The sequence below is a fragment of the Rhodococcus sp. UNC363MFTsu5.1 genome, from assembly GCF_000686785.1.
GTDB classification, from domain to species: Bacteria; Actinomycetota; Actinomycetes; order Mycobacteriales; family Mycobacteriaceae; genus Rhodococcus_G; species Rhodococcus_G maanshanensis.
In genome coordinates this window covers 1-57,510 of sequence record NZ_JMLO01000004.1, presented here as the reverse complement: position 1 = coordinate 57,510, position 57,510 = coordinate 1, and the positions used below count along the sequence as shown (strand labels likewise).

53 protein-coding genes and 1 tRNA gene (1 of these 54 only partly in view) are annotated in these 57,510 nt (G+C 69.4%); 28 read left to right on the top strand and 26 right to left on the bottom strand.

Annotation, left to right across the window (positions count from 1 at the left end):
* Positions 1–1,173, top strand: the final stretch of a protein-coding gene (locus BR31_RS0106975) for a penicillin-binding protein (RefSeq protein ID WP_027500338.1). Its footprint begins 1,200 nt before the window's first position; 1,173 of the gene's 2,373 nt are visible here — the last part of the coding sequence; the start codon falls outside the window, past its left edge; its stop codon occupies positions 1,171–1,173.
* Positions 1,174–1,242: 69 nt separating this feature from the next.
* Here BR31_RS0106975 and BR31_RS0106970 read toward each other — a convergent pair whose 3' ends face one another.
* Positions 1,243–1,719, bottom strand: a complete 477-nt coding sequence (locus tag BR31_RS0106970; RefSeq protein ID WP_027500337.1) for a GatB/YqeY domain-containing protein — start codon at positions 1,717–1,719, stop codon at positions 1,243–1,245.
* 69 nt (positions 1,720–1,788) lie between these two features.
* Here BR31_RS0106970 and BR31_RS0106965 point away from each other — a divergent pair, with 69 nt between their 5' ends.
* Both BR31_RS0106965 and BR31_RS0106960 read left to right on the top strand, forming a co-directional pair.
* Positions 1,789–2,751, top strand: coding sequence for a metallophosphoesterase (locus BR31_RS0106965; protein WP_027500336.1), 963 nt, complete (start codon positions 1,789–1,791; stop codon positions 2,749–2,751).
* A gap of 38 nt (positions 2,752–2,789) precedes the next feature.
* Positions 2,790–2,863 (top strand) — tRNA-Pro (locus BR31_RS0106960).
* A 95-nt stretch (positions 2,864–2,958) separates the two neighbouring features.
* Here the strand turns inward: BR31_RS0106960 and BR31_RS0106955 are convergent.
* Together BR31_RS0106955 and BR31_RS0106950 are read right to left on the bottom strand one after the other, a co-directional pair.
* Positions 2,959–3,894, bottom strand: a complete 936-nt coding sequence (locus tag BR31_RS0106955; RefSeq protein ID WP_027500335.1) for an AraC family transcriptional regulator — start codon at positions 3,892–3,894, stop codon at positions 2,959–2,961.
* 52 nt (positions 3,895–3,946) lie between these two features.
* Positions 3,947–4,873 (bottom strand): NADP-dependent oxidoreductase, encoded by a 927-nt coding sequence (locus BR31_RS0106950; RefSeq protein WP_027500334.1) that lies wholly within the window; start codon positions 4,871–4,873, stop codon positions 3,947–3,949.
* 181 nt (positions 4,874–5,054) lie between these two features.
* On the opposite strand from BR31_RS0106950, the gene BR31_RS0106945 reads away from it, so the two are divergent.
* Complete coding sequence (locus tag BR31_RS0106945; RefSeq protein ID WP_197023569.1) at positions 5,055–5,720, top strand: dienelactone hydrolase family protein; 666 nt, start codon at positions 5,055–5,057, stop codon at positions 5,718–5,720.
* A gap of 50 nt (positions 5,721–5,770) precedes the next feature.
* Here the strand turns inward: BR31_RS0106945 and BR31_RS0106935 are convergent, their stop codons facing one another.
* A complete protein-coding gene (locus BR31_RS0106935) occupies positions 5,771–6,403 on the bottom strand; it encodes a TetR/AcrR family transcriptional regulator (protein ID WP_037175850.1) in 633 nt (210 codons plus the stop codon).
* Between the two features lie 123 nt (positions 6,404–6,526).
* On the opposite strand from BR31_RS0106935, the gene BR31_RS31405 reads away from it, so the two are divergent.
* From BR31_RS31405 to BR31_RS0106915, 4 genes are all read left to right on the top strand, one after another.
* Entirely contained in the window at positions 6,527–6,673 is a 147-nt protein-coding gene (locus BR31_RS31405) for a hypothetical protein (RefSeq protein ID WP_156042382.1), read from the top strand.
* A 47-nt stretch (positions 6,674–6,720) separates the two neighbouring features.
* Entirely contained in the window at positions 6,721–7,131 is a 411-nt protein-coding gene (locus BR31_RS0106930; protein WP_027500331.1) for a VOC family protein, read from the top strand.
* A 457-nt stretch (positions 7,132–7,588) separates the two neighbouring features.
* Entirely contained in the window at positions 7,589–7,783 is a 195-nt protein-coding gene (locus BR31_RS31400) for a hypothetical protein (protein ID WP_156042381.1), read from the top strand.
* Between the two features lie 320 nt (positions 7,784–8,103).
* On the top strand, positions 8,104–9,498 hold the full coding sequence (locus BR31_RS0106915; RefSeq protein ID WP_027500330.1) for an FAD-binding oxidoreductase: 1,395 nt from the start codon (positions 8,104–8,106) through the stop codon (positions 9,496–9,498).
* Between the two features lie 9 nt (positions 9,499–9,507).
* Here the strand turns inward: BR31_RS0106915 and BR31_RS27690 are convergent, their stop codons facing one another.
* Positions 9,508–10,107, bottom strand: coding sequence for a TetR/AcrR family transcriptional regulator (locus BR31_RS27690; protein ID WP_051637039.1), 600 nt, complete (start codon positions 10,105–10,107; stop codon positions 9,508–9,510).
* Positions 10,108–10,196: 89 nt separating this feature from the next.
* Between BR31_RS27690 and BR31_RS0106905 the strand changes: the two genes are divergently transcribed.
* Positions 10,197–10,856 carry an enoyl-CoA hydratase-related protein gene (locus BR31_RS0106905; RefSeq protein WP_027500329.1) on the top strand — a complete coding sequence of 220 codons (660 nt, stop codon included), beginning with the start codon at positions 10,197–10,199 and terminating at the stop codon, positions 10,854–10,856.
* A gap of 5 nt (positions 10,857–10,861) precedes the next feature.
* Here BR31_RS0106905 and BR31_RS0106900 read toward each other — a convergent pair whose 3' ends face one another.
* Positions 10,862–11,476, bottom strand: a complete 615-nt coding sequence (locus BR31_RS0106900) for a dihydrofolate reductase family protein (RefSeq protein WP_027500328.1) — start codon at positions 11,474–11,476, stop codon at positions 10,862–10,864.
* Between the two features lie 74 nt (positions 11,477–11,550).
* Complete coding sequence (locus tag BR31_RS0106895; RefSeq protein WP_442970205.1) at positions 11,551–12,531, bottom strand: LysR family transcriptional regulator; 981 nt, start codon at positions 12,529–12,531, stop codon at positions 11,551–11,553.
* A gap of 92 nt (positions 12,532–12,623) precedes the next feature.
* Here BR31_RS0106895 and BR31_RS0106890 point away from each other — a divergent pair, with 92 nt between their 5' ends.
* The 7 genes from BR31_RS0106890 (at position 12,624) to BR31_RS0106860 (ending at position 22,131) form a co-directional block, all read left to right on the top strand.
* Positions 12,624–14,054 (top strand): MFS transporter, encoded by a 1,431-nt coding sequence (locus BR31_RS0106890; protein ID WP_027500326.1) that lies wholly within the window; start codon positions 12,624–12,626, stop codon positions 14,052–14,054.
* The gene (locus BR31_RS0106885; RefSeq protein ID WP_027500325.1) at positions 14,051–14,803 is read left to right on the top strand and encodes a 3-hydroxybutyrate dehydrogenase; all 753 of its coding nucleotides are present in this window, start codon (positions 14,051–14,053) and stop codon (positions 14,801–14,803) included. The genes BR31_RS0106890 and BR31_RS0106885 overlap by 4 nt, the downstream gene beginning before the upstream one ends.
* Positions 14,803–15,570 (top strand): CoA transferase subunit A, encoded by a 768-nt coding sequence (locus BR31_RS0106880; RefSeq protein ID WP_197023572.1) that lies wholly within the window; start codon positions 14,803–14,805, stop codon positions 15,568–15,570. The genes BR31_RS0106885 and BR31_RS0106880 overlap by 1 nt, the downstream gene beginning before the upstream one ends.
* 2 nt (positions 15,571–15,572) lie before the next feature.
* Complete coding sequence (locus tag BR31_RS0106875; RefSeq protein WP_231496407.1) at positions 15,573–16,253, top strand: CoA transferase subunit B; 681 nt, start codon at positions 15,573–15,575, stop codon at positions 16,251–16,253.
* Positions 16,254–16,531: 278 nt separating this feature from the next.
* A complete protein-coding gene (locus BR31_RS27685; protein ID WP_051637037.1) occupies positions 16,532–19,141 on the top strand; it encodes a beta strand repeat-containing protein in 2,610 nt (869 codons plus the stop codon).
* A 165-nt stretch (positions 19,142–19,306) separates the two neighbouring features.
* Complete coding sequence (locus BR31_RS0106865) at positions 19,307–20,668, top strand: MFS transporter (RefSeq protein ID WP_027500322.1); 1,362 nt, start codon at positions 19,307–19,309, stop codon at positions 20,666–20,668.
* Positions 20,665–22,131: a pyridoxal phosphate-dependent decarboxylase family protein gene (locus BR31_RS0106860; protein ID WP_027500321.1), complete on the top strand. Its 1,467-nt coding sequence runs from the start codon at positions 20,665–20,667 to the stop codon at positions 22,129–22,131. The genes BR31_RS0106865 and BR31_RS0106860 overlap by 4 nt, the downstream gene beginning before the upstream one ends.
* A 59-nt stretch (positions 22,132–22,190) precedes the next feature.
* On the opposite strand, the gene BR31_RS0106855 is transcribed toward BR31_RS0106860, so the two are convergent.
* The 7 genes from BR31_RS0106855 to mscL all read right to left on the bottom strand — a co-directional run bounded on the left by BR31_RS0106855 (position 22,191) and on the right by mscL (position 29,638).
* Complete coding sequence (locus BR31_RS0106855; protein ID WP_027500320.1) at positions 22,191–22,667, bottom strand: Dps family protein; 477 nt, start codon at positions 22,665–22,667, stop codon at positions 22,191–22,193.
* A 354-nt stretch (positions 22,668–23,021) separates the two neighbouring features.
* Complete coding sequence (locus tag BR31_RS27680) at positions 23,022–23,498, bottom strand: Fur family transcriptional regulator (protein ID WP_037175843.1); 477 nt, start codon at positions 23,496–23,498, stop codon at positions 23,022–23,024.
* A 352-nt stretch (positions 23,499–23,850) separates the two neighbouring features.
* Positions 23,851–25,326, bottom strand: coding sequence for a catalase (locus tag BR31_RS0106840; RefSeq protein WP_051637036.1), 1,476 nt, complete (start codon positions 25,324–25,326; stop codon positions 23,851–23,853).
* 265 nt (positions 25,327–25,591) lie between these two features.
* Positions 25,592–27,100, bottom strand: a complete 1,509-nt coding sequence (locus tag BR31_RS0106835) for a flavin-containing monooxygenase (protein ID WP_027500318.1) — start codon at positions 27,098–27,100, stop codon at positions 25,592–25,594.
* Positions 27,097–27,672: a TetR/AcrR family transcriptional regulator gene (locus BR31_RS0106830; protein ID WP_027500317.1), complete on the bottom strand. Its 576-nt coding sequence runs from the start codon at positions 27,670–27,672 to the stop codon at positions 27,097–27,099. Before BR31_RS0106830 ends, BR31_RS0106835 begins: the two co-directional genes overlap by 4 nt.
* Positions 27,673–27,716: 44 nt before the next feature.
* Positions 27,717–29,096, bottom strand: coding sequence for a hypothetical protein (locus BR31_RS0106825; RefSeq protein WP_027500316.1), 1,380 nt, complete (start codon positions 29,094–29,096; stop codon positions 27,717–27,719).
* A gap of 134 nt (positions 29,097–29,230) precedes the next feature.
* Complete coding sequence (gene mscL / locus BR31_RS27675; protein ID WP_051637035.1) at positions 29,231–29,638, bottom strand: large-conductance mechanosensitive channel protein MscL; 408 nt, start codon at positions 29,636–29,638, stop codon at positions 29,231–29,233.
* Between the two features lie 285 nt (positions 29,639–29,923).
* Here mscL and BR31_RS27670 point away from each other — a divergent pair, with 285 nt between their 5' ends.
* On the top strand, positions 29,924–30,328 hold the full coding sequence (locus BR31_RS27670) for a DUF7144 family membrane protein (protein WP_051637034.1): 405 nt from the start codon (positions 29,924–29,926) through the stop codon (positions 30,326–30,328).
* A 113-nt stretch (positions 30,329–30,441) separates the two neighbouring features.
* A complete protein-coding gene (locus BR31_RS0106805) occupies positions 30,442–31,362 on the top strand; it encodes a hypothetical protein (protein ID WP_027500315.1) in 921 nt (306 codons plus the stop codon).
* An 87-nt stretch (positions 31,363–31,449) separates the two neighbouring features.
* On the opposite strand, the gene BR31_RS0106800 is transcribed toward BR31_RS0106805, so the two are convergent.
* Together BR31_RS0106800 and BR31_RS0106795 are read right to left on the bottom strand one after the other, a co-directional pair.
* Complete coding sequence (locus BR31_RS0106800; protein ID WP_027500314.1) at positions 31,450–32,484, bottom strand: aspartate-semialdehyde dehydrogenase; 1,035 nt, start codon at positions 32,482–32,484, stop codon at positions 31,450–31,452.
* A 2-nt stretch (positions 32,485–32,486) separates the two neighbouring features.
* Positions 32,487–33,755, bottom strand: a complete 1,269-nt coding sequence (locus tag BR31_RS0106795; RefSeq protein WP_027500313.1) for an aspartate kinase — start codon at positions 33,753–33,755, stop codon at positions 32,487–32,489.
* Positions 33,756–33,963: 208 nt separating this feature from the next.
* Here BR31_RS0106795 and BR31_RS0106790 point away from each other — a divergent pair, with 208 nt between their 5' ends.
* Both BR31_RS0106790 and BR31_RS0106785 read left to right on the top strand, forming a co-directional pair.
* Positions 33,964–35,145, top strand: coding sequence for a low temperature requirement protein A (locus tag BR31_RS0106790; protein WP_027500312.1), 1,182 nt, complete (start codon positions 33,964–33,966; stop codon positions 35,143–35,145).
* 43 nt (positions 35,146–35,188) lie between these two features.
* On the top strand, positions 35,189–36,724 hold the full coding sequence (locus BR31_RS0106785) for a bifunctional 3'-5' exonuclease/DNA polymerase (protein WP_027500311.1): 1,536 nt from the start codon (positions 35,189–35,191) through the stop codon (positions 36,722–36,724).
* On the opposite strand, the gene BR31_RS0106780 is transcribed toward BR31_RS0106785, so the two are convergent.
* Positions 36,700–37,698 (bottom strand): AraC-like ligand-binding domain-containing protein, encoded by a 999-nt coding sequence (locus BR31_RS0106780; RefSeq protein ID WP_081830356.1) that lies wholly within the window; start codon positions 37,696–37,698, stop codon positions 36,700–36,702. The two genes, BR31_RS0106785 and BR31_RS0106780, sit on opposite strands and share 25 nt — an antisense overlap.
* 89 nt (positions 37,699–37,787) lie before the next feature.
* Positions 37,788–38,576 (bottom strand): protein kinase family protein, encoded by a 789-nt coding sequence (locus BR31_RS0106775; protein WP_027500309.1) that lies wholly within the window; start codon positions 38,574–38,576, stop codon positions 37,788–37,790.
* A gap of 354 nt (positions 38,577–38,930) precedes the next feature.
* On the opposite strand from BR31_RS0106775, the gene BR31_RS0106770 reads away from it, so the two are divergent.
* Positions 38,931–40,628 carry an FUSC family protein gene (locus tag BR31_RS0106770; protein WP_027500308.1) on the top strand — a complete coding sequence of 566 codons (1,698 nt, stop codon included), beginning with the start codon at positions 38,931–38,933 and terminating at the stop codon, positions 40,626–40,628.
* A 56-nt stretch (positions 40,629–40,684) separates the two neighbouring features.
* On the top strand, positions 40,685–41,911 hold the full coding sequence (locus BR31_RS0106765; RefSeq protein WP_027500307.1) for an amidohydrolase: 1,227 nt from the start codon (positions 40,685–40,687) through the stop codon (positions 41,909–41,911).
* A gap of 3 nt (positions 41,912–41,914) precedes the next feature.
* Here BR31_RS0106765 and BR31_RS0106760 read toward each other — a convergent pair whose 3' ends face one another.
* The 4 genes from BR31_RS0106760 to BR31_RS0106745 form a co-directional block, all read right to left on the bottom strand.
* Positions 41,915–43,252, bottom strand: coding sequence for a DUF1254 domain-containing protein (locus BR31_RS0106760; protein ID WP_027500306.1), 1,338 nt, complete (start codon positions 43,250–43,252; stop codon positions 41,915–41,917).
* 84 nt (positions 43,253–43,336) lie between these two features.
* Entirely contained in the window at positions 43,337–44,200 is an 864-nt protein-coding gene (locus BR31_RS0106755) for an LLM class F420-dependent oxidoreductase (RefSeq protein WP_027500305.1), read from the bottom strand.
* Positions 44,201–44,288: 88 nt separating this feature from the next.
* Positions 44,289–45,968: a SulP family inorganic anion transporter gene (locus BR31_RS0106750; RefSeq protein ID WP_037175837.1), complete on the bottom strand. Its 1,680-nt coding sequence runs from the start codon at positions 45,966–45,968 to the stop codon at positions 44,289–44,291.
* 75 nt (positions 45,969–46,043) lie between these two features.
* Positions 46,044–47,747: a SulP family inorganic anion transporter gene (locus BR31_RS0106745; RefSeq protein WP_027500303.1), complete on the bottom strand. Its 1,704-nt coding sequence runs from the start codon at positions 47,745–47,747 to the stop codon at positions 46,044–46,046.
* Positions 47,748–47,876: 129 nt separating this feature from the next.
* Between BR31_RS0106745 and BR31_RS0106740 the strand changes: the two genes are divergently transcribed.
* Positions 47,877–50,234 carry an arylsulfatase gene (locus tag BR31_RS0106740; RefSeq protein WP_442970204.1) on the top strand — a complete coding sequence of 786 codons (2,358 nt, stop codon included), beginning with the start codon at positions 47,877–47,879 and terminating at the stop codon, positions 50,232–50,234.
* A gap of 64 nt (positions 50,235–50,298) precedes the next feature.
* Here the strand turns inward: BR31_RS0106740 and BR31_RS27665 are convergent, their stop codons facing one another.
* Positions 50,299–51,135 (bottom strand): SDR family oxidoreductase, encoded by an 837-nt coding sequence (locus BR31_RS27665; protein WP_037175834.1) that lies wholly within the window; start codon positions 51,133–51,135, stop codon positions 50,299–50,301.
* 138 nt (positions 51,136–51,273) lie between these two features.
* Here BR31_RS27665 and BR31_RS27660 point away from each other — a divergent pair, with 138 nt between their 5' ends.
* Positions 51,274–51,753 (top strand): MarR family winged helix-turn-helix transcriptional regulator, encoded by a 480-nt coding sequence (locus BR31_RS27660; RefSeq protein WP_051637033.1) that lies wholly within the window; start codon positions 51,274–51,276, stop codon positions 51,751–51,753.
* Between the two features lie 27 nt (positions 51,754–51,780).
* Here the strand turns inward: BR31_RS27660 and BR31_RS27655 are convergent, their stop codons facing one another.
* The 3 genes from BR31_RS27655 to BR31_RS0106715 all read right to left on the bottom strand — a co-directional run bounded on the left by BR31_RS27655 (position 51,781) and on the right by BR31_RS0106715 (position 53,805).
* A complete protein-coding gene (locus BR31_RS27655) occupies positions 51,781–52,281 on the bottom strand; it encodes a GtrA family protein (RefSeq protein WP_081830353.1) in 501 nt (166 codons plus the stop codon).
* Positions 52,282–52,321: 40 nt separating this feature from the next.
* Positions 52,322–52,936: a TetR/AcrR family transcriptional regulator gene (locus BR31_RS27650; protein ID WP_197023568.1), complete on the bottom strand. Its 615-nt coding sequence runs from the start codon at positions 52,934–52,936 to the stop codon at positions 52,322–52,324.
* A gap of 98 nt (positions 52,937–53,034) precedes the next feature.
* Complete coding sequence (locus tag BR31_RS0106715) at positions 53,035–53,805, bottom strand: crotonase/enoyl-CoA hydratase family protein (protein ID WP_027500301.1); 771 nt, start codon at positions 53,803–53,805, stop codon at positions 53,035–53,037.
* A 141-nt stretch (positions 53,806–53,946) separates the two neighbouring features.
* Between BR31_RS0106715 and BR31_RS0106710 the strand changes: the two genes are divergently transcribed.
* The 4 genes from BR31_RS0106710 to BR31_RS30960 all read left to right on the top strand — a co-directional run.
* The gene (locus tag BR31_RS0106710; protein WP_027500300.1) at positions 53,947–54,558 is read left to right on the top strand and encodes a TetR/AcrR family transcriptional regulator; all 612 of its coding nucleotides are present in this window, start codon (positions 53,947–53,949) and stop codon (positions 54,556–54,558) included.
* Positions 54,555–56,192: an acyl-CoA dehydrogenase family protein gene (locus BR31_RS0106705; protein WP_027500299.1), complete on the top strand. Its 1,638-nt coding sequence runs from the start codon at positions 54,555–54,557 to the stop codon at positions 56,190–56,192. Before BR31_RS0106710 ends, BR31_RS0106705 begins: the two co-directional genes overlap by 4 nt.
* On the top strand, positions 56,189–57,208 hold the full coding sequence (locus tag BR31_RS0106700; RefSeq protein WP_027500298.1) for a crotonase/enoyl-CoA hydratase family protein: 1,020 nt from the start codon (positions 56,189–56,191) through the stop codon (positions 57,206–57,208). The genes BR31_RS0106705 and BR31_RS0106700 overlap by 4 nt, the downstream gene beginning before the upstream one ends.
* A 134-nt stretch (positions 57,209–57,342) precedes the next feature.
* Positions 57,343–57,510 (top strand): helix-turn-helix domain-containing protein (locus tag BR31_RS30960; protein WP_156042380.1); only part of this gene is annotated, 168 nt, incomplete at its 3' end.

Below are 57,510 nucleotides of genomic sequence, written 5' to 3'. Positions count from 1 at the left end.
ACCGCCGCGGCGATGGAGAAGGGCCTCGGCACCAGCGCGGTCCTCCAGGTCCCCGGCCGCGCCGAGGTCAAGGGCATGGGCTTCGGCGGCGCGAAGGGCTGCCCGGCCAACATGTACTGCGTCGAGAACGCAGGCAAGTACCCCGCCTCGATGTCCGTCACCGACGCCCTCGCCCAGTCCCCGAACACCGCGTTCGTCAAGCTGATCGAGCAGGTGGGCGTCGCGCCGACCGTCGACATGGCGGTGCGCCTCGGCATGCGCTCCTACGCGCAGCCGGGCACCTCCGGTCACGACAACCAGTCGATGGCGGACTTCCAGAAGGAGCAGAACCTCGGGTCGTTCACCCTCGGCCCGACGTGGATCAACCCGCTCGAGCTCTCGAACGTCGCCGCGACCCTCGCCTCGCACGGAAAGTGGTGCCCGCCAACCCCGATCGACTCGATCTACGATCGCAACGGCAAGCCGGTGTCCATCACGCAGGAGGCCTGTGAGCAGGTCGTCGAGCCCGGCCTCGCCGACACCCTCGCCAACGCGATGAGCAAGGACGACAAGCCCGGTGGCACCTCGGCAGGCGCCGCCGGATCCGTCGGCTGGACGCTGCCGATGGCAGGTAAGACCGGCACCACCGAGTCGCACATGTCCTCGGCGTTCGTCGGCTTCACGAACAACCTGGCGGCCAGCGTCTACGTGTACGCGGATTCGCCGACCCCCCGCGAGATCTGCACCTCGCCGCTGCGACAGTGCGGCGACGGCAACGTGTTCGGCGGTAACGAACCCGCAAGGGCCTGGTATCTCGCGATGAAGCCGGTGGTCGACAAGTACGGTCCGACCGCGCTGCCGCCGATCGACCCGAAGTACCAGCGCGGATCGAAGAACGCTCAGGTGCCGGAGGTGGCCGGGATGACCCAGTCGCAGGCGACCGGGGTGCTGCAGGCGGCCGGGTTCACCGTCAACGCCGTCAACACGCCTGGACCGTCGCCGCGTGGCAACGTGCTGAGCACCTCACCCGCCGGCTCGGCGGTGCCGGGTTCGGCGATCTCCCTCTACGTCAGCGACGGCTCGGCGAAGTCCGCCGCGCCTGCGGCACCGGCGCCGGGACCCGCGGCGGCACCCCCGCCGCCGATCCAGATTCCCGGCCTGCCGCCGATCCAGCTCCCCCCGCTGCCGCGGTAAGGCGGCTGCGCCGCCCGTGAGTACTTCTGGTGCCCCTAGGGGCCAGAAGTACTCACGGGCGCGGAGCGCCTACAGCCGGTCTTTGACGGCCTTCGAGATCCGGGTGCCGTCGGCCTTGCCCGCCGCGAGCGCGGTGGCGGCCTTCATGACCTGGCCCATCTGACGCATCCCGGGCCGCTCACCGATCTCCTCCGCGACCTGCGCGATGGCGGTGTCCGCGACGTCGGCCAGCTCGGCGTCGGTCAGCGGGGTGGGGAGGTACTCGTCGATGACCTGCGCCTCGGCACGCTCGGTCGCGGCCAGCTCGCCGCGTCCCGCCTCGGTGTAGATCTCGGCGGACTCGCCGCGCTTCTTGGACTCCTTCGCCAGGACCTTGAGGACCTCGTCGTCGGTGAGTTCGCGGGCCTCCTTGCCGGAGACCTCCTCGGTCTGGATGGCGGCGAGCAGCATTCGCAGGGTCTGCAGACGAAGGGCGTCCTTCGCCTTCATGGCGGCCGTCATGTCGGCCCGGAGCGTGGATTTGAGGGAAGAAGTCGAATCGGACATGGTGCCGAACGCTACGCGCTCCGCGCACTGACGCGCATGTCGATTGCGCGCGCTGCGTATCCTGAAATGGTGTTAGACGACTCACGCAACGTGCTCCGGGGAACAGCGGCCGGATTGGCGGGCGCCGCGGCGCTCGGAATCGGGTACGCCTCCCTGATCGAGCGAAACGCCTTCACCCTGCGTGAGGTCACCATGCCGGTCCTCGAACCCGGGTCATCCTCGCTGCGGGTGCTGCACATCAGCGACCTGCACATGATGCCGAATCAGAAGCTCAAGCAGAACTGGCTGCGTGAGCTCGACCGGCTCGACCCCGACCTGGTGGTGAACACCGGCGACAACCTGTCGCACCAGCGTGCCGTGCCCGCGGTGGTGCAGTCGCTGAGCAGCCTGCTCGGTCGCCCGGGGTTGTTCGTCTTCGGCAGCAACGACTACTTCGCCCCGAAGCCGAAGAACCCGTTCAAGTACTTCAACAAGGAACACAAGCGCACCCATGGCGAGCCGTTGCCGTGGCAGGACCTGCGCGCGGCCTTCACCGAGCGCGGCTGGCTGGACGTGACCCACACCCGGCGCGAGCTGGAGGTCGCCGGCATCCGGATCGCGACCGCGGGCGTCGACGATCCGCACCTGAAGCGGGATCGCTACGACACCATCGCCGGGCCGCCGAACCCGATCGCCAACCTCAAGCTCGGCATCACCCACTCGCCGGAGCCCCGCGTGCTGGACCGGTTCGCGGAGGACGGCTACGACCTGGTGCTCGCCGGGCACACCCACGGCGGCCAGTTGTGCCTGCCGTTCTACGGCGCGCTGGTCACCAACTGCCAGATCGACCGGTCGCGGGTCAAGGGTCCGTCGAAGTGGGGCGCGCACACCCAACTGCACGTCTCGGCGGGAATCGGCACCTCCCCCTACGCGCCTGCTCGGTTCTGCTGCCGGCCGGAGGCGACCCTGCTGACCCTCGTCGCGGCACCGAACAAGGGGCCCAACAAGGGCGTGCGACCAGGCGTTTCGTCTTCCGCGGCAGTCGTGCGCTAGACTTTCGCTCGCTGCCCGATGAGGGCAGATGCAGGGCACGGGGTGTGGCGCAGCTTGGTAGCGCGCTTCGTTCGGGACGAAGAGGTCGTGGGTTCAAATCCCGCCACCCCGACAGTGCTTTCGAAGGCGTCATCCGCTCAGGCGGGTGGCGCCTTCGCTGCGTTCGGGCCAAGGCCACATCGATTTCGCACCGGCCCCGCCGCGATCTCAGGCCGCTCGCGCCTCGCGCCGGTACGCCCCTGGCGCGAGCCCGTACTCGCGCTTGAACGCCTTCGCGAAGGCGAACTCCGAGGCGTATCCCGCCCGGCCCGCGACCACGCTCAGCGGGGCGTCCGATTCGCGTAGCAGCCGGGCCGCCGTCGTCATCCGCCATCGGGTCAGGTACGCCATCGGCGGCTCCCCGACCAGCGCGGTGAAGCGCCGGGAGAACGCCGCCCTGGACAACCCGGCGCGGTCGGCCAGCGACTCGACCGACCACGCGGCCCCGGGATCGTCGTGAATCGCCGCCAGCGCGGGTGCCACCGCCCGATCCGCGAGCGCCGCGGCCCAGCCCTCGGCGCTCGCCGACGGCTGGGCCTCGAACCAGGCCCGCAGGATGTACAGCAACAGCGAGTCGATCAGCGTGGGCACGATGCCGTCCGATCCGATCCGCGGGTTCTCCAGCTCGGCCCCGAGCAGCTGCACGGCCGCGCTGAGCTCGGGATGCCTGCCGTGCCCGGTCTGCAGGTGGACCACCTCCGGCAGCTGCCGCACCAGCGGGTGCGGGCGCCGCTGGTCGAGGTGATAGTTGCCGCACAGCAGGCTGGTCAGCGGCCCGTCGCCGCCCAGCGACACCGTTCCGATCGGTGAGCCCGGGTCGAACCGCTGGGCGTTCTCCTGCACCGGTGGGGTGGTCGGGTGGTCGGCGAGGATGTGCCCGCGCCCGTCGCGCAGGAAGATCACGTCGCCCGGGCTCAACGCGATCGGCGACAGGTGCGGCGCATCCTCCAACGGCACCAGCCAGCAGGTGCCGTGCAGCACCACGTGGAATCCCGCCCCGGCGACCGGCGGCAGCCGCAGGCCCCACGGGGCGCGACCGTCGGTGCGCACGGACGACGGATGCCCGGTACGCATCGAGCCAAGCGCCTCGGTCAGGATGTCCACGCGCACTGCCCTCCTCGTCTCGACGGCAAACGATACGGTCCGTGGGTCCCGCTCACGCGACCGTGAGCACCACCTTGCCCTTGGTCCGGCCCGAGCCGACCAGCTCGTGCGCCCGACCCGCCTCCACCAACGGGAACGTCGCGTCCAGGTGCGGACGGATCCGGCCGGCGTCGACGAGTGCGGCGATCGCCTCGAGAGAGGCGTAGTCCGGCTCCACCGACACCCCGGCGAAGCGCCGCCCGGCGGCCTCGACCTCCGCGGCGAGCTGCCGGTCGCCGTGCTCCATGATGCTGACCAGCGTGCCGCCCTGCCGCAGCACGCCAAGCGAGCGCCTGCCCTGCGAGGTGGAGTCGAAGACCACGTCGACGTCCCGCACCACCTCCGCGAAGTCGGTCTCGCGGTAGTCGATCACCTCGTCGGCGCCGAGACCGCGCACGAACTCGTGCCGGGGTGCACCGGCCAGGGCGATCACGTGCGCGCCCCGCGCCTTGGCGATCTGCACCGCGAGGTGGCCGACGCCGCCCGCCGCCCGGGTGATCAGCACCCGGTCGCCCTCGCCGACCCGCGCCGCGTCCACCAGCCCCTGCCAGGCGGTGAGCCCGGCGAGCGGGAGTGCGGCCGCCTGCACGTGGTCGATGGTGGCGGGCTTGCGGGCGACCTGCCGCGAGGGGGCGACCACGTATTCGGCGTAGCCGGTGGCGGCGCGGGGGAAGAACGGCATCCCGAACACCTCGTCGCCGACACGGAACCGGGCGCCGGGCCCGGCCACCTCGACCACGCCCGAGACGTCCCAGCCGACCCCGAAGCTCGGCTCACCCAGCAGCGGGTACGCACCCGACCGCACCGCCACGTCCACCGGGTTCACCCCGCTCGCGTGCACCCGGATGAGCACCTCGCCGCCGCGCGGCTCCGGCCGGTCGATCTCTACGGCCTCGAGCACCTCGGGGCCGCCGAACTCGTTCTGGATGACTGCCAGCATTGCGAACACTCCTCTGTCGATCGGGTTGGTGTTCTCAACCGTAGGGAGATCCGACGAGCCGCAGAATGTCTCCAGATCTCCGAAACATGTCCGATCGTCCACCACTCGAGGACGCTCGGCCATCGGCCGCCCCGCGCGTAGGATCGGCCCCACGGCGAGCGAGACCGGGAAGTGAACCGCAGTGGCCGACAGCGGGATCCAGGAGCGCACCGCGCGGATCGAGACCGCGGGGACGGTGCTCGACGCCGACCTGTGCGTCCCCGACGGAGCCCGCGCGGTGGTGGTTTTCGCACACGGCAGCGGCAGCGGCAGGCACAGCCCCCGCAACCGGCACGTGGCCGCCGGGCTGCGGCGGACCGGGTGCGCGACCCTGCTGATGGATCTGCTCACGACGGACGAGGAGCGGGTGGATCTGCACACCCGCGAGTACCGCTTCGACATCCCGTTGCTCGCCGGCCGATTGACCGGCGCCGTGGACTGGCTCGCCGGCCAGGACGACACCGCGACGCTGCCCGCGGTCGCCTTCGGCGCCAGCACCGGGGCCGCGGCCGCGCTCACCACCGCCGCCGAGCGGCACGATCGGATCCGCGGCGTCATCTCCCGCGGCGGGCGGCCCGACCTGGCCGGCGACGCGCTCCCCCGGGTCACCGCGCCGACCCTGCTGATCGTGGGCGGCAACGACGTCACGGTGCTCGAGCTCAACCGGCGCGCGGCACGGCTGCTCGCGGGCCCGGTCGAGCTCGCGGTGGTGCCCGGCGCCACCCACCTGTTCGAGGAGCCGGGCGCACTGGATGCGGTGATCACCCTGAGCACCGACGCGATCGACGGCTGGCTGGCCGACGTCTAGGGCACGTCTCCCCCAGCTCCGTTCGCGCGGAGGATGGGGTGCTCGCGGAGTCAGGCCGCGGCACGCACGGCGTAGTCGCCCAGCGCCGCTTCGAGCATGTCGAACACCGCCGAGGCCGACGCCATGGCCCGGTCCGCGATCTCGTCGTTGCCGAGGCCGTCGAGCGTCAGGTCCATCACCTCGCGCAGCAGCACCCGGTGCGCGCCACCGAGCAGGGTCGCGGCCGCCCGCGGCCCGATGTCGCCGGGCGCCGCACCCGTCTCCACGGCCAGGACGGCGGCCAGCGCCTCCTCCCGCAGCTCGTGGAGCTCGCGCAGGCGCGCGGTCAGCGTCGGGCTGTCGGCGATCATGCGGGCGAACGGCTCGCCGGAAAACCCGATCACCGGGTCGTGACTGCGGGCCGCGTCCAGGAACGCGGCCCGCAGCGCGGACAGCGCGGACTCCCCCGGCGCCCGCCCGGCGACCGTCGCCGCGAGCCCGGCGGTGAACGCCTCGTGGTGGTCGAGGGCCAGGTCCTCCTTCCGCGGGAAGTAGTTCGTCACCGTCTTCTTCGCCACTCGCGCGGCGTCGGCGATCTCGGCGATCGTGGTGGCCTCGAAGCCCCGCTCGATGAACAGCCGGGTGGCCTGGTCGGAGATCTCCTGCCGGGTCTCCTGCTTCTTCTGCGCGCGCAGTCCGATCATGACCTCAGCATTTCATATGTTCGATCAATTTTTACACCCGTAGTAAGAAAATCCTTGACGAGCGGTTCTCCGTGGGTATAATTACGTCTGTCGTAAAGTTACGACCGACAGATCGGAGCCCTCATGACCGCGCCCCTGCCGTTCACCGCCGCGATGTCCGCCACCGCACCGCGACCGTCCCGCCGGAGCCGCAGGCACCAGCAGCCGACGCCCCGCCACCACGACCGGGTGCGACAGCCGTTCGGCGTGCCCCGTCGCCGAGCCTTCTGACCCCGCCCCCGCCCCGCCACCAGCCGCCCACCCAGCCAGGAGGTCCCATGCAGGTCACCACGTCCACCATCTCGCTCACCGTCGATGACGTCGCGGCGTCGACCCGTTTCTTCACCACCCACCTCGGCTACACCCAGCGCGCGGCCGCCGACGGCTTCGCCTCACTCGGCCGCGACGATGCCGCCGTCGACGTCGTGCTGCTGCAGCGCGGCATCGAGGTGCTGCCCGAGGGATTCCGCGACCGCCACGCGGACGGCCTCATCCTCGCGTTCACCGTCGACGATCTCGCCGCCCAGGAGGCCCGCATCAAGTCGGAGGGTGTCGAGATCACGATGGCGCTGCGGGAAGAGCCATGGGGCGAGAAGCTGTTCCAGGTGACCGACCCCAACGGCATCGTCGTCCAGTTCGTCGAATGGGCCGACCAGGACGCGCCCGAGGCCGCGGAGGCGCTCGCCTGAGGCCCCCGGTGCCGTCCCCACGTGGGGCGGCACCGGCCGTCCCGGTCGCGCACCCATCCCACCTGCGTTGGCTTTCTCCGCTGCGGCGTAAGCCTTTCCATGCCTGTCGAATACGTGCTGCATCTGCTTCAGCCTCGAGTCGCAGCGCACCAGCATCGACACATTGAGCCGGGATTTGAATCTCCGACCTCGTTTGGCCTGCTTGTGTCATGTCGCCGATTCGCTTCCGATTACCCGAAGGTTGATCATTCTGGAAGCACATCGACGCACCGCCCCTCCCGATCGGTTCCGTCGATCCACACCTACGACCGATCGATCAATCGCATGAATTCGGTGGTGGTCCGGACCGGATTCTCACCGGTATCGTGCGGCACCGCTGCGGTGCAGTATTCACCGCGCAGGCCCGAGCGCGATGTGCTGTAATAGCGAGGTTTTGGGGGATTCCGGAGGGGGAACGATGTCCGATCCATTGCAGGTGGACCCTGCCGATCTCGATGCGTTCCCATCGAGGATCGGCGACCTCGCCGAACAGAATGGGTCCGCCCGCGACTATCGGGGCGAATGGCTGAGCCTTTCCAACACGAGCGGCCGCATCGTCTTCGCGGTCAGCCAGGCAATTCAGAAGACGCGGTGCAGGCTCGACGTCGGCTGAGCGGACAACCGTCGCCAATTACTCGCCAAACAGAATGTGGCCCTGAATATCTGGACCGGGCCCTGGTCAACGGTCCAGGTCCAGATGGCAGATCGATATCGCGCGGGGTGACGGCCCACTGCCCGCAGACGCAGGCGATTCCCTGCCGTTCGCGACCTTGCCGCGCTCAAACGCCACCGAATACGATTGACGCACGTCACAGGTGCCTTGTTCGGGGCGCCGTCGCGGTCCGGTCGGCACCGAGGTCCGGCGTTCTCGGACAGTAGGAGCTGCGCGCGACCGCACGCATTGCGGAGCCGGCCCGACGGACGGAGAGCGTGATGACTGAGGTGAGCGACGACCTCGGTGTGTTGAGGTCGGCGATCGGCGGGCCGGTGTTCGGCCCCGGCGACACCGGATACGACGAGGCCAGATCGATCTGGAACGGCGACATCGATCGCCGTCCCGTCTGCGTCGCGCGCTGCGTATCCGCCGGTGACGTCGGTTCCGCGCTGAGCTTCGCCCGGGATCGGGAGCTCGAGGTCTCGATCCGGGGCGGCGGGCACGCCTACAGCGGTACCTCGGTCAGCGAGGGCGGCCTGATGATCGACCTCAGCGCGATGAACGGCACCTCGGTGGAACCCGAGACCGGGATGGCACGGATCGGTGGCGGCGCCACGATGGCGGATCTGGACGCCGCGACCCAGGCACACGGGCTGGCGGTGACCGGCGGGGTGATCAGCCACACCGGGGTCGGTGGACTCACCCTCGGCGGCGGCATGGGTTGGCTGACCCGTCTCGCGGGGCTGTCCATCGACAACCTGGCGTCGGCCGAGGTGGTGCTCGCGAACGGCAGCGTCGTCCGGGCGTCCGACGACGAGCATCCGGAGCTGTTCTGGGCGCTGCGGGGCGGCGGCGGGAACTTCGGCGTGGTGACCGAGTTCGAGTACCGCCTGCACCCGGTCGGCCCCGAGGTGAACCTCGGACTGTTCTTCTGGTCGCTCGACGACGGCGCCGCCGCGCTGCACGTGTGCGAGGAGTTCATCCCGACACTGCCGGCACGGGCCGGCTGCCTGATCGCGGCCGGAATGTGCGCACCTCCGGAACCGTTTGTACCCGAACAGTTCCGGGGCATACCCGGCCACGCGCTCATCATCGCCGGGTACTCCTCGACGGCCGAGCACGCGGCCACGGTGGCGCCGATCCGGGACGCCCTGGCACCGCTGTTCGAGTTTGTCACCCCGATCCCCTACACCGGACTGCAGCAGATGCTCGACGGCTCCGCGCCATGGGGCATCCTCGGCTACGAGAAGGCGCTCGACCTCGACGCCCTCACGGACGAGGTGATCGCCGTGATCGTCGAGCGGGCGCCGCGCAAGAGTTCTCCGCTCTCGTTCATGCCGATCTTCCGACTGGACGGGGCCTTCACCGCGGTCGGCGAGGACGACACGGCGTTCGGCGGTGCCCGCACCCCGCACTACGTCTGCAACATCACCGGGATGTCCGACACCCCCGAGGTATTCGCCGCGGACCGGGCCTGGACCCGATCGATCTGGGAGGCGCTCCGGCCGCTCTCCTCGAACCAGGGCAGCTACGTCAACTTCATGGCGGAACCCGACGAGGACCGGGTCCGCGCCGCGTACGGTTCCGGCAAGTACGACCGGCTGGCCGCGGTCAAGGCACAGTACGACCCCGACAACACCTTCCACCTCAACGCCAACATCAAGCCGGCCTGAGCCACGGGACTAGTCCGGCCGCCCGGCCGCGACGACCGCCCGCACGGCGTCGGGCAGCCGGTCCCGGCGGCTCTTCGGCGGCCGGGCACCGGCCTGGAGGTAGCGGCCGGCGAAGCTGTACGGCAAGTCGACCAGGGCCAGCACCACCAGGTCCGTCTCCCGCTTGCCCGCCCGCCCGAACACCGCGCGCGCCAGCTCCGCGATCAGGCTGCCGGTCTGCTCGTCGGACCGCCCCACCTCGGCGATCAGCTCGTCGCCCAGATTCAGGTGCAGCACGTCCTCGCGGCGCAGCCGATCGAGCAACAGCATGTCGCCTGGCTCGGAAACGCAGTGGTCGTAGAGCGCGAGGGCCAGCTCGACCACCACCTCGACGGGATCCCCTGCGGGGTCGAACCCGGCGGGGCGGACCTCCTGCGTGCGACGCACGGCACGCAGCCAGGTCCGGGCGAGCAGTTCGTCGATCGAGGCGAAGCGGTGGTAGATCGACCCGGTCGGCGCACCGGCCCGCGCGGCGATCAGCGCGACCGTCGCGGATCGCGGACCGCGCTCGAGGATCACCTCACGCGCGGCGTCGAGCAGTGCGTCGGTGGAGAACGTGGTGCGGGCCATTCGCCGAGTATCGCAGAGTCCGCTACTGGACAGCCATCCGTTCTAGAAGATATTTTCTAGAAATGACATTCTCCAATACCCCCGACGACCTGCCCACCCTGCACCGCGACGGCGACGTCTTCGTGCTGAGCCTCGGCTCCGGCGAGAACCGGTTCAACCCCGGCTGGCTCGACTCGATCGACGCGCACCTCGACGCGATCGAGGCCGCCGAGGGCCCAAAGGCACTCGTCACCACCGCGACGGGCAAGATCTGGAGCAACGGCCTCGACCTGCCGTGGTTGATGGCCAATGCCGACCAGATCCCGGCGTTCAGCGCGCGGGTCGAGGCTCTGTTCGCCCGCGTCCTCGCCCTGGGATTGCCGACCGTCGCGGCGCTGCAGGGGCACGCCTTCGGCGCGGGCGCCATGCTCGCGCTCGCCCACGATCAGCGGGTCATGCGCGCCGACCGCGGGTACTTCTGCTTCCCCGAGGTCGACATCCAGATCCCCTTCTCGGTTGGCATGTCCGAACTGATCGCGGCCAAGCTCCCCGTGCGGACCGCGCATGACGCCATGACCACCGGCAGGCGCTACGGCGGAGCCGAGGCCACCGCAGAGGGCATCGCCGACGAGGCGGTGGACGAGCAGGCCGTCCTTTCCACCGCGATGGACCGCGCCAGGGGCCTCGCGTCCAAGGCGGGCGCGACCCTGGCCACGATCAAGCAGCGCCGATTCCGCACGGCGCTCGGGGAGCTGCGCAACCCCGACTAGGCCCGCTACTCCTCCCCCAGGTCGCCGTACTCGGGCTCACCCGAACGCTCATAGGTGCTGAGGACGACACCGGTACTCGTGGTCCGCGACTGAGCCAAGGAATAGGCGGTCGGCAGGGCGTCGGTCGGGAACAGCCGCTTCCCGGTGCCGAGCAGGACCGGGAACGACAGCAGGCGCAGCGTGTCGATCAGGCCCTCCTTCAGCAGCCACCGCACGAGCACCCCGCTGCCGTGGACCTGTAGCTCACGGCCGTCCTGCTCCTTGAGCGCGGCGATCGCCGCGCGCGGATCGCCGGTGATCAGCCGCGTGTTCTGCCAGTCGGCCGCGGCGAGGGTGGTGGTGACGACGTGCTTCGGCAGCGTGTTGAGCCTGGTGGCGATCGGGTGCGCGGGGTCTGTCTGCAGCGGCCAGTACGACGCGAAGATCTCGTACGTCTTCCGGCCCAGCAGAAAGGCGTCCGCCTCGTCGAACACCTCGGTCATGAACCGCCCGAAGTCCTCGTCGTCGAACGGCGCCGACCAGCCCCCGTGGACGAACTTGCCGCTGGGGTCCTCTTCGGGACCGCCAGGCGCCTGGTAGACGCCGTCGAGGGTGACGAAGGTGGTGACAGTCAGTTTCATCGTCGTGCTCCTGTGCGCTCGGTGTCGCGGGTGTCACTGCTTCTGACTCACGGAGCGACCGAAACTCATCGGCGCTACCGAAATGTCCCGAGCAGCCGGTCGCGCTCCCGTTCGGCGGTGTCCCTGATCTCCTCGACCACGGCCGCCACCTCCCGCCTTCGCAGCGCCTCCGACCTGGCCACGAGCCAATAGGTCAGCTTTGTCGAGACCAACTCCGGCAGCAGCCGCACCAGGTCCGAGTGCCGGTCGGCCATGAAGCACGGCAACAGCCCGATGCCCGCCGCGGCCCTGGTGGCCTCCACGTGCACGAAGACGTTCGTGGAGCTGACCGATTCCCGCATCTCGGGTGCGATGCTCCGCGCGACGTCGAGGTCGTCGACCTGCAGCATCGAATCGACGAAGTACACAAGGGAGTGCTCGGCGAGCTCCTCTATCGCGTGCGGGGTGCCCCGCTCACGCAGATAGTCGCGGGAGGCGTACAGCCCCAGCACGTAGTCCGCCAACGGCAGGGCCTCCGCCCGGTGCACCTGCGGCCTGCCGACCACGATCTCCACGTCCATGCCCGACCGCTGCCGGGAGGCGCGGCGGGTGGTCGCCACGATCTCCACCGCGAGGTCCGGGTGGCGCCTGCGGACCCGCGCGGCGGCGGGCGCGGCGATGTACGCACTGAACCCGTCCGTCGCGGACACCCGCACCACCCCCTTGAGCCTGCCCTGCCCGGAGGAATCGGAGGCGAGCGCGTCGACCACCGACTCGACGCTCTCCGCCGCGGCCAGCGCCTGCCTGCCGAGGTCCGTCAGCTCCCAGCCACCCGCCGCCCGCACCAGCAGTCGCCCGCCCAGGCTCTTCTCCAGAGCCGCGATGCGGCGGGAGATGGTCGTGTGATTGACGCCGAGATCCTCTGCGGCCGAGGTGAAGCGCCCGGTCCGGCCGACGGCGAGCAGCACCAGGAGGTCATCGGCACTCGGACGACCGAGCGAATGCCGGTCCACGGAATCCACCACATCTGCATTCTTGCAGATACAAGGTGCGATTTTCCTCATTGTGGGGCGCATCGCGTGCACCAATACTCATCGCAGGACGCCGAATGTGGACTACATCACAGGGCGGACGCGATTGTCGGGCCGAGCACACGAGGAGTTCAGCGATGAGTACCGAACAACTGTCACGGGCGGGTGGAGGCGACCCAGGCCCGGCCCAGGACACCGCGCCGTCCGGGCTGAAAAAGGTCGTCGGCGCCTCGATGGCGGGGACCGTCGTCGAGTGGTACGAATTCTTCCTCTACGGCACCGCCGCCACACTGGTCTTCTCCAAGGTCTTCTTCCCCGCGGGCGGGAACGAGCTCGACGCGATCATCGCGGCGTTCGTCACCTACGCGGTCGGCTTCGCGGCCCGGCCCATCGGCGGCATCGTCTTCGGGCACTTCGGCGACAAGTTCGGCCGCAAGAAGCTGCTGCAGTTCAGCCTGCTGCTCGTCGGTGCGGCCACCTTCCTGATGGGCTGCATCCCCACCTTCGGACAGATCGGTTACTGGGCGCCCGCGATCCTGGTGGCGCTGCGCTTCATTCAAGGCTTCGCCGTCGGCGGCGAATGGGGCGGCGCGGTGCTGCTCGTCGCCGAGCACAGCCCCAACCGCAGTCGCGGATTCTGGGCCAGCTGGCCGCAAGCGGGTGTCCCGGCCGGCAACCTGCTCGCCACCGTCGTGCTCCTGGTCCTGACGACCACGCTCTCCGACGCGGCCTTCCTCAGCTGGGGCTGGCGCGTCGCCTTCTGGCTGTCCGCCCTGATCGTGTTGGTGGGCTACTACATTCGCACCAAGGTCAGTGACGCGCCGATCTTCCTCGAGGCACAGAAGCTGGTCGAGAAGAACAAGGCCGCCTCGTACGGCGTGTTCGAGGTGCTGCGCCGCTACCCGCGCGGCGTGCTCACCGCGATGGGGCTGCGGTTCGCGGAGAACATCATGTACTACCTGGTGGTGACCTTCTCGATCACCTATCTCAAGGTGGTCGTGCACGCCGACACCAGCAAGATCCTGTGGATGATGCTCATTGCCCACGGCGTGCATTTCATCGCGGTTCCGCTGTGCGGCAGGCTGTCCGACACCCTCGGCCGCCGCCCCACCTACCTGATCGGTGCCGTCCTCGCTGGCACCTGGGGCTTCTTCGCCTTCCCGATGATGGACAGCGCGCACAACGCGGTCGTCCTGGCGGCCATCGTGATCGGGCTGATCATCCACGCCTTCATGTACGCCGGCCAGCCCGCGATCATGGCGGAGATGTTCCCAACCCGGATGCGCTACTCCGGTGTCTCGCTCGGCTACCAGGTCACCTCGATCGTGGCGGGCTCGCTCGCGCCGATCATCGCGGCCAGCCTGCTCAGCCGCTTCCACTCGTCCGTGCCGATCGCGTTCTACCTGCTCGGCGCCTCGGTCGTGACCATCGTCGCGGTCGCCTTCGCCCGCGAGACCAAGGGCATCTCGCTCGAATCCGTCGACGCCGCGGACGCGAAGACCCTCGCCGAGGAGAAGGCGGCGGACGCCCCGCTCGTCGCCGGCCAGAACGCGGCGGTGGCCCGATGACGCAGCAGACCCTCGCCGGGCGATCCGCCCTGATCACCGGCGGTGCGAGCGGGATCGGCGCGGCCACCGCAAGGGCGCTCGCGGACAGGGGCGCCCGGGTCGTGATCGCCGATGTCGACGACATCGCGGCCAAGACACTCGCCGACGAGCTCGACGGCCGGGCCTGGGCCGTCGACCTGCTCGACACGGAGGCGCTCGCCGGGCTCACCCTCGAGACGGACATCCTGGTGAACAACGCGGGCGTGCAGAGCATCAGCCCCATCGAGGATTTCCCGCCCGCGGAGTTCCGCAGGCTGTTGACGCTGATGGTGGAGGCACCCTTCCTGCTGATCCGGGCGGCCCTTCCGCACATGTACGCCAACGGGTTCGGCCGGATCATCAACGTCTCCTCCGTGCACGGGCTGCGGGCCTCCGAGTTCAAGTCCGCATATGTCACCGCGAAACACGGCCTCGAGGGGCTGTCAAAGGTGACCGCGCTCGAGGGCGGCAGGCACGGGGTGACCAGCAACTGCGTCAATCCCGGGTACGTGCGAACCCCCTTGGTGGAGAAGCAGATCGCCGACCAGGCTGCCGTGCACCGCATCCCCGAGGAGGAGGTGCTGGCGCGGGTGATGCTCACCGAGAGCGCGATCAAGCGACTGGTCGAACCGGCCGAGGTGGCCTCGCTGGTGGCCTGGCTGGCAGGCGATGAGGCCGGCATGGTGACCGGTGCCTCGTACACGATGGACGGCGGGTGGAGCGCGCGATGATGGACAAGACCGTACAGACCGCCGCCGAGGCCGTCGCCGACATCACCGACGGCTCCAGCGTGGCGGTGGGTGGGTTCGGGCTCTGCGGCATCCCGTCGGCGCTCATCCAGGCGGTGCTCGACGGCGGCGCATCGGATCTCGAGGTCGTCAGCAACAACTGCGGCGTCGACGACTGGGGCCTGGGATTGCTCCTCGGCGCGGGCCGGATCCGGAAGATGGTCTCCTCCTACGTCGGGGAGAACAAGGAGTTCGAGCGCCAGTTCCTCTCCGGCGAACTGGAACTCGAGCTGACCCCGCAGGGCACGTTGGCGGAGAAGCTCCGGGCCGGCGGCTCGGGCATCGCGGCCTTCTACACCCAGAGCGGGGTCGGCACCCAGGTCGCCGACGGCGGACTGCCGCGACGCTACGACGGCGCAGGCGGCGTCGCGGTGGCCTCGCCAGCCAAGCCGGTGCAGGCCTTCGGCGGCCGCGACTACGTGCTCGAGGAGGCGATCAGTACGGACTTCGCCCTCGTCCACGCCGCGCGGGGCGACCGTCACGGCAACCTGGTGTTCGACCTGTCGGCCCGCAACTTCTCGCCGCTGGCCGCCATGGCGGGCCGGATCACCGTCGCGCAGGTCGAGGAACTGGTGGAACCGGGTGAACTCGATCCCGACGCCGTGCACCTGCCGGGGGTCTACGTGCACCGCGTGCTCGAGGTCGGCCACGGCATCACCAAACGGATCGAAAAGCGCACCGTCAGAACGACTACCGAGAGTGAGCGATGAGCATGGCCGGCGGCAACACCACGGCGGGCGCCCGCACCCGCGAGGAGATGGCGGCGCGGACCGCGCAGGAGCTGCGCGACGGCTGGTACGTGAACCTGGGGATCGGACTGCCCACCCTGGTGCCGAACTTCGTGCCCGCCGACTGCTCGGTGGTGCTGCAGTCGGAGAACGGGATCCTCGGCGTCGGCCCGTATCCGACTGAGCCCGAGATGGATCCGGACCTGATCAACGCGGGCAAGGAGACGGTGACGGTGCTCCCGGGAGCCTCGTTCTTCGACTCCGCGCTCAGCTTCGGGATGATCAGGGGCGGCAAGATCGACGCGGCGATCCTCGGCGGCATGCAGGTCTCGGCGACCGGCGACCTGGCGAACTGGATGATCCCCGGCAAGATGGTGAAGGGTCCAGGCGGGGCGATGGACCTCGTGCACGGCGCGGGCCGGGTGATCGTGCTGATGGAGCACTGCGCCAGGGACGGCGCGCCGAAGATCGTCGAGCGGTGCTCGCTGCCGCTGACCGGCCGGGCGGTGGTGCACCGCATCATCACCGATCTGGCCGTCATCGACGTCACCGCCGCAGGCCTGGTCCTGCGTGAGGTCGCGCCGGGTGTCGAGGTGGCGCAGGTACTGGAGTGCACGGAGCCGGAGCTGATCGTCGACCTGCCGCTCGCGGCGGCGCCTGCCTGAGCGAACCTCCCGCCGGGCTCCGGTGAACGTGTTGCATTTTCTGCGCCGATCCGCAAGTCGAAATCGGTGGATTTCCGAGACCGGTGGGCCTCGAAGGCCAGCTGAAACCGACATTCCAGGCAATACCCGCGATTTCTGACACAACTCGTTACCCGACCGTAACTTGCGGTGCCTGTAGTCAAAACTGCAACAAGTTCCCGATTGCGGTGGCACAGTGTGGGCAATTTCATCCAACCGATGCTCGACATCTCTCCCGCGAGTCGGGCGCAAGGAGTGTTATGTCCAAGTCCACAGTGCGGCAATGCGCCGTACCGGTCACGTCCGTGGCGATGGCCGCGGGTCTGCTGTTGATCGGCAGTCCCGCGTCCGCGGCACCCACGACCACCTCGTTCAAGAACGCCTGCCAGGCAAGCGCGGTACTCACCGTCCACAAGGTGGCCGACACGTCGATGACCGTCGACGCACCGGCCTCGGTCACGGCGGGTGAGACGTTCACCTATCGCATCCAGCCCGGCGGTGGGTCGTACCCCAACAGCGACTCGGGTGCCACGACCACCAACATCTCGCGACTGAAGGTCGACTACGAGATCCCCGCGAACGCGACGTTCGTCAGCGCCGCCGTCGTGGCGGGCACGGGCGTGAACCTCGACGGCGTGGCGCCGTCGGTGACGCGTATCAACGACTCGGGCAACCCCGACGGCGGCGGCAACCTCCTGCGTCTGTCGGGCAACAACGAAGTCATCGGCAACAGCCCCTCGTCGAGCACCAACAGCCAGGGCGGCATCCGGGCACCGAAGCTCAAGAAGAATCTCGACGGCAGCACCAACGGCAACGGGGACAGCTGGTTCCGGCTTCCCGCCATCGACGTGACCGTCGTCGCCGGCAGCGGCGGTGTCATCACGCCGAAGGTGCGCACCGCCGGCAGCGCCGGTACCTACAACGCGAACGAGAACTACTACACCTTCCTGCCCCTCGCCAGCTTCTTCGGCAACCAGTGGGCACCCACCCGCTGCACCCCGCGCGACGCCCAGGGTTCGGCATTGAACGCGGGTGCAGGGCCGCTGGCCACGATCAACGTGGGCGCCGCCGCTGCGGACACCACCACCACACTCAACGTTCCCGGCACCGCCAAGACCGGCACCGCCGTCGACCTCACCGCCACCGTCGCCCCCGCGGGCGCCACCGGCACCGTCCAGTTCAAGGACGGCGCCAACAACATCGGCAACGCCGTCCCGGTCAACAACGGCACCGCCACCCTGAATCACACCTTCACCTCCGACGGCGCACACGCCATCACCGCCGTCTACAGCGGCGACGCCGCCAACAAGCCGTCCACCTCGGCCGCGGCAACCGTGACCGTCAGCACGGACCCGGTCATCGTCGACACCACCACCACGCTGAACGTCCCAGCCACCGCCAAGACCGGCACCGCCGTCGACCTCACCGCCACCGTCGCCCCCGCGGGCGCCACCGGCACCGTCCAGTTCAAGGACGGCGCCGACAACATCGGCAACGCCGTCCCGGTCGACAACGGCACCGCCACCCTCAGCCACACCTTCACCTCCGACGGCGCACACGCCATCACCGCCGTCTACAGCGGCGACGCCGGCAACAAGCCGTCCACCTCGGCAGCCGCCACGGTGACGGTGACGACGGATCCCGTCATCGTCGACACCACCACCACACTCAACGTCCCGGCCACCGCCAAGACCGGCACCGCCGTCGACCTCACCGCCACCGTCGCCCCCGTGGGCGCCACCGGCACCGTCCAGTTCAAGGACGGCGCCGACAACATCGGCAACGCCGTCCCGGTCAACAACGGCACCGCCACCCTGAACCACATCTTCACGACCACTGGTGCGCACGCCATCACCGCCGCCTACAGCGGTGACGCGACGAACAAGCCGTCCACCTCCGCGGCATCGAACGTCGATGTCTCGGTCAACGCCATGGACACCACCACCACCCTGAACGTCCCGGCAACCGCCAAGACCGGCACCGCCGTCGACCTCACCGCCACCATCGCCCCCGCCCCCAGCGGCGGCACCGTCCAGTTCAAGGACGGCGACACCAACATCGGCGGCCCGATCACCCTCAACGGCGCCACCGCGACCCTGAACCACACCTTCACCACCGACGGGGCGCACCCGGTCACGGCCGTCTACAGCGGCGCCGACGGCTTCAACACCAGCACCAGCACGGCCTCGACCGTCCAGGTCTCCACCGACCCCGTCATCGTCGACACCGTGACCACGATCAATGTCCCCGGAGAAGCGAAAACCGGTGACTCTGTTGACCTCTGGGCCCTGGTGAAGGACAACGAGGGCAACAACGCCGCAGGCGGCACCGTGCAGTTCAAGGACGGTGGCACCAACATCGGCGGCCCGATCGGGCTGGTCGACGGTGGCGCGAAGCTGGTCCACACGTTCACCACCACCGGAGCGCACTCGATCTCCGCGGTCTACAGCGGCGACGGGAACTTCAACGGCTCCACCGGACAGGCCCAGACCGTCAATGTCACCGACCCGGCGCCCGTCGAGGTCGCGACGGTGACCACGCTGACCGCCCCCGGCACCGCCACCAAGGGCATGCCGGTGGACCTGTCGGCCGCGGTGAAGACCGAGTCCGGCGAGGCGGTGACCTCGGGCACCGTGACCTTCATGGACGGCAACACCGCGATCGGTGAGGCGGTCGACGTGGTCAACGGACAGGCGACGCTGTCCTACAAGTTCACCCAGACCGGTGACCGCCAGATCAAGGCCGTCTACAGCGGCGCAACCGGATTCAAGGAGTCGACGTCGAGCGCGTCGACCGTGAAGGTCTCCGGCGGCGGCAACCCGGGCGGCACCGGATCGCTCGGTTCGCTCGGCAGCATCTTCGGTTCCTAGCGGCACACTGACGAACGCCCCCACCCGCCAGGTGGGGGCGTTCGTCGTCCGTCCTGGTCGAGGTTTCACGTGAATCACCGGCATCCGGCATGCGACCACCGGGCAGGCGAAATCTCCCTGAGCACAACCCACTCGCGCGCCGCGGCAATGACCTATGTTGGCCGGATGACCATGGCTCCCCCACGGCTGAGCAGATCCACCGTCACCGGCTACTCGCTCGGCTCGGTCGGCACCGGAGGCTTCGCCACACTGCCCGGGCTGGTACTCGCCTACTACCTCACCGACACGCTCGGTGTGGCCGCCGCGGTGGCCTCGCTGGTGGTATTCGCACCCAAAGCGCTCGACGTGCTGATCAACCCGTACATCGGTTCTCGAAGCGATGCCGACGCGGCCCGCACCGGGACCCGACGCCGGTTCCTGCTCCTCGGCGCGCTGGCCCTGCCGGTGTTCTTCGCGCTCACCTTCGCGGTGCCCGCAGGCGCCTCCACCCTGGTCGGCTGTCTCTGGGTGACCGCGGCATTCATCCTCGCCGCGATCGCCTTCGGCCTGTTCCAGGTTCCGTACATCGCGCTGCCCGCCGAGCTGACCGAGGACTATCACGAGCGGTCCCGGTTGATGTCCTGGCGCGTCGCGGTGCTCGCCGTCGCGATCCTGCTGTTCGGTGCCGGCGGTCCTGCGCTGCGCGAACTCGGCGGCGGGGGCAGGACGGGATACCTGCTGATGGGCGTGATCGCCGGGCTGACCCTCGGGCTCGGGATGCTCGGCGCCTGGCGAATCGCACCGCGCAGCATCGGCGTTGACGTCGATCACACCCCGGTCGAGACGTCGTCGGGCCACGGGCTCGCCGACAGCCTCGCCGCGGTGCGCTCGAGCGGCCCGTTCCGATCCCTCCTCGGCACCTTCGCGCTCCAGGCGCTGGCGATCGGCTGCATGCTCGGCTCAGCCCAGTACGCGGCCACCTACGTGCTGGACTCCGAGGGTGCGGTGTCGATCCTGTTCGCCGCCCTGGTCGCACCGGCGCTTGCGGTGATGCCGATGTGGATCCGGCTGGTGCGGGCGTGGGGCAAGCAACGCGCGTACTTCCTGGCGTCGGGCCTGTTCCTGGCGGCCTCGGTCGCGATGCTCGGTCTGATCGCCGCCCCCGGGCCGTGGGTGTACGCGGTGGTGGCGGTGGCGGGGATCGGGTATGCCGGCATGCAGATGCTGCCGATGTCGATGCTGCCGGACGTGATCAGCGACCACGAGAACACCGCCACCGGATCCGTGCGCGCAGGCGCCTTCAGCGGGGTGTGGACCGCCGCGGAGACCCTTGGCTTCGCGCTCGGCCCCGCGGTGGTGCTGGCCATCCTCGCCGTGACGGGGTTCGTCTCCTCGACCACCGACCACCCCGTCGCGCAGTCCGACGGGGCGATCACCGGGATCGTGATCGCTCTCGCCGCCGTGCCCGCGGTGCTGGTGGCCGCGAGCCTGGTGACCTTGCGCGGATACCGACTGGCGGCCGAAGAACTGAACAGGAGCGGCAAGTGATCTTCGAACGCAGCACCGCCGAGGTGCTCGCCCGGCTCGACGAGCTGAGGAAGGCGGACGCCCCGACCGAGGGCGGGCACCTGCTCTCCTATGTATACGACCCCGGGATCGCGGAACTGCACGAGGTGGCGGCCGAAGCGGCCCGAAAGGCCCAGCCTCTCAACGGACTCGACCCGACCACCTTCCCCTCCGTCGCGGCGCTCGAGCGCGACCTCGTCGCGATGGCCCGCGATGTGTTGGCCGCGGGCGTGCCCGACGTCGTCGGCAGCGTCACCAGCGGCGGCACCGAGAGCTGCCTCCTCGCGGTCAAGTCCGCCCGCGACACCTGGCGCGCGAGCACCGGCAGCGAGGCTCGGCCCACCCTGGTGATCGGATCCACCGCGCACGCCGCGTTCATCAAGGCGGCGCACTACCTGGACCTGCGGCTGCGGGTGCTGCCGGTGGACCCCGACACCTGCAGGCTGCGCGCCGAGGACGTGGCGGCCGCACTGGACGAGACCGTCGCGCTGGTGGTCGCGTCGACACCGTCCTACCCACACGGAGCCCTGGATCCGATCGCGGAGATCGCGGAAGTCTGTGCGGCCCGAGGTGTCGCCGTGCATGTCGACGGCTGCATCGGGGCCTGGGTGCTGCCGTGGTGGCCGGGCGCCGAGGAACGCCCCGCCTGGGACCTGCGGGTGCCGGGCGTCGCGAGCGTCTCGGTGGACCTGCACAAGTACGGCTACGCCCCGAAGGGGGTGTCGGTGCTGCTCTACCGGGACCGCGACCGGCACCGGCGCCAGTGGTTCGCGACCAGTGCCTGGCCCGGCTACGCCGTCGTCAACCCCACCATCCTCGGCTCCAGGACGGTGATGCCGATCGCCGCGGGCTGGGCGGTGTCGCAGACGCTCGGGCGCGCCGGGTTCGCCGAACTGACCGGGCAGATCGCGCGGGCGGCCGAGCAGGTGCACAAGGCGATCGACGGCATCGAGGGGCTCCGGGTCGTCGGCGACCCGATCGGCCCGCTGCTCGCGGTGGCCGCCGACCCCGATGTCGCCGCCGAGCGCAGCGTGGACCCGCACCGCTGGGCGGACGCCGCGAAGGACCTGGGCTGGACCCTGCAGCCGCAGCCGGGGCGTACCCAGTCGGACGGCACCGCCCTGCCGCGCACCACCCACCTGACGCTCACGCCGGTCACCGAGCGGGTCAGCGTGGAGCTGTGTGACGCGCTCGCCGAGGCGGCCGACTCGGTGCGCGGCGTGCCGGGCGCGCAGGCGCCCGCCGACGTGGTCGCGGCCGCCGGTCAGATCCGGCCCGAGGACCTCACCAGCGACAACTGCGCCGCCGTCCTCGCCCTCGTTGGGCTCGAGCCCGGCGGCGGGCTGGACGGCCCGCTGGCCGAGGTGCTTGCGCTGATCGAGGCGCTGCCCGAGCCGGTGGCGGAGCGACTGCTGATCGAGTTCCTCGCGCGGTTCATGGAGTAGGCGCCTGCGGCGCCTGTGCGCGCTTGACGAGGGTCAGGACTCGTCAAGCGCGCACGGGGCTACGCCCCCTGCGCCTGCCACATCCAGTGCAGCTGCTCGAGCCGCGCGGTGATGGCGATGAGCAGGTCCTGGGTGGCCGGGTCGGCCTTCTCCGTGAGTTCGATGCGGGCACGGAGGCGTGCGATGACCGCGGCCAGGTTCGCCACGATGGCGTCGACCACCTCGGTGTCCTTGGTCCAGCCCGCCCCGAAGCCCGTGGTCCCCGCGTCCGCGGCGACGGTGGCCGAACGGCCGTCCGGGCTGACCCCGACCGCGGTGGCACGCTCGGCCGCCTGGTCGGTGAAATCACGTGCTGCTGCGACCAATTCGTCCAGCGACGGGTGTACCGACAGGAAGCTTCGACCGATGACGTTCCAGTGCGCCTGCTTGGCGATGAGACCGAGGTCGATCAGGTCCACGACGGTGCCCTGTAGGGCCTCCCCCGCGATCTGCTGCTGTCCGGCGTCGAGGGTGCTGACAATGGGGCTGGTGGTCATGGGTTCACTCCTGCGGTTTCGTATGCATCCGGTTTCGTAGTGAGTGCTGATGCGTCATCGGCTCTCACTACTCTCAACGACCGGCCCGCGCGTCAGTTCCCGGATGTGGCGAAGGGCACGTCCACGAAACGAAACGGCATCCATTCCGCCGCAGCCCCTCGACTCCTCGCCTCCGCCGGGAAACCATGGGAAGAGTTCCGTCGACAGGGGAGGCCGTCATGGAGTCCGTCATCGTGTTTCTGTTGGCCTGCGCTGTCTACTGGTGGGGCCTGCTCTGACGCACGTCCTCCTCCACCTCCGTGGTCCGAGCCCATCGAGAAACCCACTCCGGGAATCGCATTCGACGGATCGCGCTCATGACGGTCCCTCTGGATCGTGGGCCTGAGCCGATTTCTCGCTCGCTGCCGCCTGACACTGCGGGCAGCTCCCCCAGAACACGACCTCGGCTTCGTCGATCGCGAAGCCGTGTGTGTCCGAGGGCTGCAGACAGGGGGCCCGGCCGACGACGCAGTCCGCGTCGAACACCGCGCCGCAGCCGCGGCAGACGAGGTGGTGGTGGTTGTCTCCCGTTCGGGCCTCGAACCGGGCCGGGGATCCGGCCGGTTCGATGCGGCGGAGTATCCCAGCGGCCACGCAGGCCTTCAGCACGTCGTACACGGCCTGGGTGGAGACGGACCCAAGCTGACGGCGCGCCTCGGTGGCCACTCGATCCGCATCAGAATGCGGTTGTGCTGCAACGGCATTCAAGACAGCAACACGAGGAGCGGTCACCCGGAGCCCCGCCGCGCGTAATTGCGCCCGGGGGTCGAGGTGACCGCCTCCGTGCCCCATAAGCCCAGTATGCGCCGGTCCTGGAACACGTCAAGAATGGCCGTCGCGGTCTGGGGAGCATCCTGACCGGTCGGTTCACCACGGACACGACGAAGGGCCACCCGAGAAGATCGGGCGGCCCTTCGGGTCGCGTCCCACAGGCGCCTCTCGGCGAGTGGTCGCTCGAAGCGACTAAAGGGGTGAGGCCCGGGGCATGTCCGGACGCCGACGAGGGGTTCAACGGGCGCGGGCCCGAGTTTGTTCCCGGGCGCGGGCGCCGCCGGCTCTCGAGCCTGCGACCTCGGGCAACGCACTGGAACAAGTCCGCCCGGACCGGGAGCTCCCGGTCCGGGCGGAGTTGTCGCGCTCGGTGTCAGCTCAGGGCTTTGATCGCCTTCGCGACACCCTCGCCGTAGGCCGGGTCACAGGCGGTGCAGTTGTCGATGTGCCGCTGCACGACCTGCTCCGAGGCGCCGTTGATGGCGCGCGCGGTGTTGTCGAACAGCACCTGCTTCTGCTCGTCGCTCATGTTGTTGAACAACACCCGCGGCTGCGAGAAGTAGTTGTCGTCGTCCTCGCGGTAGTCGAAGTGATCCGCGACCGCGCCGACCGCCTGCGCCGGATTACGGTACTGCGGCTGCTCCTGCCACTTGCCGTAGCTGTTGGGCTCGTAGTGCAGCGATCCGCCCTGGTTGCCGTCGACCCGCATCGCACCGTCCCGGTGGAAGTTGTGCACCGGGCTCCTCGGCGCGTTGACCGGGATCTGGAAGTTGTTCACTCCCAGCCGGTAACGCTGCGCGTCACCGTAGGAGAACAACCGGCCCTGCAACATCCGGTCCGGCGAGAAGCTGATGCCGGGCACCACGTGCGCGGGGTTGAACGCGGCCTGCTCGACCTCGGCGAAGTAGTTGTCGGGGTTGCGGTTGAGCTCCCACTCGCCGACCTCGATCAGCGGGTAGTCGCCCTTCGGCCACACCTTGGTGAGGTCGAACGGGTGGTACGGCACCTTCGCCGCGTCCGCCTCCGGCATGATCTGCACGCACAGCTTCCACTTCGGGAAGTCGCCCGCCTCGATGGCGTCGAACAGATCCCGCTGGTGGCTCTCGCGGTCGCTGCCCACGAGCTCGGCGGCCTCCGCGTCGGTGAGGTTCTTGATGCCCTGCTGGACGCGGTGGTGGAACTTGACCCAGAAGCGCTCGCCCTCGGCGTTGATGAAGCTGAACGTGTGCGATCCGAATCCGTGCATGTGCCGGTACGAGGCCGGGATGCCTCGGTCGCTCATCACGATCGTCACCTGGTGCAGTGACTCCGGCAGGTTCGTCCAGAAGTCCCAGTTGTTGTTGGCGCTGCGCAGGTTCGTGCGGGGGTCGCGCTTGACCGCGTGGTTGAGGTCCGGGAACTTCAGCGGATCGCGGAAGAAGAAGACCGGGGTGTTGTTGCCGACGAGGTCCCAGTTGCCCTCCTCGGTGTAGAACTTGACGGCGAAGCCGCGGATGTCGCGCTCGGCATCGGCCGCGCCGCGCTCGCCCGCCACCGTCGAGAACCGCGCGAACAGCTCCGTCTTCTTGCCGACCTCGGAGAAGATCTTCGCGGAGGTGTACCGGGTGATGTCGTTGGTCACGGTGAACGTGCCGTAGGCACCGGAGCCCTTGGCGTGCATGCGCCGCTCCGGGATGACCTCGCGGTCGAAGTGGGCGAGCTTCTCGAGGAACCAGACGTCCTGCAGCAGCTGCGGCCCGCGCGGGCCCGCAGTGGCGACGTTCTGGTTGTCGGGTACCGGTGCACCGACCGCGGTGGTCAGCTTCTCGTCGGCGCCCTTGGTGTGCTGCGGATCAATGCCATTGCTCATCTAGTGGATCCCTTCCTTACTCTCCGCGCCTTGCGGCATCAGCACGCACTCGGCTGTGGACCTCGGTCAGAATTTCCAATCCGGGCAGGGGCGACCCACCGCGACATGGGCTGCGCGGCGTTGGGGCTGTGACTCGGTCACCCCGTCCCACTGGAACATCTTTCCCCGAACAAGGCAAGAAATGGCGAAAGGGACGAATTCCGATGCCGCCACTTATCGGGACCCCTGCACGACGGCGGGCCTTGGCACGATCCGCCTCGGTCGCTCAGCCGACACTCGCCCGCACCGCGCGCCGGGTCTGATAGTTCTCGGCGTCAAATCTCTTTGTCCGGGACCGATATCGGAACGTGAAGGTAGGCCACATCACCGAGTTGCGCCCCTCCTTGTCGAGGTACCAACTCGAGCATCCACCGGTGTTCCAGACCGTGCTCGCCAGTTGGTCGGCGATCCGCTCGTTGTATCGCGCCTGCGCGGCGGGGCGAACCTCGACGGCCTCGCCACCGTCCGCGGCGAGGTGGGCAAGCGCACCGTTGATGTACGCCGCCTGCGATTCGAGCATGTACACGATGGAGCTGTGCCCCAGGTTCGTGTTGGGCCCGTACATGAGGAACAGGTTGGGGAAACCGGCGATGGTCGTGCCCAGGTATGCCCGCGGGCTTCCCGCCCAGTGCTGAGCCAGTGTCTGCCCGTCACGGCCCCGAAGATGCTGCGCCACGGGCGGTTCGGTGGGCGAGAATCCGGTGGCGAAGATGATCGCGTCGACCTCGGTCTGCGTGCCTGCTCCGTCGACGACGCCACCCTCGGTGACCTCGGCGAGTCCCGAATCGATCAGGTCCACATCGTCGCGGGCGAGGGTGCGCAGCCAGTCGTTGGACAGCAGGACCCGCTTGCAGGTGATCGTGAACGTCGGCGTCAGCTTGCGTCGCAGCGCCCGGTCGGGAACCTGCCGCCTCAGGTGCGCCTTGGCGACCACCTGAAACGCGGGCAACAGCCGCGGCGCCTTCGCCATCGCGAGCACGTACCCCTCGCGGAAGGTGTAGACGGCCGCCCGAACGATCTTCTGCGTGAGCGGAATACGACGGTAGAGCCGCTTCTCCAGGTGGGAGAGCGTGCGGTCGCCGCGCGGCAGCACCCAGGCGGGGGTGCGCTGGAACACGGTCAGCCGCTCGACCCGATCGGCGATCTCCGGCACGAACTGCACGGCGGAGGCACCGGTGCCGATCACCGCTACCCGCTTCCCGGTCAGGTCGTAGTCGTGATCCCAGGTGGCCGAGTGGAACACCTTGCCCCGGAATGTCTCGACGCCCGGCACCTCCGGCAGCCGGGGCGTCGACAGTGCACCCGTCGCGGCGACGAGCGTCTGCGCGGTGAGCTCACCAAGAGTGGTGCGTACCCGCCACCGCGCCTCGTCGTCGTCCCACGACGCCTCGAGCAGTTCGCACCCGGTCAGTATCCGGTCACGAATGCCGGTGTCGGCGGCGGCCTTCCGCAGGTAGCGCTGAATCTCCGGCTGCCTGGCGAAGGTGTGACTCCAGTCCGGACTCGGCGCGAACGAGAACGAGTACAGGGCCGTGGGGACGTCGCACGCACACCCGGGGTAGGTGTTGTCGCGCCACGTTCCGCCGAGGTCGGCGGCCCGCTCGATGACCAGGATGTCGGCGGCCGGATCATCACGCAGCACGCGCTCGGTGACGGCGAGCCCCGCGAACCCGGCGCCCACCACCAGCACGGCGACATGGTCCGGCAGCGCAGGCGATCTCAGAGTGGCCGTCATTTCGTCACCAGGCCCTTCCATACCGGGAGCAGCCGCTTCCGGAGTTCGCTGTCGGATTCGGGGGTGCGGAACAGCGCCGAGACGGCGAGTCCGCGGGCCAACTCGATGCTCAGGTCGATGGAGTCCACGCTCATCCGCTCACCCATGATCTCGGCACTGCCCAGCCGCAGGGCATCGCCGACCTTGCGCTCGAGCGGAATCATCGCCTCGTGCAGGCCCGGATCGGTGCGCGCAGCGACCCACAGCTCGAGGGCGGCGTAGAACAGCGGACCGGTGAACGCGTCGACGAGGGTTTCGATCCCCTGGTCGGGATCGGGCCTGGCGCCGAGGATCTCGGCCAGGCGCTTCTCCACCAGGTGTTCGACGGCCGCGACCACGAGCGATTCCTTGGTCGGGAAGTGATGCAGCTGCGCCCCGCGGGAGACCCCCGCCCTACGCGCGATCTCCTGGGTGCTGGTCCGGGCGTAGCCGACCTCGACGAGTAGCGCTATCGCCGCGTCGAGCAGCTTCGCCCGCGTCGCCGCCGTTCGTTGCGCCTGCGTGCGCGGGCCCTGCTCGGTGTCCTGAGTCACACCGAGCACGGTAGTGGGAAAACTAAAAACAGTCCAGACTGTCGTTAAGTTTGATTCTCTGTCTCGGGCGATGCCCCCTCGACCTCAGGCGACGACGCCGCGGCCGCGGCCACTCCCGGCCGGGCGAGCACCTCGACGGCGATCAGCGCGAGCAGGGCCAGCAACGCGATCGTGAACACCACCGCCCCGGACGGATAGGTCCAGAAGACCAGCACCGCGACGGCGATCGCGACGATCGCCACCCGCAGCGGCACCCGCAGTCGTGCGGTCCAGACCTCGAGCTGGCTCGGCGCCCTGCCCTCCCCCGTCTTCCTGATCTTGTCGACAGCCCGCGTGAACCCGCGGCGCACCGCGAGCGCGGAGGTCGACCCTCCGGTCAGGTAGCCGATCAGCGCGACGACGATCCCGGTCAGGAACCAGGCACGCACCATCGTCTTGAGCGGAGCTGCCAGGGCATCCACCACCGCCGCGGCCGCCGCGGGCGACAACACATCCGACGGGATCTCGTCGATGTACACCGCGCGGGCGATGTGGGCCGACACAGCCAGCAGCGCCATCGCGATCGCGGCCCCCAGCCCCACCAGCGACAGGGCCCGCAGCCGCCTGCCGTGCGGCGCGGCGAACACCGCCCCGATCGCCGCCAGCACCGCGAGCCACGGCAGCCAGGTGGCGGCCTTGTCCAGCGCGTTGACGGCCCGCTGCGCCTTCACGAGGTCGGCAGACTGGAAGATCACGAAGCTCGCGTCGACGTCGGGGATCTTGTCGGCGAAGGCGAACCCCCGCTCGGTCAGGTTCTCCTTGACGGTCTTGAGGATCGCGTCGAGCGGCACGCTCACCGTGCCCTTCTCGTCGATCTCGACCACACCGGTCTCGCCGGTCGCGACCGCCACGAGGTTCTCGTGGGCGATCCGGTTCGCGTCGACCCACGCGCTCTCGAACTGGTCGCTGCTCACCAACGAGTGCACGGTGTCCCGGATGAAACCCTCGGCCTGGCCTGCGATCACCGGAGCCAGGCCGACGACCTGCTGCGGCACCCGCGGCGCGTTCTCGGTCAGTGCCGTCAGCGCCTCCTGCGTGATCTTCTCGACGTCGAGCCTGGTGAAGATCTGGCGCGTCACCTGGTTGGTGATCTCGTCCTGCACGGCCGGGTCGGCGCCGAGCGGCGCGACGGTCGCCACATACCGGTCGGTGTCGAGGATCTCGCTCCGCGTGTAGCGGGCCAGCACCGAGGTCAGCAGCAGCACCGCGACCAGGACGATCAGGAGGCCGGACGCGGTCCAGCGCAACGCGCCGCCGATCCCGCGGCGCTCGGCCACCTCGGCCCCTGCAGCCCGGGCGCGCTCGGTCTCGGCGACCTGGGCGCGCAGGCGGATCAGTTCCGCCCGCTCGTCGGCATCGAGCGGCTTCGCTTCGTCGGACGTCATGTGAAAAGCATGCGGCCTCGGGTGGCGATTCGACAGCGCCGATCCGAAATCTCACCCGCACCGGATGAGGAGACAGACAAACGCGGCGTCCCCGACCCCCAAGGGCCAGGGACGCCGCGAGCGAAGACGAACGGCTAGGACTCGACCCGGGTCGAGTTGGCGTCGGCGTTGGCGTCGGCGAGCAGGTTCCGGATCTCGGTCAGGAGCTCGATGTCCGTCGCCTCCTTCTCCTGCTCGGTCATGAAACGTTCCTTGACCGAGTTGAACGGAACGATCAGCACGAAGTAGACGACCGCCGCGATGAGCACGAAGTTGATCACGGCGCTCAGTACCGCGCCGAGGTTCACAAAGGTCTCGGGGCTGTCGGTGATCTGAAAGCCGAAGCCCATCTCGTTGGAACCGCCCAACGACGCGACCAACGGGTTCACGATGTTCTCGGTGAACGCGGTCACGATCGCGGTGAAGGCCGCGCCGACCACGACGGCAACGGCGAGGTCCAGCACGTTGCCCCGGAGGAGGAACTCCTTGAATCCCTTGAGCACTTGGTGGTCCTTTCGTTGAGGAATCGACCCGACTTGACGGAACGATATCGGTCGGCACGGCACCGTACACGACTCCGCGCCCCATCTCACCCTGAGCGGATGACGCGGACCGCCGGTTCCCGGCCCTACCGTCAGCGGCATGTCCAATGACCACAACCGACAGGAGACGGCCGTCAAGACCGTCGCGATCATCTCGCTCGTCGCGATCGTCCTGACCGCGGCACCGATCCTCGTCGCGCTCATCTTCTGATCCGTCACCCGACCGACACCTCACCGAAGGAACCCATGGACGACAAGAGCCCCGGAGGCTGGGGCGTATTCGCCGGCCTCATGCTGATCATGATCGGCACCTTCAACGCGGTCGAGGGCATCGCCTCCCTCACCGCGCCCACCCGACTGTTCGTCGGGGAGGAGAAGATGCTGATCCTCGACTACGACCGGTGGGGATGGGTGCTCATCGTCTGGGGCGTGCTCCTCGTCGTCGGCGGCGGCGCGCTGCTGGCGGGAGCCACCTGGGCCCGCGTGTTCGGCGTGACCCTCGCGCTGCTGAACGCGATCGGGCACCTCACGCTGATCGGCACCCAGCCCTGGCTGTCGATCCTGATCATCGCCGTCAACATCGGCGTCATCTGGGGCCTCACCGCCGGCTGGCCCGCGAACCGGGCGCAGGCGCAGAGCACGCCCGCCTGACGCACCCCACCCACGCCCGCCGCCCGTCCCACCACAGGACGGGCGGCGGGCGGACGTTTTTCACCTACCCCGGATGAGGAGTCCGGTCCGGCGGTCGCGTTGACTTGACCACCGTGAAGTCCTCGAAACTCTCGGTGAGCCTCGCCAGGGAAGCACTGGAGGTCAGGAAGCAGACCGCACGGGGCTGGCTGAAGCGGACCTCGGCCGGGCGCACGGTGGCGCGGATCATCAAGGGAATTGTGGACATCGAGCTCGCCGACCGCTCGATGACCCTGGCCGCGCAGGAGTTCACCTCGGTGCTGCCGGTCATCATCGCGGTCGGCACCATCGGGAACCTGGACGGCGTGAGCGACACCATCTCGGAACAGCTCGGGTTCGATCCGTCCGGACTGGACCTGTACGCCATCGCTCCCGGCGCCCTCGAATCGAACACGCCGACCTTCGCCACCTTCGGTTTCATCGGAATGCTGATGGTCATCCTCAGTGGGACGTCCTTCGCCCGAGCGCTGGGCCGGCTCTACGGGAAGATCTGGAACATCCCGACCCTCTCCATCCGCGGCAGCTGGCGTTGGGTGGCCGTGCTGTTCGCGGTCGCCTCGTCGGTTGCGCTGCTCAGCCTGGCCAGGGAACTGGCCGGGGTGGACTGGGTCGGGCCGCCGCTGGCGTTCGGCACCGAGCTCGCCATCTGGTTCGGGCTCTGGTCCGTGGTGCCCTACCTGCTCACCGAGGGCAGGCTCGCCGGCCGGGTGCTGTGGGCCACCGCCGCGCTGACCGCGCTCGGGCTGGCGCTGCTCCGCATAGGGGGACAGATCTACCTGCCGATGGCAGGCGAGTCCGCGCAGGAGAAATTCGGCTCGCTCGGGCTGGTGTTCACCACCATCACCTGGATGTTCGTCCTGTCGGGCGTCGTCGTCGGGGCGGCGACGACCGTCAAGGCCCTGGCCCTGGACGAGGGCTGGATCGGACGCCTGCTCCGCGGCCCTGCCCCGATCCTCGAACCGGCGAAGGACCCCAGCATCGCCGAGGCGGTCTGACCGTCACCGGCGCGGCCGCCCGCGAGTGTGCAGTTCCCGCCGCCCGCACTCGGGCGACGCGACGGGAGGTGCACACTCGGCGGACGGTCAGCCGACGAGCAGCTCCGCGATCTGAATGGTGTTGAGGGCGGCACCCTTGCGCAGGTTGTCGCCGGAGACGAACAGCGCGAGGCCACGGCCCCCGGGCACACCCGGATCCTGACGGATGCGGCCGACCAGCGACGGGTCGCCGCCCGCCGCCTGCAGCGGGGTCGGCACGTCGACGAGCTGCACTCCGGGCGCCTGGGCCAGCAGTTCCTTGGCGCGCTCGACGGACAGCGGGTTGCCGAACTCGGCGTTGATCGACAGCGAGTGGCCGGTGAACACCGGGACGCGCACGCAGGTGCCGCTGACCAGCAGGTCGGGCAGGCCGAGGATCTTGCGGCTCTCGTTGCGGAGCTTCTGGTCCTCGTCGGTCTCGCCGCTGCCGTCCTCGACCAGCGAACCGGCAAGGGGGATCACGTCGAACGCGATCGGGGCGACGTACTTGTTCGGCTCCGGGAACTGCACGGCACCGCCGTCGTGCACCAGCTTCTCGACGTCGTCGATCACCGCGCGCGCCTGCGTGGCCAGCTCCTCGACGCCGGCAAGGCCGCTGCCCGACACCGCCTGGTAGCTGCTGATGATCAGCCGCTGCAGGCCCGCCTCGTCGTGCAGCACCTTGAGCACCGGCATCGCCGCCATCGTGGTGCAGTTCGGGTTGGCGATGATGCCCTTCGGCGGGTTCTTCGCCTCCTCCGGGTTGACCTCGCTCACCACGAGCGGGACCTCGGGGTCCTTGCGCCACGCGGAGGAGTTGTCGATCACGGTTGCGCCCGCCGCCGCGAACCGCGGTGCCTGGACCCGGGACAGCGTCGCACCCGCCGAGAACAGCGCGATGTCGATGCCCTTGAGGTCCTCGTCGGGGGTGGCAGCGGTGTCCTCGACCACGATCTCCTCGCCACGGAACGGCAGCTTCGTTCCTGCCGAACGCGCCGACGCGAAGAACCGCACCTTGTCGGCGGGGAAATTGCGCTCCGCGAGGAGCGCGCGCATGACGGCGCCGACCTGACCGGTCGCGCCGACCACAGCAACAGTTGTCATCTCTAGCGCCCCGTTCCCGCGTGGACGACGGCCTCTTCGTCGCCGCCCAGATCGAATGCCTTGTGAATCGCCCGCACGGCGTCGTCGAGATCGTCGTCCGCGACCAGCACCGAGATGCGGATCTCGGAGGTCGAGATCAGGTCGATGTTGATGCCCGCCTCGGCGAGTGCCTCGCAGAAGGTGGCGGTGACGCCCGGGTGGCTCTTCATACCCGCGCCGACCAGCGACACCTTGCCGATGCGCTCGTCGGAGAGGATCTGGGTGAACCCGATCTCGCCCTGCAGTTCCGTCAGCTTCTCCACCGCGGCGGGCACGTCCGTCTTCGGCAGCGTGAAGGTGATGTCGGTCTTGCCGGTCTCCACCTTCGAGATGTTCTGCAGCACCATGTCGATGTTGATCTCGGTCTCGGCGACGGCCCGGAAGACCTTGGCCGCGTAGCCCGGCACGTCGGGCAGCCCGACGACGGTGACCTTGGCCTCGCTGCGGTCGTGCGCGACGCCGGTGAGGATGGCTTCTTCCACGGGAATGTCCTCCATCGATCCGGACACCATGGTGCCGGGCTTTGTGGTGTACGAGGAACGAACGTGCACGGGCACGTTGTAGCGGCGCGCGTACTCGACGCAGCGCAACATGAGCACCTTCGCGCCGCACGCGGCCATCTCCAGCATCTCCTCGAAGGAGACGGTGTCGAGCCGCTGCGCGTCGGGGACGATGCGCGGGTCCGCGGTGAAGATGCCGTCGACATCGGTGTAGATCTCGCAGACGTCGGCCTTCAGCGCGGCGGCGAGGGCGACGGCGGTGGTGTCCGAACCGCCACGGCCGAGGGTGGTGACGTCCTTGCTGTCCTGGCTGACGCCCTGGAACCCGGCGACCAGGACGATCGAGCCGCGGTCGAGCGCGTCGCGGACGCGGCCGGGCGTGACGTCGATGATCTTCGCGTTGCCGTGCGCTCCGGTGGTGATGACGCCGGCCTGCGACCCGGTGAAGGAGCGAGCCTCCTCGCCGAGGGAGTGGATCGCCATGGCCACGAGCGAGTTCGAGATGCGCTCGCCGGAGGTCAGGAGCATGTCCATCTCGCGCGCCGGCGGACCCGACGGGCAGACCTGCTGTGCCAGGTCGAGCAGCTCGTCGGTGGTGTCGCCCATCGCCGAGACCACGACCACCACGTCGTTGCCTGCGCGTTTGGTCTCCACGATCCGTTCGGCGACGCGTCGGATGCGCTCGGCGGATGCCACCGAGGATCCGCCGTACTTCTGCACGACGAGCGCCACGCTAATCAACCTCCGGATCTGGGAACTGGGTACGAAGTCCAGTTGGCAAGCTTACCGACGACACCGGGCCCGCTCGCAGTCAGCCGGGGGGACCGGGCGGCGCCCGGCCGCCCGACGGGACACTAGTGCTCCCGGACCCCCTGCGCAGGGCCTTTCGTGGTGGCACAGTAGCCGAGTGGAATTCCCCAGGCGAACCCATATGCAGGCAATGCAGGAACGGTCCTCCGTCTCCCCGCTCGAGCTGTTCTTCGACCTCGTCTTCGTCTTCGCGTTGACCGGCGTCACGGCGCTGATGGCCGAGGACACCTCGGCCAGGAATCTGGTGCGTGGCGTGCTGGTGATGGCCGTGCTGTGGTGGTCCTGGATCGGTTACACATGGCTGGCCAACGTGGTCCGCGCCGACGAGGGTTTCGCGCGGGTCGCGATGTTCTTCGCGATGGGCTCGATGTTCATCGTCGCGCTGACCATCCCCGAGGCCTTCGACGACCTGCCCGGCGGGCTCCCCGGCCCGGTGGTGTTCGCCGTCGGCTATTTCTTCGTCCGGCTGATGCACCTGGCCACGTTCTGGCTGGCCAGCGCCGATGACCCCCAGCTGCGCGGCCAGCTGCTGCGGTTCGTGCCGTCCATGGTCGCGGGCACCACCCTGCTGCTGATCGCGTCCCAGCTCTCCGGCACCGCGCAGACCCTGATGTGGCTGGCCGCCCTGGTCGGCGACTACCTGGGCACCCTGTTCGGCGGCGCGGGTTGGCGGCTGAACTCTGCGAGCCACTTCGCCGAGCGGTACGGGCTGATCATCATCGTCGCGCTCGGCGAGTCCATCGTGTCCATCGGCATCGGGGTGACCGCGCTGCCGATCTCCTGGCCGATCGTCGCGGGCTCGCTGCTCGGGCTGGCCGTCAGCGGGCTGCTCTGGTGGGCGTACTTCGACACCACAACCCTTGCCGCCGAGCGCGCCCTCTCCGCGGCCACCGGCGAGACGCAGATCAGGCTCGCGCGGGGCGGGTACACCTTCCTGCACCTGCCGATGGTGATGGGCATCGTGTTGATCTCGCTCGGGCTGAAGAAGGTGCTGAACTACGTCGGCGACGGCAGCCATCACACCCTCACCGACCCCCTCTACGGCATCCCGCTGGTGGCGCTCTTCGGCGGCGCCGCGCTCTTCCTGTTCGGGCTGGCCGCGTTCAAGGCGTACGTGACCGGAACGATGGGGCCGGTCAACCTCGGACGAATCACCACCGCGGTCGTGCTCGTGGCGTTGATCCCGCTGGCCTGGCACCTACCCGCGCTGGCCTCGCTCGGGTTGCTCACCGCGGTCCTGCTGGCCCTGATCCTCTTCGAGACGGTGCGCTTCGCCGAGCACCGCGACGAGATCCGGCACGGCGAGCACTGACCGATCGCGGGTGTTGTCGCACCCACACGGCAGACTGGGCGCCGTGCGAATCGTGTTGGTGCCGGGACCCGAGCACGCCCTGGCAATCCGCACGGACGACCACGGGCGCGCACTGGGCGACCCGCTCCCCTTTCCCGACCCGTCCGCCGCGGTGCGCGCCCTCGAACCGGGCGAGCACCCACGGTGGGTGTGGGCGGACACCGCCGCCGTCTATCCCGGCGTGCTGCGCGACGGGCTACGTGTGCAGCGCTGCCACGACCTTGCGCTCACCGGCGCGCTGCTCAGCGTGCGGGCCGGCGGACCGGCCGTCTCCCCGCAGCCCCCTACCGACGAGCGCCCCGGCCTGTTCGACGCCACACCGCCCCTCGACCCCGCGGCGGTGGTCGCCGACCACGACGTACAGCTCGCGCTGATCGGCGACGATCCACGGCTGCGCCTGCTGGTTGCCGCCGAATCCGCCGGCGCTCTCGCCGCCGCCGAGATGAGCCACCACGGGCTGCCGTTCTCCGCCCGCGAGCACCACCGGCTGCTCGAACGCACCCTCGGCCCACGCACCACCGGCGATGCTGTGCCGCAGAGGATTCGGGAGATCACCGAGGTGATCAGCGCCGCGTTCGGGCGGCGGGTCAACCCCGCGTCCCACATCGAACTGGTCGAGGCATTCGCCCGCGACGGCGTCGAGCTCACCTCCACCCGCGCCTACCTGCTGCGCGACGTCGACCATCCGGCGATCGAGCCCTTGCTGCACTATCGCGACCTGGCCAAGCTGCACGCCGCCAACGGCTGGACCTGGCTCGACACGTGGGTGCGAGACGACCGGTTCCGGCCGGTCTACGTGCCGGGCGGGGTGGTGTCCGGGCGATGGGCCAGCCGCGGTGGAGGGGCACTGCAGATTCCGAAAGCCCTGCGCACCAGCGTGATCGCAGACCAAGGACACACCTTCGTCATCGCCGACGCCGGGCAGCTCGAGCCCCGCATTCTGGCGGCCATGTCGGCCGATCCGCTGATGGTGGCCGCGGCGGGTGCGGACGACCTGTATGCCCCGGTCGCCGCGGAGGTGTTCGACGGCGATCGCGGGAAGGCGAAGGTGGCGATCCTCGGAGTCCTGTACGGGGCCACCGCGGGAGAGTCACGAGCGCTGTTGACCCTGCTGCGCAAGCGTTTTCCGGTCGCGGTGCAGTTCGTCGAGGATGCCGCGCGGGCGGGGGAACGTGGCGAGGTCGTGCACTCCTGGCTGGGCAGGGCCTGCCCGCCACCGGACGCGGGCTGGTGGTCCGGCGGCGACGCGCACGCGCGCGGCCGGTTCACCCGCAACTTCGTGGTGCAGGCGACGGCGGCGGAGTGGGCGCTCTGCCTGCTGGCCGAACTCAGGCGGCGGATCGCCGGCGACGACACCGCCGAGCTGGTGTTCTTCCAGCACGACGAGGTGGTCGTGCACTGCCGCGATCCGGAGTCCGCCACCGCGCACGTGCTTGCCGCGACGCAGGCCGCGACCCGGCTGCTGTTCGGCGATACGAGAGTGCGCTTCCCGATGGATGTCGCGGTGCGGGACTGCTACGCCGAACCGCTGGAGACCTGAAGCGGCACAGACAGTTCCGCCTGCTGCCGGATCCCCCTCGGCGAGGTGCCAGTGATGTCCCTTACCGCGCGACTGAACTGACTCAGACCCACGAAGCCACTGCGGAGTGCCACCTGACTGATGGTGAGGTGCGCCGCGCCCGGATCGGTCAGCAGGGCGACGCCCCACCGGACCCGGCGTCGCCGGATGAGCTCGTAGACCGAGTACTCCTCCGCCTCGAACAGTTTCTGCAGGTAGCGGGGGCTGACGTTGATGCTCGAGGCGACCTGGGCGATCGTCAACCGCGGGTCGGTGAAGTTGCTCTCGACGAATTCCCTTGCCCGCGCACGGTTTCGGATGCCGATCTCGTCGCGAACCTGGGTATCGCCGGTCGACTGGTGAATCACCGCCAGGCACAGGTCGAGGATGGCACGCTCGATCAGCGCCGCTTCCGCGGACCCGGGGGCGCACACGTCGGTCGCCGCGAACTTCTCGATCGCCGCGGCGATGGTGTCGCCGAGCGGCGACGCGGGGACCGCGGCACCGACGAGGGTCCTGCTGTCCACGGACCGAGCGACCAGCAGGTCGTGCGGCAGGTAGACGAAGACGTAGTCCCCGTGATGGGAGAGCTCGACCTCGAAGGGGGCGGCGAAGTCCACAAAGGCGATCTGGCCCGCCCCAACGCAGCCGGAGACGCGGTTCTGCCGGATCCGCATCTCGCCCGTCCGCACGCAGACCATCGACAGGTACACGCTGTGGTCGTCTGCCAGCCGGTCCGGCGCCCGGATCCCCGAAACTGCCGAGGTCCGAAGCCTGTTCACCCGGATCGAGCCGAAATCCGCCGAGTGCATGACAGCGCGGAAACGGTCAGGGTTGATCGCCACCATGTCTGCCGCCGCCGACAGGGCCTCGAGGCCTTCCGGCCCACTGAGCCGCAGACCGTCGGTGAACTGCTGCGTCAACGACGCGGCCTGCGGTAGAGATTTCCCCTTCATTTACGTACCCCTGCCCACCCCCGACAAAGGAACCTTCTGTGCGGTGAAGACTACAGCCCGAGCGGACCGTACGGTCTCGTACGAGCAATTCACCAGGCCGGAGCGGAAGCGACCTCGTCGAGAAGGTGTGCCACCCACTCGGCGCTGACATCCGCGCCCGTGCCGACGGTCCGGAGGATGATCTCCGCAACGGGCGAGGTCGCCCGCGAGCGCAGCGCCACGGCACCGGCCCCTGACCGGTCCCCTGTCGCGAGCGTGGCGAGTGCCACGCCGAGTCCGCGCACGTCGCAGGAACGGTCGGCATCCGGGAGCGGACCCGGAAAGGCCAGGAACACATGCCCTTCCATGCTCACGCGGAGCCGATCCGGATCATCGAGGGCGAGCACGCCGTCCACCTCGTGCGCCCGGCACACCGCGTGCGCCAGGGGCCGCACCGCGGCGGCGGCGTCGACGGCCGACAGTCGGCCCTCCACGACCTCGGACAGCGAGCAACTCGGCACCCACTCGGTGACGACCGCGCCCGCCGATTCCGCGTCGACCATGTCGACGATGCGTGGCACGGCTGAGGTGCGGATGCCGCACATCCACACGGTGCGGGCAAAGACCTCGTCGGTGTCCACCTGCGGGCCCGCGTCGCCGCGGACACCGTCACCGGTGAAGAGGGTCAGCCCGACCTCACGGCCGGTGACCAGGTCGAGTCCGCGCCAGAACTCCGCCGACGGCACCGCGCCGCAGCAGGAGAGCAGCCGGTACCGTCCGACCGCGAACGTGCTACCCGGGACCCGGCCCGACGGCGCGATGCACCCGGGGACGGTTGGCCTGGCGAGGCCGGTCGAGTTCGCTGCGACGATGGGCAGCCGTTCGGTGTCAGCGCGCATAGACCGACATTCGGTCCGGCGAATGAGTGACATCCAATGTCATCGGTGCATCCTCACACAGGGCCGGAAAGTAAATGACCCCTAAAACCATTGGTTTTCGGGACGCCGAAATGGACCTCGATCGGCGAAATCGCCGAAGGGTGTCGAACTCGCAGGTAGGACCGGCCCGCGAATGGAGGCGGCCGGAATCGATGCCTGTGCCCAGGCGCGAATTGTCGAAACCTCGTGCGCGAATCGCTCGGTCCTGAGGACCGGTTCCGCAGCCATTTCTCGTCGTCCGCCCTGCGCGGCGACGCCGATTCACTCGCGGGTGTGCGTTGCCACCCCCGAATCGAGGTGGAGTTGAATTGGACGGTGCCCGACGCGACCCCCGACCCCTCATCCCACGCCCCACTTCCTCCGGCGCCGCGGACCCGGTCGCTCGCCTTCGGACTCCCACCCGCAGGCAGGCGTTGGCCGGGTGGGTTGCGGGCGGCGCTGGCCTTCGGGGTGCCCGCGCTGCTCGCCATCGCGTTCGGCCACGAGGAGCAGGCGCTGATCTTCAGCCTCGGCGCGTTCGCGGTCATCTACGGCGAGGGCCGGGCCTACCGCGTCCGCTGGCGCGTCGTGTTCCTCGCGGGCGTTGCCCTGCTCGCGTCCGCCGCACTCGGCGTGCTGATCGGTGGGACGGTCTACCGGGCTTGGCCTTTCGGTTCCAGTACACCAGCCCTGATCGAGGTGGTCGCACTGGCAGCGGTGGCACTCGTCGGAACCTATGTGGTCAGCGCTGCCCGACTCGGACCGCCCGGCTCCTTCTTCTTCGTCCTCGTCTGCTCCGTCGCGACGCTCATGGCCGGATCCGGGCTGTCGACCGCAGTGATATTGGGCTGCACCGCAATCGGTGTCGTCAGTGCGATGGCCGTGTCCATGTCGGGAGCGCTGGTCGATCGCCACGGACCCGAGCGCGAGGCAGTGGCCGCCGCCGCGCGCGCGATCGATTCCTACGTCGCTCTCCGCCGCACCGGCGGCCACTCCGCCGCCGCGCGTCACGGCGCCGCCACCGCGGTGAGCGCCGCATGGACCACGGTGTACGACGCCGGACTGCCCGAGCGGGAGCCCGACTCGGGCCCGGTCCGCACGCTGTACACCGCGCACCTGCGATTGGCCGGCATCGCCGACACCGATCCGACGGACGGCCCCGACCGCGAACTGGACACACCCGCACCCCAGATCCCGTTGGCCCGGCCGAACTTCCGATACCGGGTGCGCCGGTCGCTGACGTTCGACTCGCACGCCGTAGGCACGACGCTTCGTGTGGTGGTCGCGTCCCTCGTCGCAGGCGGGCTGAGCGTCGCCGCCGGGTTGGACCGGCCGGACTGGGCAGTGATCGCCGCGGTCCTGGTCCTGCACCAGGGACCGGACCGGATCCGCGGCACGGTGCGGGGACTGCACCGTTTCGCAGGCACCGCAGCGGGTCTGGTGCTGTTCGCCGGGCTGTACGCCCTCGAACCGAGCGGCGCAGCGCTCATTCTGTTGTTGATGGCCCTGCAGTTCCTGATCGAGTTGTTCATCGCCCGCAATTACGGGCTCGCCGTCATCTTCATCACCCCGCTGGCAATGCTCATCGGCGGCGCCTCCCACCCTGATGCGGCCATCGGCCCGATGATCCGTGACCGTTTCATCGAGACGGTGATCGGCGTCGTGGTGGCGCTGGCGGTGCTCTGGTCGGTGGACCGCCGCGCGCACCGGCGCGACCTTCGGTGGACCGAGACCCGCACGCTCGAGATGGCTCTCGCTCTGGTTTCCGCGCTGCGCGGGGCCGCGCCGACGGAGCCGGCCGTGATGGCGCTGCGACGGGACGTCCAGTTCGAACTGATCGGCGCGGGGATGAGCGCGGCGGATGCCGTCCACAACGAACGTGCCTGGATGCGGCTCCGATGGGCGCGGCACGTCGAGATCACCCGGCTCGGTTACGACCTGCTCGCCAGGTGCTGGGCGGTGTCGCCCGGCGGGAGGCTCGCGGACCCGGACGGCTGGGAGGCGGGCCTGCGGCGAATCACCCGCGACGCATGAGACATCGGCCGGGCCCGATGGGTTTGACTTGGGGTCGCCGAACGAAAGGGACAGCCATGGTCGACACCGCAGCCCTGACCGAACTGTACAAGGACCTGCACGCCCACCCCGAGCTGTCGTTCCACGAGACCAGGACCGCCGGCATCGTCGCGGAGCGGCTGCGCGCGCTCGGGTTCGACACCGCCACGGGTGTCGGCGGCACCGGAGTCGTCGGGACGCTGCGCAACGGCGACGGCCCGACCGTGCTGCTGCGCGCCGACATGGACGCGCTCCCTGTCGCGGAACAGACGGAGTTGCCGTACGCCAGCGCGGCGCGCGGGACCGATCCCAACGGCGAGGACGTGCCGGTCGCGCACGCCTGCGGCCACGACATGCACGTCACCTGCCTGCTGGGGGCACTCGAGGATCTGGCCGGAGACCGGGCCGGTTGGCGCGGAACGATTCTCGCGGTGTTCCAGCCCGCCGAGGAGCTCGGCGGCGGCGCACAGGCCATGGTCGACGATGGGCTGTTCGACCGCTTCGGCACCCCGGACGTGGTACTCGGTCAGCACGTGGGCCCGTTTCCGGCCGGCATGCTGGCCGTCCGCCCGGGCCCCGCGTTCGCGGCAACCGATGCACTGCGGATCAGGATGTTCGGCAAGGGCGGTCACGGTTCTCGGCCCGAGACCACGATCGACCCGGTGGTGATGGCCGCGTCGACGGTGCTGCGGCTGCAGACCGTGGTGTCGCGGACCGTTGCCGCGACCGACACGGTGGTACTGACGGTCGGTTCCCTCCGAGCGGGCAACAAGGACAACATCATCCCCGACGAGGCCGTGCTCGAGGTCAACATCCGCACCTACGACGGGGGTGTGCGCACCAGGGTCCTCGACGCGGTCACCCGCATCGTCGACGCGGAGGCCGCCGCGGCGGGCGCGACCCGCGCCCCGGAGATCACCCCGATCGACAGCTTTCCGATCGTGGTCAACGACCCGGTGGCGGTCGAGCGCACGGCGGCCGTGTTCCGCGCCAGGTTCGGCGAGGATCGCGTCGTGGACCCCGGCCTGGTGACGGGCAGCGAGGACGTGGGAATCTTCGCGACCGCATCCGGGGCTCCCTGCTGCTACTGGCTTTTCGGCGGCATCGATCCCGAGGCCTACCTGGCCGCCGCCGCGGCGGGAACGATCGAACGGGACATTCCGTCGAACCACTCCCCCCATTTCGCGCCCGTCATCGAGCCGACCCTCACCGTCGGCATCGAGGCCATGGGCGCGGCGGCGCGGGAGTGGCTGGGCCGGCCCTGACTCTCAGCCGACCCTGACGATCGGCGGTATCTCGTAGGTCCCGTCGAACACCTCCTGCCGCGGGCTGTACATCCGCAGCAGCGGCCGGAAACCAGCCGCCGGGGTCGGCAGCCAGTTCGCCCGCGCGGTCGGCTCTGTCGGCTCGGCGGCGCTGAGGGTGATCGTCAGCGAGCCGTCCTCCGCGTACACCAGCCCTGGCGTGCGGTCACCGATCGAATAGCGGTCGATCGGGTTGTCCACCAGGTAGAACTCCGGCAGGTCGTACATGGTGATCGACCAGAACGCATCCACCGGCGGCGCCTGGGCGAAGGTCAGCGTGTAGCTGCGCTCGCCGGTCAACTCGTCGCCGTCGCCGTCGAGATAGACCGGCGAGTAGGCCGCCTCGTAGCCGTGGTTGCCCCACAGCCCGCCCATCGCGGCGGCCGCGCGCAGCCCGATCGCCTTGGCCCGGTCGTTGATACGCCACTCCGGCGAGTTGATGGTGCCGACCTCGAAGTAGTCGTCGTTGTAGTCGAAGATGTGGAACGGCTGATGCCATCCGTTGACAACGGCGTCCCCGGCGCCGGACTTCAACGCGGCCACCAGCCCGTCGTGTCCCGTCTGCGCACCGGCAGTCAGCGCGGCCGTGAGGTCCGGGTCGGTCTCGGCGAAGGGCGAGGGACCCCAGGCCAGCAGGCCGAGCGGATCGAAGGAGGCTTGCAGCGGCAGGTCCTGCGCCGCAGGCGGATAGGCCTGCAGGAAGACCCGCAGCTCCTCCCAGAACGCGAGTGGCTCCGGCACGTTCGGATCCGTGCTGGGCAGCCCCGGCGGTGGTTCCTGCTCGCCGACCGGCGTCAGCGTGAGCTGCTGCTGTAGTGCGCGGACGCGGGGCAGGTCCGTCTCGCCTGCGCATGCCCACCGCCCCACGATCGACGCGACCGCGGTCGGGAACGCGATCCTGGTGACGCCGCTCGGCGTCTCCCCCGACCATCCGGGCGGCGTCAGCAGGTAGCGCCCGGCAACCGTCCCGGTGGCACGCTTGCCCACGTAAGCAAAGTTGTTCGTCCACGCGTCCACGAACTGCAGCACGTAGTAGGCGCCGTCGGTGTCCGGGACCTCCAGGAGCAGTGGACCGTTGGTCAGGTCGAGCTGCGCCATCGAGTACACGGTGTCGTTGTTGATCGACACGAAGGTGTCCTTCGGCCCGGCGAGGGCGGCGGCGTGGCTGAACGTGTTGAACGGCGCGGCGGCATTGGCCCCGACCCCCGTCGTCACGTAACGGCGCACCTGGTCCAGGTTGAACACGAGTGGAAATCCGTACACGTAGGCCTTGGCGGCCAGATCCTTCAGCTCGGTACCCATACGACTCCCCTTCGCCGGCTCTCCCTCCAGATCACCACGAAGCCCGGACCGGCGACTTCACCCGTCCCGTGTGAGTTGCGAGGGCTACGCCCTCCAACGGCGTTCGAGGGTCGCCACCCAGTCGGCCGCGTCGCCCGGATCCTCCGGCGGCGCCTCGACGAGCACGAGTTCGCCGACACCCAACTCCTCGAGGGCGGCAACGTCACCGGGCTCCGCGTCCCGCAGCGCGACCGACAGCCGCAGCTCGCTCGGCTCTCGGCCCACCTCACGACACAGTTCGCGCAGGACACCGATCCGCTCGGCGACATCGTCGACCCCGGCCAGGTTGAACCCGTACCAGCCATCTCCCCATGCCGCCACGCGACGCAGCGCGGCGTCGCTGTTGCCCCCGAGCACCACGGGGATGCGGCGGTGTCGAACCGGCTTCGGGTTGACGCGGACCTCGTCGAAGGCCACGAACTCGCCGTCGAACGACGCGACGTCGTCCGACCACAACCTCCGCATGGCGGCGACGTACTCCGCGGTGCGCTCGCCGCGACGCCCGAACGGGACGCCGAGCGCGGCGAACTCTTCCCTGGACCAGCCGATGCCGATGCCGAGCGTGAGCCGGCCACCGCTGAGCCGATCGAGCGTGGCAGCCTGCTTGGCGACGAGGACCGGATTGTGTTCGGGCAGCAGGAGCACGCCCGTCGCGATGCCGATGGTGTGCGTGGCCGCGGCGGCGAAGCTGAGCCCGATCATGGGATCCAGCCAGTCCGCGGCGGCGGGCACCGCGATCTTGCCGTCGTCGGCGTACGGATAGCGCGACGCCGAACGGTCCACCATCACCACGTGCTCGCCCGACCACAGGGTGGCGAACCCGTTGCGCTCCGCGGCGGCCGCGACCGCGTCGATCACCCCGCGGTGAGCGCCGGTGCCGATTCCCAGCGCATGCAGACCCAGTCGCATACGGCGATCGTCTCACGCAGGACGGAGGTGGTCCCGCTGTTCCCGTCCCCCGGACTGTGCGTGATTTGTACCCCAACCGGGGTACAAATCACGCACCGGCGCGGAGCGCCTGGATCGCCTCGTCGACGGTGGGGAAGATCCGCCCCGACTCCGCGAACTGCCGCCCGAGTTCCGTCTTGCGGGCGGTCTCCAGATCGCGCTGCGGGACGTCCGCGAAGTACATGGTGATCCCCCGAGCGGACAGCTCCTGATCGAGGTCCCGGACGTGGTGCATCACCGTGGTGGTGATCTTCCACGCCCGCGAGCAGTCCAGCACCACGGTCTCCGCGCCTGCGGCGTCGATGCGTTCCCGGATCACCGTGACGTTGGCCAGCACGTTCGCCGTGTACAGGGCCGAATCGATCCGCAGCACCAGCGGATTCGCCGGAGCCGTCGGAGCGTCCTCGTCGCCGCCGACCCACCGGCCGTCCGCGCTGCGGCTCAGCTGCACCACGTGCGGCCGGTCGAGCTCGCGCAGCACCAGATACAGCGTGAACAGCACGCCGACCGCGACCGCGGGCAGCAGGCCCGCCGTCAGCCCGATCAGCGCCGTCGCCAGCGCGATCCAGAACTCCATCTTGTTGATCCGCCAGAACCGGGCGAAGGCACCGATGTCCACCAGTCCGAGCGTGGCGACCACCACCATCGCACCGAGCGTGGCCTGCGGCAGGTCGCTGAGCACCGGGGCGAGGAACAGGGCAACCAGTACCGCCAACGCCGCGGTCACCAGACCGCTGGCCTGGGTGCGCGCCCCGGCCCGCAAGGCCACCGCCGTCTGGGAGAACCCGCCTGCGGGCGGCAGGGTGTGGAAGAACGCGCCCGCCACCGAGGCGACGCCGTTCGCCAACATCTCCTGGTCGCTGTCGATCTGCGGCTCGCCCGGCCTGCGCACCCCTCGCGCCACCGACACCGTCTCGAGGAACGCCATCGCCGCGATCGCGAGCGCGCCGGGGATCAGCGCGCCGACGTCATCGAGACCGGGGATGCCGGGAAGCGGAATGCCCTGCGGCACTTCCGCGATCAGCTCCACACCGCGGCCATCCAGACCGGCGAACGCGACCAGGGCTATCCCGACCGCGACGACCACCAACGGTCCGGGTATCCGGGGTGCCAGGCGCGCCATCGCGTACAGCGCGCCGATGGACCCGGCCGCGAGGAGCACCGTGGCGCCGTTCGCGTCACCGATCTGACGCAGCGCCGACCACACCACCCGGAAGAAGCCCGTCGCGTCCGGGTCGGAGGGCACGCCGAGCAGCTTCGGCAGCTGACTCGCGGCGACCGTCAACCCGACGCCCACCTTGATGCCGGTCAGCGTCGCCTCGTTGATGTTCTCGACGACCGACCCGAGCTTGAGCACGCGCGCCAACAACAGGATCACGCCGACCAGCAGGGTCAGTGTCATGAGCGAGGTCTGCGCGTCGTCCGAGCCTGCCGCGATCCCCGCGCCGATCATCGTCGACGCCGTCAACAGCGCGATCGTCGACGTCGTGCTGACGCTGACCGCCCGCGCCCCGCCGAGCATGGCGTACACGACCATCGGCACCATGCAGGTGTACAGGCCGATCTGCACCGGCATGTCCGCGATCGTCGCGTAGGCCATCGCCTGCGGGATCACCACCGCGCCCGCACTGAGACCCGCGACGACATCTGCACGGAGCCAACGCTTCTGGTACCCGACCAGCGTCGGCGCCAGCACCGGTACATCCCGCCGCAAATTGAGTCCGGTCATGACTTCTGCTCCATCATCCCGACGTTCACGGCAGGCCCTTGGCCGCGACCCGCTCGAAGTTGGGCGACCGCCACGTCAGATTCCCGAACCCTGATCGGCGAGGGCCTCGGCGACGGTCGGGTACACACCGAGGCGCCTGCCACTGGGTGCCGCGCGCTTGAGCGTGTCCCGGAACTGTCCGATGTCGCGGGCAACTCGTAGCTCGATCCCCTTGCGCCCGAGCGTGTCCCGCAATTGCATCAGCATCTCGGCGGCGCTGACGTCCACGAACGGCGACGTCTCGGCGTCCAGCACGACCGTGCGGGTCTCCTCGGTGCACAGCGCCTCGATGCTCTCCTTCACGTGGTCGGCGTTCGCGAAGTACAGGCCTGCCTCGACCCGCACCACCACCACGTCCGGACGGGTGGCGATGTCCGGATGGCGCTCGGCATCGACCCACAGCGAGCCCTCCTTCGCGAGCGCCGCGACGTGCGGGCGCGACGAGCGATAGAGCAGCAACAACATCGACACCCCGATGCCGATCACCAGGCCGGGCAGGGTGTCGAACAGCAGCACGCCCATCATCGCGGCGACGGCACCAGCGAAGTCGGCGCGGGCGGCCGGGCCGTAGATGCTGCCGAGCCGCTCGGTCCACACCCCGTAGAGGCGTTTCAGCGCGGACACGTCGACCAGCTCGATGACCGCGGCGATGACGACCGCCGCGAGGGTCGCCTCCGGCAGGTTCTCGAACAGCCCTGTCAGGACGAGCAGCGTGATCACGGTCAGCGCCGCGACGACGAGGCCGCTCACCTGGGTCTTCGCCCCCGCCCCTCCGTTGACGGCCGTCTTCGAGAGGCTGCCGTTGACCACCATGCCCGAGGTGAGACCGGAGCCGAGGTTCGCGGCGCCCATCCCCATCAGCTCACGGTTGGCGTCCACCTCGTAGCCGGCCTTTACCGCGTAGGTCTTGGCCGCGCCAAGGCCCTCCGCGAAGCCGATGAGCAGCACCCCGACGGCGGGCCCCAGCAGGTCCACGTAGTCATCGAACCCGACGCCGCCCGGCAGACCGATCGAGGGCAACCCGGAATCGATGTGCCCGACGATCTCGACGCCCTTGTCGTCCAGGCCGAACGCCGCGACCGCCGCGATGCCGAGCAGCACTGCGAGCAGCGATCCCGGGACCAGCGGAAACCAGCGTTTGAGCCCCAGCACCACCGCGAGGCTGAGCAGGCCGACAGTCAGTGTCCGCCAGTCGGTGTCGCCGAGGTGCCGGAGCACACCCCACGCCTGCTCGAAGAAGTTGCCCTCGGACTTCTCGACTCCGAACAGCTTCGGCACCTGGCCGATGATGATGGTCAGCGCGAGGCCGACGATGAAGCCCTTGAGCACCGGCTCGGAGATGAAGGACGCGATGAAGCCGAGCCGGATCAGTCCCGCCAGCAACCCAACGATGCCGGTGGCGATGGCCAGCACCGCGGACAGCGCGATGTACTTGCCGCCATCGGCGCCCGCCAGCGGCGCGATGATGGCCGCCGACAGCGCCGCGGTGGCGGACATCGGACCGACCACCAGGTGCCGCGAACTGCCCACCGCGGCATAGAGAATGAGTGAGGGAATGGCGGCGTACAGGCCGACCACCGGCGGCACCCCCGCGATGGTGGCGTAGGCCAACGCCTCCGGCACCAGCACCGCCCAAACCGTGAGCCCGGCGATGACGTCGGGCCTGATCCAATTCCTCTGGTAGCCCTGCAGGGAGCCGAAAAGGAGCCACCGCCCGCGCCTGTTCTCCGTCGTGTTCACTCCCGCCGGCCCCTTTCGCCACAGTCTCCCCATGGTCTGGCAATCGATCGGTGGCCGCTTCACCTCACGCGGGTGAGGCATGAGAGGCCGGTCGAGGCGACCATCGGTGACACGGACATTCCGACGGATATGGAGCGATCAGTGACCAAGGAATTCAAGGGCAGCATCAACCTCGACGTCCGAGACTCGGTGTCCGATTGGGATGCATTCCTCCCAGAAAAGGCGCCAAAGGGCGCACCGAATGTGCTTGTGGTCCTGTACGACGACACCGGCATGGCCGCCTGGTCGCCGTACGGCGGGCGCATCAACATGCCGACCATGGACCGCCTCGCGAACAACGGCCTGACGTACTCGCAGTGGCACACGACCGCGCTGTGCTCGCCGACCCGCTCGACGTTCCTCACCGGGCGCAACCACCACCTCAACGGCTTCGCGTCGATCTCCGAGTCCTCCACCGGATTTCCCGGCTACAACTCGCACATCCCGCCGTCGAACGCCACGATGGCCAACGTCCTGCGCGACGCCGGGTGGTCGACGTTCTGGGTCGGCAAGAACCACAATGTGCCGATCGACGAGTGGACCGCGGGCGCCTCGAAGAAGAACTGGCCGCTCGCACAGGGTTACGACCGCTTCTACGGTTTCATCGGCGGCGAGACCAACAACTGGTACCCCTCGCTCGCCGAGGACAACCGCTACATCGACCAGCCCTACACCCCCGAAGAGGGCTACCACCTCTCGAAGGACCTCGCGGACCAGGCGTTGCGGATGATCCGCGACGTCAAGCAGACCGAGCCCGAGAAGCCCTGGTACCTGTGGTTCTGCCCCGGCGCGAACCATGCCCCGCACCACGCGCCGCAGGAGTACATCGACAAGTACAAGGGCATGTTCGACGACGGCTACGAGGCCTACCGCGAATGGGTGCTCGCCCGCATGGTCGAGAAGGGCATCCTGCCCGCGGACACCGATCTCACGCCGTTGAACCCGATGCCCGAGGGCACCTTCTCCCCCACCGACGAGGTACGCCCGTGGGGCGAACTGAACGACGAGGAGAAGGCCATGTTCAGCCGCATGGCCGAGGTGTTCGCCGGCTTCTCCGAGTACACGGACGCCCAGGTCGGCCGGATCGTCGACTACCTGGAGGAGTCGGGCCAGCTCGACAACACGCTCATCATCTACTGCGCCGACAACGGCGCCTCCGGCGAGGGCAGCCCCAACGGTTCGGTGAACGAGGGCAAGATCTTCGGCGGCTACCCAGACGACGAGGCCGAGAACCTCCGCATGGTCGACAAGCTCGGCAGCCCCGACACCTACAACCACTACCCGACCGGCTGGGCGGCGGCGTTCTCGACGCCGTACAAGATGTTCAAGCGGTACACCTACCAGGGCGGCGTGTGCGACCCGCTGGTGATCCACTGGCCGGCGGGCATGAAGGCGCGCGGCGAGGTGCGCCACCAGTACCACCACTCCACCGACATCGTGCCCACGATCCTCGAGGCCTGCGGTGTCGCCTTCCCGGACACCTACAACGGCGTCGAGCAGACCCCACTGTCGGGCGTCTCGATGAAGTACTCCTTCGACGCCCCCGCGGACGGACAGACGGCGAAGCAGACCCAGTACTACGAGATGTTCGGCCAGCGCGGCCTGTGGCATCAGGGCTGGAAGGCCGTCTCCGTGCACGGTCCGGTCTCGGGGATGAGCAACTTCGACAAGGACGAGTGGGAGCTGTACCACGCCGACGTCGACCGCGCCGAGGCGCACAATCTGGCGGCCGAGCACCCGGACAAGCTCGAGGAGCTCAAGGCGCTGTGGATGGAGGAGGCGAAGGCGAACAAGGTACTGCCGCTCAACGACCTGCAGATCATCGGCAACCCGAAGGACTTCGAGACCTTCATCGGCATGGAGTTCCACCAGCCGGTTCCGCCGAGCGGGCAGTACGTGTACTACCCCGGTACCTCCGAGGTGCCGGAACGGTCGGCCGCGAACGTGCACGGCGTCTCGTACAAGATCCTCGCCGAGGTGGACCTGACGCCGGACTCGCAGGGCGTGATCTTCGCGCACGGCTCGCGCTTCGGCGGCCACTCGCTGTTCATCAAGGGCGGTCAGGTCACGTACGCGTACAACTTCCTCGGGATTCCGCCCGAGGACCGCATCTCGGCCCCGGTCCCGACGTCGGGCAAGCACATCATCGGCGTCGAATTCACCAAGGAGAGCATGGGACCGAACCGGGAGGGCGTCGGACCGCTGAAGCTCTACATCGACGACCAGCAGGTCGGCGAGCAGAAGATCCGGACGGTGCTCGGGCACTTCTCGCTCTGTGGCGAGGGGCTGTGCATCGGCTACGACAGCGCCGACCCGGTGTCGAGTGCCTACCCGGAGCCGCGCTTCGAGTTCCGGGGCGGCGAGATCGCGAAGGTGGTCTTCGACATCGCCGACGACGCGTACATCGACGTCGAAAGCCACCTGAGGGCCGCGATGTCCCGCGACTGACCTGAGCGACGGCGGTGTCTCCGGATCTCCGGAGGCACCGCCGTCGCCGTCGGTGCCGGTGCGATCAGGCCTCGGAGTCGACGGCGTCGAGCAGGGGCTGACCGATGACGCCCATGGTGGCGGACGCACCGCCGAGCGCCCATCCGCCGTCGGTGGCCAGGACCACGCCCGACACGTAGTCGGCGAGCGGAGAGGCCAGGAACCGGCACACGTTGGCGACGTCGCGCGGGGTGCCGTACCGGCGCAAGGGAACGCTGTTGGTGACGAGGGCCCTGTCCTCCTCGGTCGGGGCCAGGCGCGCCATGCCCTCGGTCCCGTCGATCGGACCCGGGATCACGCCGTTGACCCGGACCCCGGCCGGGCCCCACTCGAGGGCGAGCACCTTGGTGAGCATGTCGACGCCGGCCTTGGCCGCGCACACGTGCGCCTGCGTCACCGTCGGGAGCACCGACTGCGGCGCGGAGATGTTGATGACCGAGGCACCGGGCTTGCGCAGGAACGGGTACGAGGCACGCAGGACGTTGAAGGTGCCGAGCAGGTCGATGTCGACGACCGACTTGAATCCGTTGGCCGAGAGCCCGAGCGCCGCGGCGGGAAAGTTGCCGGCGGCGCCCGAGACCATCACGTCGAAGTCGCCGAACCGGTCGTGCACCTCCCTGAGCACCGCCTCTGTCGCGGCGTAGTCGCGAACATCGGCGCTGCCGCCCATGGCCTCGGCCCCGAGCTCGGTCAGCCGCTCGACGGCGGCGGCGACCTTCTCCTGCCTGCGGCTCATGACCGCAACCCGGGCGCCTGCCCTGGCGAAGTCCTCGGCGATGCCGAGGTTGATCCCGCTGGTCCCTCCCGCGACGAACACGGTCTTGCCGGTCAGATCGATGGACTGAACGAACTCGGTGGCCATGCCAACTCCCTCAGTGTAGAAATAATCAGCATCACGAATGGTTTCTGACGCGGACCATACTGGATGCCGACCACGGGGCGGGGACGCGGGCCTCATATGATCGACACTCCCCACCGCCCTGGATTCGGAGGTTCTGACGTGGCCGAGCCCTTGGTCTCCGACGCCGCGGCACGCCACACGGGCTGCCTGCTGATGAAGCTGGGACAGGCGATGTTCCGCCTCAGCGAGGATCGGCTGGCCGAGCTGGGACTGCGAACCCGGCACTACCTGATCCTGCAGGCACTCGCCGAGGCGGGCGCGCGCTCGCAACTCGAGCTCGGGAACCAGCTACGGATCGACCCGACGACGATGGTCTCGTCCATCGATCACCTCGAAGGGCTGGGCCTGGCGGGCCGGACACGAGATCCGCAGGACCGCAGGCGCTTCCTCATCGCGATCACCGACGAGGGCAGGCGCACCGCCGCCGAGTCCGACAGATTGCTGGCCTCGCTCAACGAGCAGACCCTCGCCGATCTCGCCCCCTCGCGGCGCGACGACCTGCACCAGCTGTTGCTGACGCTCAACGCCGGGGACGCGCTGCCGGAGGCATACGACGCCACCCGGGACGTTCCGCGCTGATCCGGCGAACGCGGTCCCGCATCTCCACTAAGAGAACACCCAACCACGCAGGGCCAGGAAGCGCAGGACACCGACGAACGCACTGACCGCGACGACCGCGACGGCCTGCACCAAGCCGCCTGCCGACGGCAGCCAGAAATCGAGCAGGGCGAGCGAGAGTGTGCTCAGTGCCAGCCCGACGAGCGCGAGCCCGCCGCCCTCCCATTGCGCCGGGAACCAGCTGACCCGCGCGGACGCGTGGAAGGTCAGCCTGCGATGGAGTTCGTTGGCCAGGGCCGTGCTGACCACCACCCCCGCGACGTTGGCAGCGAACGTGCCCCGGGCATGGAGCAGCAGGAACACCAGTGCGTACACGATATTGCTCGAGCCGCCGACGAGGACGAAGCGGACGAACTGCGCGGTGACGCCGTCGCCCCGTAGACGACGGCTCCCGCTCCGTCCCCTGATCCAGGGATAGGTCTCGGCGGGATCGTCGCGGACGGGCGCCGGGTCGCCGCGACCGTCACCGTACGTGATCACGTCGTCCATGAAAGCCCCTCCTCCGCGCCGTCATCCGCATCCGTCCCCCTCAGCGGGAGGTTGCGTCGCCTGTCGCCGGCGAGCCGCCCGACGTCAGTGCCGGCACCACGACGCCGTCGACGACTCGCTCGATGAAGGCCAGATCGATCGGCTCCGCCATCACCGACAGCCGGTGGAAGGTGATCGCGGGGAAGATGCTGCCGATCAGGTCGATGTCCCGGCCGACTGGCACCTCTCCCCGTTCGACGGCCCTCGAGACGACCGTGGCGAAAACCTCCTTGTACGGCACCGAGATGGCCTGGTTGACCGCCGCACGCAGTCCGCTGTCGTGCACCATCCCGGTGAGCAGGCCGCCCACCACGGCGTCACGCCGCGAGTCCGGGTCGTGCCAGGCCCTGGCCATGAGGACCAGATCGGTCCGCAGGTCGCCGGTGTCGGGCGCGAGGGCGATCTCGTGGAGCAACGCGACCGCATCGGCGACGAGCTCCGGCTTGCCCGCCCACCGCCGGTAGACGGTCGTCTTGCCTGCCCCGCACCGGGCCGCCACGGCGTCGATCGACAGCCGGTCGAATCCGACCTCCGCCAGCAGGTCCTGGGTCGCGACCAGCAGCGCCCGATCGCGGGCCGCGTCGCGCGGACGGCCGGACTTGGCAGACGATGACACGGTGACCTCCATTTGGATATAGATACGCTACCGTTTCGTATCTTATTCCCGGGGGCAGGGGGTGCCGCGCCTCGACGCCGACCTCCACACACCCGCCGTCAGCCGAAGGTGCCGTGCCGCCCTGCGCCCTCCGCGAAGCGCGTCGCGCCCTCGAGGGTGCCGTCCGCCAGCGAGATCGCGCCGTGCCGCAACTCGGCGAGCATCGCCTGGTCCTCCGCCAGCCCCTCCTGCTCGAGGACGGAGAGCCGGTCCTGCCGCATGCAGGTCTGTGGGAACGCCGCCAGGTCGGCCGCGAGCCGCTGGGCGGCAGCGACCGCCTCGCCGGCCGGGACCTTCCTGTTCACCAGCCCGATGCGGTAGGCCTCGTCCGCGTCGACCGGCCTGCCCGTCAGGATCAGGTCCATGGCGTGGCTCGTGCCGATCAGCCGCGGCAGCCGGACGGTGCCGCCGTCGATCAGCGGAACCCCCCAGCGCCTGCAGAAGACCCCGAGGACGGCGCCCTCCTCCGCCACTCGCAGGTCCGCCCACAGGGCGAGCTCCAGCCCGCCCGCCACCGCGTGACCGGCGATCGCGGCGATCACCGGCTTGGAGAGCCGCATCCGCGAGATGCCCATCGGGCCGTCACCGTCGAGCGCGACCCGGTTGCCCGCCCCGGAGCTGATCGCCTTCAGATCGGCTCCGGCACAGAAGGTTCCGCCCTCGCCGTGCAGGACGGCGACCGCCGCGCCCCGGTCGTCGTCGAACTCGCGGAAGGCGGCGGCGAGCGCCTCCGCGGTGGGCCGGTCCACCGCGTTGCGCACGGAAGGCCGGTTGATGCTGATGGTCGTGACCGGGCCGTCCCGTCGAACGAGAACCGCATCGTTGGTCATGGGCCGCCTTTCGTGGTGCGGGCACCCCCGACACCTCGGGACCGGGTCAGCCGCGTGATCGTGGGGCCGAACGTAACAGCAGGTCCGGCCGCACTGTCAACCCCTTGACCTAAGAACGGAACCGGAGTTCACTCCTTGGGTATGGCCTATCGGCGCACCCCCGCCGTCCAGGAACGACTGGACGCCCTGCGGACCAGAATGATCGACTCCGCGACCGGATTGGTCGCCGTGCACGGCTATGGCGGCTGCTCCATCTCCGCGGTCGCGGCCGGCGCGGGGGTCGGCACCGGAACCGTCTACCGACACTTCGCGAGCAAGGGCGAACTGTTCGCGGAGGTGTTCCGCATCGTCTGCAGCCGTGAGGTCAACGCGGCCGTCACCGCGGGCGAGGCGGCCCGCGCCGAGGACGGACGATGCGTCGCGGCCGTCTCGGCCGCCGTCGGAACCTTCGCGCAGCGAGCACTGCGCGCGCCCACCCTGGCCTACGCCCTGCTCGTCGAACCCGTCGACCCCCAGGTCGACACCGAGCGACTGCTCTTCCGTGAGTCGCTCCGCGATGCGCTCGCCGTGGCGATCGCAGGCGCGATCGAGGCAGGCGAGATCCCCGTCCAGGACGCCACCGTGACCGCCGCCTGCATCGTGGGCGCGATCGGAGAGGCGCTCGTCCTCCCGCTCGCCAGGGGAGCCGTCGACCCGACGATCCTCCCCCTCCTCCATGCCTTCACCCTCCGATCCCTTGGGAGCCCCACATGAGCGCCACACACGAGGTCCTCAACCAGGTGCCGCCGCTGGTCGACTACGACGCCGCCGACCAACAGCCGATCCTGGAGGCGCTCCAGCGCGCCGGCGCCCACGACGCACTGGACGAACTGCACGAGGTCGGCCGGCTCGCGGGCGGCGCAACCGCCCAGCGCTGGGGCGACCTGGCCGAGGCCCACCCACCGATCCTGCACACGCACGACCGCTACGGGCACCGGATCGACGAGGTCGAGTACGACCCCGCCTACCACCAGCTGATGACCACCGCCGTCGAGATGGGGCTGCACGGTGCGCCATGGGCGGACCCGAATCCCAACGCGCACCTGATCCGCGCCGCGAAGATGGCGGTGTGGGGCCAGGTCGACGCAGGACACGGCTGCCCGATCTCGATGACCTACGCGGTCGTGCCCGCCCTGCGCCACAATCCCGAGCTCGCGGCGCAGTACGAACCGCTGCTCACCGCGCGCGCCTACGACCCGGCGCTCGCGCCGCCGCTGACCAAGACCGGCCTGATCGCCGGCATGTCCATGACCGAGAAGCAAGGCGGCTCCGACGTCCGCGCCGGCACCACCCGGGCGGTCCCGCAGTCGGACGGCAGCTACCTGCTGACCGGGCACAAGTGGTTCACCTCCGCGCCGATGTCGGACCTGTTCCTGGTCCTCGCGCAGGCCCCAGGCGGGTTGTCGTGCTTCTTGCTGCCGCGGATCCTGCCCGACGGCACCCGCAACCGGATGCACCTGCAGCGGCTGAAGGACAAGCTCGGCAACCACTCGAACGCGAGCAGCGAGGTGGAGTACGACGAGGCCGTCGCCTGGCTGGTGGGAGAGGAGGGCCGCGGCGTCCCCACCATCATCGAGATGGTCAACATGACCCGGCTCGACTGCACGATCGGCACGGCCACCGGGATGCGCGTGGGCACGGCGCAGGCCGCGCACCACGCCACCCATCGCAGCGCCTTCGGTGCCCATCTGGTCGACCAGCCGCTGATGCGCAACGTGCTCGCGGACCTGGCCGTCGAATCCGAGGCCTCGACCACGGTCGCCATGTGGCTGGCCGCCCTCACCGACCGGGCGGCCGCGGGCGACGAGCAGGCCGCCACCTTGCGGCGCATCGCCCTCGCGGTCAGCAAGTACTTCGTCTGCAAGCGCGGTCCGATCCACGCCGCGGAGGCGCTGGAATGCCTGGGCGGCAACGGATACGTGGAGGACTCGCGGATGCCACGGCTCTACCGTGAGGCGCCGCTGCTCTCGGTGTGGGAGGGATCCGGCAACGTTGCCGCGCTCGACACCCTCCGGGCCATGGCGAAACAGCCCGAGACGTTGCAGGCGTTCTTCGACGAGCTCGACGCGAGCCTAGGGGCCGACGCCCGGCTCGACGCCGCCGTCGGCCGACTGAAGGGCGCCTTCGGCGACGTCGGCACCCTCCAGCACCGAGCCCGCCGCGTCGTCGGCGACATGGCGGTGGCGTTGCAGGGCTCGCTGCTGGTCCGGTTCGGCCACCCCGCCGTCGCCGATGCATTCTGCGCCAGCCGGCTCGCGGGCGACTGGGGCAGCGTGTTCGGCACCCTGCCCGACGGTGTCGACACGGCGGCGATCATCGCCCGCGCCACACCGAAGGCCGGGTCGTGACCGACCACGCCGGGACCCGCCCGGCGGCCTGGCGGGAGGGCTGGGACGAGGGCGACGACTCGCTGTTCGCCGGGCGTGAGATGGACACGGCCGCAGAGCAGGTGGAGTACGAGACCCTCACCTACGAGGTGACCGGCCGGGTCGCACGGATCACCTTCAACCGGCCGGAGCACGGCAACGCGATCACCGCCGACACCCCACTCGAACTCGCCGCGGCCGTGGAACGCGCCGACCTCGACCCACGCGTGCACGTCATGCTGGTCTCCGGGCGGGGCAAGGGCTTCTGCGGCGGCTACGACCTCGGCGTCTTCGCCGAACGGGGTGGCGGCCCCGACGACGGGCCGGACCCCACCATCGGCACGGTGCTCGACCCGGTCGTGCAGGCCCGCAACCACAACCCCTTCGGACAGTGGGACCCGATGGCCGACTACGCCATGATGAGCCGCTTCAACCGTGGGTTCGCGAGCCTGCTGCACGCGAACAAGCCGACCGTCGCGAAGATCCACGGGTTCTGCGTGGCGGGCGGCACCGACATCGCGCTCTACTGCGACCAGATCATCGCCGCGGACGACACCAAGATCGGGTATCCGCCGACCCGGGTGTGGGGTGTCCCTGCCGCAGGCATGTGGGCGCACCGCCTCGGCGACCAGCGGGCCAAACGCCTGCTGCTGACCGGGGATTGCATCGCCGGCCGCCAAGCGGCCGAGTGGGGGCTGGCGGTGGAATCGGCGCCGCCCGACGAGCTCGACGAGCGCACCGAGGACCTCGTCGGCCGGATCGCCGCGATGCCGATCAACCAGCTGATGATGGTCAAGCTGGCGCTCAACAGCACCCTGCTCGCGCAGGGTGTCGCGAACTCGACGATGGTGAGCACCGTCTTCGACGGCGTGTCCCGACACACCAGGGAGGGGTACGCCTTCCAATTACGTTCCGCCACGGCGGGGTTCCGCGAAGCCGTGCGCGAGCGCGACGAGCCGTTCGGCGACCACAGGCGGGCGCAGTTCGAGCGCGAGTAGTGCGCTAGCTGTACTGCCCAGGCAGGTTGGTTGAGGGATTGCGACGACACGCTGTGACTGGTCGTTGAACAGCGAAGGTCTCCTGTCGTGAAGTGGAGCTGCTTAGACACCCACATCGCGGACAGGAGACCTTCGTGGTTCACGCTAACGCACCACTGACCCCAAGAGGCCGGCTGCTGCTGGCCCGACGCGTCGTCGACGACGGTTGGCCCATTGCAAGGGCGGCGGAACACTTCAACGTCTCCTGGCCCACCGCCAAACGATGGTCCAGCCGCTATGTGGAGATGGGGCCGGACGGGATG

Coding starts and splice junctions, on each gene's coding strand:
- BR31_RS0106970 (WP_027500337.1), bottom strand. CDS start 1,719: ATGTCCGATTCGACTTCTTCCCTCAAATCCACGCTCCGGGCCGACATG.
- BR31_RS0106950 (WP_027500334.1), bottom strand. CDS start 4,873: ATGCTGGCAGTCATCCAGAACGAGTTCGGCGGCCCCGAGGTGCTCGAG.
- BR31_RS0106935 (WP_037175850.1), bottom strand. CDS start 6,403: ATGATCGGACTGCGCGCGCAGAAGAAGCAGGAGACCCGGCAGGAGATC.
- BR31_RS31405 (WP_156042382.1), top strand. CDS start 6,527: ATGACCGCGCCCCTGCCGTTCACCGCCGCGATGTCCGCCACCGCACCG.
- BR31_RS0106930 (WP_027500331.1), top strand. CDS start 6,721: ATGCAGGTCACCACGTCCACCATCTCGCTCACCGTCGATGACGTCGCG.
- BR31_RS31400 (WP_156042381.1), top strand. CDS start 7,589: ATGTCCGATCCATTGCAGGTGGACCCTGCCGATCTCGATGCGTTCCCA.
- BR31_RS0106915 (WP_027500330.1), top strand. CDS start 8,104: ATGACTGAGGTGAGCGACGACCTCGGTGTGTTGAGGTCGGCGATCGGC.
- BR31_RS27690 (WP_051637039.1), bottom strand. CDS start 10,107: ATGGCCCGCACCACGTTCTCCACCGACGCACTGCTCGACGCCGCGCGT.
- BR31_RS0106900 (WP_027500328.1), bottom strand. CDS start 11,476: ATGAAACTGACTGTCACCACCTTCGTCACCCTCGACGGCGTCTACCAG.
- BR31_RS0106895 (WP_442970205.1), bottom strand. CDS start 12,531: ATGCGCCCCACAATGAGGAAAATCGCACCTTGTATCTGCAAGAATGCA.
- BR31_RS0106890 (WP_027500326.1), top strand. CDS start 12,624: ATGAGTACCGAACAACTGTCACGGGCGGGTGGAGGCGACCCAGGCCCG.
- BR31_RS0106885 (WP_027500325.1), top strand. CDS start 14,051: ATGACGCAGCAGACCCTCGCCGGGCGATCCGCCCTGATCACCGGCGGT.
- BR31_RS0106880 (WP_197023572.1), top strand. CDS start 14,803: ATGGACAAGACCGTACAGACCGCCGCCGAGGCCGTCGCCGACATCACC.
- BR31_RS0106875 (WP_231496407.1), top strand. CDS start 15,573: ATGGCCGGCGGCAACACCACGGCGGGCGCCCGCACCCGCGAGGAGATG.
- BR31_RS27685 (WP_051637037.1), top strand. CDS start 16,532: ATGTCCAAGTCCACAGTGCGGCAATGCGCCGTACCGGTCACGTCCGTG.
- BR31_RS0106865 (WP_027500322.1), top strand. CDS start 19,307: ATGACCATGGCTCCCCCACGGCTGAGCAGATCCACCGTCACCGGCTAC.
- BR31_RS0106855 (WP_027500320.1), bottom strand. CDS start 22,667: ATGACCACCAGCCCCATTGTCAGCACCCTCGACGCCGGACAGCAGCAG.
- BR31_RS27680 (WP_037175843.1), bottom strand. CDS start 23,498: ATGGGGCACGGAGGCGGTCACCTCGACCCCCGGGCGCAATTACGCGCG.
- BR31_RS0106840 (WP_051637036.1), bottom strand. CDS start 25,326: ATGAGCAATGGCATTGATCCGCAGCACACCAAGGGCGCCGACGAGAAG.
- BR31_RS0106835 (WP_027500318.1), bottom strand. CDS start 27,100: ATGACGGCCACTCTGAGATCGCCTGCGCTGCCGGACCATGTCGCCGTG.
- BR31_RS0106825 (WP_027500316.1), bottom strand. CDS start 29,096: ATGACGTCCGACGAAGCGAAGCCGCTCGATGCCGACGAGCGGGCGGAA.
- BR31_RS27670 (WP_051637034.1), top strand. CDS start 29,924: ATGGACGACAAGAGCCCCGGAGGCTGGGGCGTATTCGCCGGCCTCATG.
- BR31_RS0106800 (WP_027500314.1), bottom strand. CDS start 32,484: ATGACAACTGTTGCTGTGGTCGGCGCGACCGGTCAGGTCGGCGCCGTC.
- BR31_RS0106790 (WP_027500312.1), top strand. CDS start 33,964: ATGCAGGAACGGTCCTCCGTCTCCCCGCTCGAGCTGTTCTTCGACCTC.
- BR31_RS0106780 (WP_081830356.1), bottom strand. CDS start 37,698: ATGAAGGGGAAATCTCTACCGCAGGCCGCGTCGTTGACGCAGCAGTTC.
- BR31_RS0106775 (WP_027500309.1), bottom strand. CDS start 38,576: ATGCGCGCTGACACCGAACGGCTGCCCATCGTCGCAGCGAACTCGACC.
- BR31_RS0106765 (WP_027500307.1), top strand. CDS start 40,685: ATGGTCGACACCGCAGCCCTGACCGAACTGTACAAGGACCTGCACGCC.
- BR31_RS0106760 (WP_027500306.1), bottom strand. CDS start 43,252: ATGGGTACCGAGCTGAAGGATCTGGCCGCCAAGGCCTACGTGTACGGA.
- BR31_RS0106755 (WP_027500305.1), bottom strand. CDS start 44,200: ATGCGACTGGGTCTGCATGCGCTGGGAATCGGCACCGGCGCTCACCGC.
- BR31_RS0106750 (WP_037175837.1), bottom strand. CDS start 45,968: ATGACCGGACTCAATTTGCGGCGGGATGTACCGGTGCTGGCGCCGACG.
- BR31_RS0106740 (WP_442970204.1), top strand. CDS start 47,877: ATGGAGCGATCAGTGACCAAGGAATTCAAGGGCAGCATCAACCTCGAC.
- BR31_RS27665 (WP_037175834.1), bottom strand. CDS start 51,135: ATGGCCACCGAGTTCGTTCAGTCCATCGATCTGACCGGCAAGACCGTG.
- BR31_RS27655 (WP_081830353.1), bottom strand. CDS start 52,281: ATGGACGACGTGATCACGTACGGTGACGGTCGCGGCGACCCGGCGCCC.
- BR31_RS0106715 (WP_027500301.1), bottom strand. CDS start 53,805: ATGACCAACGATGCGGTTCTCGTTCGACGGGACGGCCCGGTCACGACC.
- BR31_RS0106710 (WP_027500300.1), top strand. CDS start 53,947: ATGGCCTATCGGCGCACCCCCGCCGTCCAGGAACGACTGGACGCCCTG.
- BR31_RS0106705 (WP_027500299.1), top strand. CDS start 54,555: ATGAGCGCCACACACGAGGTCCTCAACCAGGTGCCGCCGCTGGTCGAC.